Annotated in this window: 57 protein-coding genes, 1 tRNA gene and 1 pseudogene (2 of these 59 running past the window's edge); 22 read left to right on the forward strand and 37 right to left on the reverse strand. The window is 42.6% G+C overall.

The features are described from left to right. The 3 genes from CK503_RS02900 to CK503_RS02910 all read left to right on the forward strand — a co-directional run. Nucleotides 1-68: the end of a LysM peptidoglycan-binding domain-containing protein gene (locus CK503_RS02900; protein WP_176466187.1), read on the forward strand. It extends 1,030 nt beyond the left edge of the window; 68 of the gene's 1,098 nt are visible here — the last part of the coding sequence; its start codon lies beyond the left edge, outside the window; its stop codon occupies nt 66-68. Then, complete coding sequence (locus tag CK503_RS02905; protein WP_255233317.1) at nt 65-793, forward strand: CPBP family intramembrane glutamic endopeptidase; 729 nt, start codon at nt 65-67, stop codon at nt 791-793. The genes CK503_RS02900 and CK503_RS02905 overlap by 4 nt, the downstream gene beginning before the upstream one ends. Before the next feature lie 257 nt (nt 794-1,050). Next, nucleotides 1,051-1,626, forward strand: a complete 576-nt coding sequence (locus tag CK503_RS02910; protein ID WP_095605293.1) for a sigma-70 family RNA polymerase sigma factor — start codon at nt 1,051-1,053, stop codon at nt 1,624-1,626. Between the two features lie 15 nt (nt 1,627-1,641). Here the strand turns inward: CK503_RS02910 and CK503_RS02915 are convergent, their stop codons facing one another. From CK503_RS02915 to CK503_RS02935, 5 genes are all read right to left on the reverse strand, one after another. After that, nucleotides 1,642-2,967: a sensor histidine kinase gene (locus tag CK503_RS02915; protein ID WP_095605294.1), complete on the reverse strand. Its 1,326-nt coding sequence runs from the start codon at nt 2,965-2,967 to the stop codon at nt 1,642-1,644. Between the two features lie 115 nt (nt 2,968-3,082). Continuing rightward, nucleotides 3,083-4,345: an ATP-dependent Clp protease ATP-binding subunit ClpX gene (clpX, locus tag CK503_RS02920; protein WP_095605295.1), complete on the reverse strand. Its 1,263-nt coding sequence runs from the start codon at nt 4,343-4,345 to the stop codon at nt 3,083-3,085. A gap of 26 nt (nt 4,346-4,371) precedes the next feature. After that, nucleotides 4,372-5,001, reverse strand: coding sequence for an ATP-dependent Clp endopeptidase proteolytic subunit ClpP (gene clpP, locus CK503_RS02925; RefSeq protein ID WP_095605543.1), 630 nt, complete (start codon nt 4,999-5,001; stop codon nt 4,372-4,374). Nucleotides 5,002-5,073: 72 nt separating this feature from the next. After that, on the reverse strand, nt 5,074-6,360 hold the full coding sequence (tig, locus tag CK503_RS02930) for a trigger factor (RefSeq protein WP_095605296.1): 1,287 nt from the start codon (nt 6,358-6,360) through the stop codon (nt 5,074-5,076). A 55-nt stretch (nt 6,361-6,415) separates the two neighbouring features. Next, nucleotides 6,416-6,498 (reverse strand) — tRNA-Leu (locus CK503_RS02935). 186 nt (nt 6,499-6,684) lie between these two features. Between CK503_RS02935 and cutA the strand changes: the two genes are divergently transcribed. Further along, a complete protein-coding gene (gene cutA, locus CK503_RS02940; protein ID WP_095605297.1) occupies nt 6,685-7,044 on the forward strand; it encodes a divalent-cation tolerance protein CutA in 360 nt (119 codons plus the stop codon). A gap of 16 nt (nt 7,045-7,060) precedes the next feature. On the opposite strand, the gene CK503_RS02945 is transcribed toward cutA, so the two are convergent. Next, nucleotides 7,061-7,717: a phosphoadenylyl-sulfate reductase gene (locus CK503_RS02945; RefSeq protein ID WP_095605298.1), complete on the reverse strand. Its 657-nt coding sequence runs from the start codon at nt 7,715-7,717 to the stop codon at nt 7,061-7,063. 46 nt (nt 7,718-7,763) lie between these two features. On the opposite strand from CK503_RS02945, the gene CK503_RS02950 reads away from it, so the two are divergent. Next, complete coding sequence (locus tag CK503_RS02950; RefSeq protein WP_095605299.1) at nt 7,764-8,519, forward strand: enoyl-CoA hydratase/isomerase family protein; 756 nt, start codon at nt 7,764-7,766, stop codon at nt 8,517-8,519. 15 nt (nt 8,520-8,534) lie between these two features. Here the strand turns inward: CK503_RS02950 and CK503_RS02955 are convergent, their stop codons facing one another. Together CK503_RS02955 and CK503_RS02960 are read right to left on the reverse strand one after the other, a co-directional pair. After that, on the reverse strand, nt 8,535-9,692 hold the full coding sequence (locus CK503_RS02955; RefSeq protein ID WP_255233318.1) for a S1C family serine protease: 1,158 nt from the start codon (nt 9,690-9,692) through the stop codon (nt 8,535-8,537). Between the two features lie 120 nt (nt 9,693-9,812). Continuing rightward, the gene (locus CK503_RS02960) at nt 9,813-10,796 is read right to left on the reverse strand and encodes a DHH family phosphoesterase (protein ID WP_095605301.1); all 984 of its coding nucleotides are present in this window, start codon (nt 10,794-10,796) and stop codon (nt 9,813-9,815) included. Between the two features lie 147 nt (nt 10,797-10,943). Here CK503_RS02960 and CK503_RS02965 point away from each other — a divergent pair, with 147 nt between their 5' ends. Continuing rightward, on the forward strand, nt 10,944-11,567 hold the full coding sequence (locus CK503_RS02965; RefSeq protein ID WP_095605302.1) for a thiamine diphosphokinase: 624 nt from the start codon (nt 10,944-10,946) through the stop codon (nt 11,565-11,567). Nucleotides 11,568-11,621: 54 nt separating this feature from the next. Beyond that, complete coding sequence (locus CK503_RS02970; RefSeq protein WP_095605303.1) at nt 11,622-13,070, forward strand: sodium:solute symporter family protein; 1,449 nt, start codon at nt 11,622-11,624, stop codon at nt 13,068-13,070. Nucleotides 13,071-13,119: 49 nt separating this feature from the next. Here CK503_RS02970 and CK503_RS02975 read toward each other — a convergent pair whose 3' ends face one another. From CK503_RS02975 to CK503_RS02990, 4 genes are read right to left on the reverse strand one after another with little or no spacing between them, the layout of a single operon-like run. Next, a complete protein-coding gene (locus CK503_RS02975; protein ID WP_255233319.1) occupies nt 13,120-13,446 on the reverse strand; it encodes a hypothetical protein in 327 nt (108 codons plus the stop codon). Further along, nucleotides 13,421-13,849: a tRNA (adenosine(37)-N6)-threonylcarbamoyltransferase complex ATPase subunit type 1 TsaE gene (gene tsaE, locus CK503_RS02980; RefSeq protein ID WP_095605305.1), complete on the reverse strand. Its 429-nt coding sequence runs from the start codon at nt 13,847-13,849 to the stop codon at nt 13,421-13,423. The genes CK503_RS02975 and tsaE overlap by 26 nt, the downstream gene beginning before the upstream one ends. A 57-nt stretch (nt 13,850-13,906) precedes the next feature. Further along, entirely contained in the window at nt 13,907-15,460 is a 1,554-nt protein-coding gene (gene porX / locus CK503_RS02985) for a T9SS response regulator signal transducer PorX (protein ID WP_095605306.1), read from the reverse strand. 15 nt (nt 15,461-15,475) lie between these two features. After that, nucleotides 15,476-16,030: a ComEA family DNA-binding protein gene (locus CK503_RS02990; protein ID WP_095605307.1), complete on the reverse strand. Its 555-nt coding sequence runs from the start codon at nt 16,028-16,030 to the stop codon at nt 15,476-15,478. Nucleotides 16,031-16,143: 113 nt separating this feature from the next. On the opposite strand from CK503_RS02990, the gene CK503_RS02995 reads away from it, so the two are divergent. After that, entirely contained in the window at nt 16,144-16,941 is a 798-nt protein-coding gene (locus tag CK503_RS02995; protein ID WP_095605308.1) for an alpha/beta fold hydrolase, read from the forward strand. 55 nt (nt 16,942-16,996) lie between these two features. Here the strand turns inward: CK503_RS02995 and trhO are convergent, their stop codons facing one another. Further along, complete coding sequence (gene trhO / locus CK503_RS03000; protein WP_095605309.1) at nt 16,997-17,959, reverse strand: oxygen-dependent tRNA uridine(34) hydroxylase TrhO; 963 nt, start codon at nt 17,957-17,959, stop codon at nt 16,997-16,999. Between the two features lie 164 nt (nt 17,960-18,123). Between trhO and CK503_RS03005 the strand changes: the two genes are divergently transcribed. After that, the gene (locus tag CK503_RS03005; protein WP_095605310.1) at nt 18,124-19,962 is read left to right on the forward strand and encodes an MXAN_6640 family putative metalloprotease; all 1,839 of its coding nucleotides are present in this window, start codon (nt 18,124-18,126) and stop codon (nt 19,960-19,962) included. Nucleotides 19,963-20,016: 54 nt separating this feature from the next. On the opposite strand, the gene fahA is transcribed toward CK503_RS03005, so the two are convergent. The 7 genes from fahA to CK503_RS03040 form a co-directional block, all read right to left on the reverse strand. Continuing rightward, complete coding sequence (gene fahA, locus CK503_RS03010; protein ID WP_176466189.1) at nt 20,017-21,312, reverse strand: fumarylacetoacetase; 1,296 nt, start codon at nt 21,310-21,312, stop codon at nt 20,017-20,019. A 79-nt stretch (nt 21,313-21,391) separates the two neighbouring features. After that, nucleotides 21,392-22,372 carry a hypothetical protein gene (locus CK503_RS03015; protein ID WP_095605312.1) on the reverse strand — a complete coding sequence of 327 codons (981 nt, stop codon included), beginning with the start codon at nt 22,370-22,372 and terminating at the stop codon, nt 21,392-21,394. A gap of 51 nt (nt 22,373-22,423) precedes the next feature. Continuing rightward, entirely contained in the window at nt 22,424-23,548 is a 1,125-nt protein-coding gene (gene hemW, locus CK503_RS03020) for a radical SAM family heme chaperone HemW (protein WP_095605313.1), read from the reverse strand. A gap of 46 nt (nt 23,549-23,594) precedes the next feature. Continuing rightward, a complete protein-coding gene (locus tag CK503_RS03025; protein ID WP_095605314.1) occupies nt 23,595-24,143 on the reverse strand; it encodes a gamma carbonic anhydrase family protein in 549 nt (182 codons plus the stop codon). A gap of 19 nt (nt 24,144-24,162) precedes the next feature. Further along, nucleotides 24,163-24,744 carry a DsbA family protein gene (locus CK503_RS03030; RefSeq protein WP_176466190.1) on the reverse strand — a complete coding sequence of 194 codons (582 nt, stop codon included), beginning with the start codon at nt 24,742-24,744 and terminating at the stop codon, nt 24,163-24,165. Between the two features lie 71 nt (nt 24,745-24,815). Then, entirely contained in the window at nt 24,816-26,474 is a 1,659-nt protein-coding gene (locus tag CK503_RS03035) for a M20/M25/M40 family metallo-hydrolase (protein ID WP_095605316.1), read from the reverse strand. 83 nt (nt 26,475-26,557) lie between these two features. Beyond that, nucleotides 26,558-28,234, reverse strand: a complete 1,677-nt coding sequence (locus tag CK503_RS03040; RefSeq protein ID WP_095605317.1) for a DUF2339 domain-containing protein — start codon at nt 28,232-28,234, stop codon at nt 26,558-26,560. A 96-nt stretch (nt 28,235-28,330) separates the two neighbouring features. Between CK503_RS03040 and CK503_RS03045 the strand changes: the two genes are divergently transcribed. Genes CK503_RS03045 through CK503_RS03055 form a run of 3 tightly spaced genes read left to right on the forward strand, consistent with a single transcriptional unit; the run spans nt 28,331 to nt 31,517 of the window. After that, nucleotides 28,331-29,140, forward strand: coding sequence for an SDR family oxidoreductase (locus CK503_RS03045; protein ID WP_095605318.1), 810 nt, complete (start codon nt 28,331-28,333; stop codon nt 29,138-29,140). Nucleotides 29,141-29,157: 17 nt separating this feature from the next. Next, nucleotides 29,158-30,525, forward strand: coding sequence for an aldehyde dehydrogenase (locus tag CK503_RS03050; protein WP_095605319.1), 1,368 nt, complete (start codon nt 29,158-29,160; stop codon nt 30,523-30,525). After that, nucleotides 30,516-31,517 carry a YhdH/YhfP family quinone oxidoreductase gene (locus tag CK503_RS03055; RefSeq protein WP_095605320.1) on the forward strand — a complete coding sequence of 334 codons (1,002 nt, stop codon included), beginning with the start codon at nt 30,516-30,518 and terminating at the stop codon, nt 31,515-31,517. Before CK503_RS03050 ends, CK503_RS03055 begins: the two co-directional genes overlap by 10 nt. Here the strand turns inward: CK503_RS03055 and CK503_RS03060 are convergent. The 3 genes from CK503_RS03060 to CK503_RS03075 form a co-directional block, all read right to left on the reverse strand. Continuing rightward, nucleotides 31,514-31,918: a response regulator gene (locus CK503_RS03060; RefSeq protein WP_095605321.1), complete on the reverse strand. Its 405-nt coding sequence runs from the start codon at nt 31,916-31,918 to the stop codon at nt 31,514-31,516. The two genes, CK503_RS03055 and CK503_RS03060, sit on opposite strands and share 4 nt — an antisense overlap. A gap of 577 nt (nt 31,919-32,495) precedes the next feature. Next, nucleotides 32,496-33,005, reverse strand: coding sequence for a hypothetical protein (locus CK503_RS03065; protein ID WP_095605322.1), 510 nt, complete (start codon nt 33,003-33,005; stop codon nt 32,496-32,498). Between the two features lie 488 nt (nt 33,006-33,493). Further along, nucleotides 33,494-34,108 carry a hypothetical protein gene (locus CK503_RS03075; RefSeq protein ID WP_095605324.1) on the reverse strand — a complete coding sequence of 205 codons (615 nt, stop codon included), beginning with the start codon at nt 34,106-34,108 and terminating at the stop codon, nt 33,494-33,496. Between the two features lie 548 nt (nt 34,109-34,656). On the opposite strand from CK503_RS03075, the gene CK503_RS03080 reads away from it, so the two are divergent. From CK503_RS03080 to CK503_RS16310, 10 genes are all read left to right on the forward strand, one after another. Beyond that, nucleotides 34,657-35,856 carry a site-specific integrase gene (locus CK503_RS03080; RefSeq protein WP_095605325.1) on the forward strand — a complete coding sequence of 400 codons (1,200 nt, stop codon included), beginning with the start codon at nt 34,657-34,659 and terminating at the stop codon, nt 35,854-35,856. Between the two features lie 687 nt (nt 35,857-36,543). Further along, the gene (locus CK503_RS16385; protein WP_350354258.1) at nt 36,544-36,735 is read left to right on the forward strand and encodes an addiction module protein; all 192 of its coding nucleotides are present in this window, start codon (nt 36,544-36,546) and stop codon (nt 36,733-36,735) included. 10 nt (nt 36,736-36,745) lie between these two features. Next, entirely contained in the window at nt 36,746-36,925 is a 180-nt protein-coding gene (locus CK503_RS03095) for a hypothetical protein (RefSeq protein WP_095605328.1), read from the forward strand. Nucleotides 36,926-36,947: 22 nt separating this feature from the next. Beyond that, nucleotides 36,948-37,130: a hypothetical protein gene (locus tag CK503_RS03100; protein ID WP_095605329.1), complete on the forward strand. Its 183-nt coding sequence runs from the start codon at nt 36,948-36,950 to the stop codon at nt 37,128-37,130. Next, nucleotides 37,114-37,302, forward strand: coding sequence for a hypothetical protein (locus CK503_RS03105; protein ID WP_141239870.1), 189 nt, complete (start codon nt 37,114-37,116; stop codon nt 37,300-37,302). The genes CK503_RS03100 and CK503_RS03105 overlap by 17 nt, the downstream gene beginning before the upstream one ends. A gap of 483 nt (nt 37,303-37,785) precedes the next feature. Beyond that, nucleotides 37,786-38,049 carry a type II toxin-antitoxin system Phd/YefM family antitoxin gene (locus CK503_RS03110; protein WP_095605331.1) on the forward strand — a complete coding sequence of 88 codons (264 nt, stop codon included), beginning with the start codon at nt 37,786-37,788 and terminating at the stop codon, nt 38,047-38,049. A 10-nt stretch (nt 38,050-38,059) separates the two neighbouring features. Next, nucleotides 38,060-38,326, forward strand: coding sequence for a type II toxin-antitoxin system RelE family toxin (locus CK503_RS03115; protein WP_095605332.1), 267 nt, complete (start codon nt 38,060-38,062; stop codon nt 38,324-38,326). After that, the gene (locus tag CK503_RS03120) at nt 38,319-38,636 is read left to right on the forward strand and encodes a HigA family addiction module antitoxin (protein WP_217988319.1); all 318 of its coding nucleotides are present in this window, start codon (nt 38,319-38,321) and stop codon (nt 38,634-38,636) included. Before CK503_RS03115 ends, CK503_RS03120 begins: the two co-directional genes overlap by 8 nt. 119 nt (nt 38,637-38,755) lie before the next feature. Then, entirely contained in the window at nt 38,756-39,004 is a 249-nt protein-coding gene (locus CK503_RS03125) for a hypothetical protein (protein WP_141239871.1), read from the forward strand. 73 nt (nt 39,005-39,077) lie between these two features. Continuing rightward, nucleotides 39,078-39,212, forward strand: coding sequence for a hypothetical protein (locus tag CK503_RS16310; RefSeq protein WP_255233320.1), 135 nt, complete (start codon nt 39,078-39,080; stop codon nt 39,210-39,212). A 202-nt stretch (nt 39,213-39,414) separates the two neighbouring features. On the opposite strand, the gene CK503_RS03130 is transcribed toward CK503_RS16310, so the two are convergent. The 14 genes and pseudogenes from CK503_RS03130 to CK503_RS03195 form a co-directional block, all read right to left on the reverse strand. Beyond that, a complete protein-coding gene (locus CK503_RS03130; protein WP_095605334.1) occupies nt 39,415-39,744 on the reverse strand; it encodes a type II toxin-antitoxin system RelE/ParE family toxin in 330 nt (109 codons plus the stop codon). After that, nucleotides 39,744-39,926: a hypothetical protein gene (locus tag CK503_RS03135; RefSeq protein WP_095605335.1), complete on the reverse strand. Its 183-nt coding sequence runs from the start codon at nt 39,924-39,926 to the stop codon at nt 39,744-39,746. Before CK503_RS03135 ends, CK503_RS03130 begins: the two co-directional genes overlap by 1 nt. A gap of 164 nt (nt 39,927-40,090) precedes the next feature. Continuing rightward, a pseudogene (locus CK503_RS16315) lies at nt 40,091-40,189 on the reverse strand (transposase); the annotation flags it as partial. Between the two features lie 888 nt (nt 40,190-41,077). Further along, nucleotides 41,078-44,272 carry a type I restriction endonuclease subunit R gene (locus CK503_RS03145; protein ID WP_095605337.1) on the reverse strand — a complete coding sequence of 1,065 codons (3,195 nt, stop codon included), beginning with the start codon at nt 44,270-44,272 and terminating at the stop codon, nt 41,078-41,080. Nucleotides 44,273-44,296: 24 nt separating this feature from the next. Next, on the reverse strand, nt 44,297-44,758 hold the full coding sequence (locus CK503_RS03150; protein WP_095605338.1) for a DUF4411 family protein: 462 nt from the start codon (nt 44,756-44,758) through the stop codon (nt 44,297-44,299). Next, nucleotides 44,755-45,915, reverse strand: a complete 1,161-nt coding sequence (locus tag CK503_RS03155) for a helix-turn-helix domain-containing protein (RefSeq protein ID WP_095605339.1) — start codon at nt 45,913-45,915, stop codon at nt 44,755-44,757. The genes CK503_RS03150 and CK503_RS03155 overlap by 4 nt, the downstream gene beginning before the upstream one ends. A 102-nt stretch (nt 45,916-46,017) precedes the next feature. Continuing rightward, nucleotides 46,018-46,923: a hypothetical protein gene (locus tag CK503_RS03160; protein WP_095605340.1), complete on the reverse strand. Its 906-nt coding sequence runs from the start codon at nt 46,921-46,923 to the stop codon at nt 46,018-46,020. A gap of 190 nt (nt 46,924-47,113) precedes the next feature. Beyond that, entirely contained in the window at nt 47,114-47,305 is a 192-nt protein-coding gene (locus tag CK503_RS03165) for a histone H1 (RefSeq protein ID WP_095605341.1), read from the reverse strand. Nucleotides 47,306-47,388: 83 nt separating this feature from the next. After that, a complete protein-coding gene (locus CK503_RS03170) occupies nt 47,389-48,606 on the reverse strand; it encodes a restriction endonuclease subunit S (RefSeq protein ID WP_095605342.1) in 1,218 nt (405 codons plus the stop codon). Between the two features lie 3 nt (nt 48,607-48,609). Next, complete coding sequence (locus tag CK503_RS03175) at nt 48,610-50,205, reverse strand: type I restriction-modification system subunit M (RefSeq protein WP_095605343.1); 1,596 nt, start codon at nt 50,203-50,205, stop codon at nt 48,610-48,612. Between the two features lie 203 nt (nt 50,206-50,408). Further along, entirely contained in the window at nt 50,409-53,069 is a 2,661-nt protein-coding gene (locus CK503_RS03180; protein ID WP_095605344.1) for a M14 family metallopeptidase, read from the reverse strand. Nucleotides 53,070-53,112: 43 nt separating this feature from the next. Then, nucleotides 53,113-54,909, reverse strand: a complete 1,797-nt coding sequence (ggt, locus tag CK503_RS03185; RefSeq protein WP_095605345.1) for a gamma-glutamyltransferase — start codon at nt 54,907-54,909, stop codon at nt 53,113-53,115. A gap of 104 nt (nt 54,910-55,013) precedes the next feature. After that, entirely contained in the window at nt 55,014-56,201 is a 1,188-nt protein-coding gene (locus tag CK503_RS03190) for a RagB/SusD family nutrient uptake outer membrane protein (RefSeq protein ID WP_176466191.1), read from the reverse strand. 55 nt (nt 56,202-56,256) lie between these two features. Beyond that, a protein-coding gene (locus tag CK503_RS03195; protein WP_095605347.1) for a SusC/RagA family TonB-linked outer membrane protein crosses the window boundary here: on the reverse strand, nt 56,257-57,671 show its final stretch. The gene runs 1,555 nt beyond the window's last position; the window shows 1,415 of its 2,970 coding nt (coding positions 1,556-2,970); the start codon falls outside the window, past its right edge; it ends in the stop codon at nt 56,257-56,259.

A 57,671-nucleotide genomic window follows, 5' to 3' on the forward strand; every position in this document is an offset into this window, starting at 1 on the left:
CCGCTGCCTGGCAAACGCTTAACTTTAGTGATAATCTGTCTACTGTGACTATTTATCAAAATCAATGAGCAATATTCGACAATCGATAAAACATTATTTTTCGTCCACACATACCCTTCTGTACAGCTATTTAATTAGCCTTCCGCTATTATTGCTTTACGAAGTGCTCATTTTTCTGGCACAGCCTGATTCAGAACAAGTGGTTCGCATCTCTGTGGATGTGTGGATTAAAACGCTATTCTCATATATCGGTAAAGATGTACTCTCTATTACCCTTATTTTAGTGGCACTCGTTGGTATGTTTGTTCTCTATCGCGAACGAAAGAAATTATCGTCGCTAAAGATGAGCTACTTTTTTACTATGCTCATCGAAGCCTCGTTTTATGCTTTTTTTCTGGCCCTTTTAATTAATACGACTGTCAGTGGGTTGTTACAGATAGTTCAAACATCACCCATCGAAAGTTTAACCACGCTGCAGCAATTGGCACTCTCACTGGGGGCAGGATTATATGAAGAACTATTCTTTCGGGTCATCTTAGTATCAGCCCTGCTTTTTATTTTCAAAAAAGTCTTTGCCAAACAATCGGTAGCTTTTGCCTCTGCAATTCTTTTGGCCGCTGTGATTTTTAGTTTAGTTCACTATGTGGGCGCTTTTGGTGATCCCTTTACATTAGGTTCATTTTTATTTCGTTTCTTATTCGGACTGGCACTCAACGCCATTTATTTATGGCGTGGATTTGGTATGGCAGCATGGACACACGCCATTTACGACCTGATGGTTATCGTCTATTAACAAACTTGATTTCGTAAGAAGTTAAAAGTAGAAACCATCTTTGTTTACCCTATGATTAAACAGAACATTTATATTAACTATGGGGTATATCAGTTAAAACAATTAACGTTTTAAAACCATAATTGATATCATAAGATTTGTTATATTTCAATTTAAGGGAAAGTGCTATTGATTTGAGTGTGTTACGCTTAGGTAACACTGACTTGATACATCATTTGAATAATACTGACTTAACCATCAACAGTTAAGCTATCGGGATGGCCGAACTTACAAAAGAGGAGATCCAAAAACAGGAGGATTTCGAGGAAGAAATTGTTCCTCACCTGGATGCTATGTACAATTTTGCCCTTCGCCTTACTTCTGATCCAAGTGATGCCGAGGATCTTGTACAAGATACTATTGTCAAGGCGTTTCGCTTTTTCAGCAGCTACGAAAAAGGCACCAATGCTAAGGCATGGCTATTCCGTATCCTCAAGAACTCCTATATAAACAACTACCGAAAGCAATCTAAACAACCCAACCAGGTTGATTACGATGAGGTGTCGGAGTTTTATGAAACAATCCGGGCCGACCGAACGGACACCTCTGACCTTGAAGATAAAATGTTTCGTGAGCTTGTTGATGATGATATCTCCCAAGCCCTGGAGGAGTTACCAGAAGATTTCCGTACTGTCGTGCTGCTTTGTGATGTAGAAGGCTTTACATACGAAGAAATTGCCAATATGCTGGATGTTCCCATTGGTACCATTCGATCACGGTTACATCGCGGACGAAATCTTTTGAAAGCCCAACTCAAAGAATATGCCGAAAAACGGGGCTATAAAGAGGATTAGTGCTATTATAGAGCACTACGCTCTTGTCACTTCCGATTCATCTTCTACCGCCACCGGGTTTTCAACGGCCTTTAAAATAACACGCATGGTGGTTCCCTCTCCCAACTCCGATTTATGGATAACCAGTTTTCCTTTATGATACTCTTCTATAATTCGTTTTGTCAGGCTTAGCCCCAATCCCCAGCCCCGTTTTTTAGTGCTGTATCCCGGCTTAAAAACCTCACTTTGATATTTCTTTTCGATGCCGACGCCTGAATCAGTAATATCGATAAACACCTCGCTCTCTACCCGCTCCAACTTTACTGACACATATGATTTTGTAGTGTTGGATTTGATAGCATCCATTGCATTTTTGATCAGGTTTTCCAGAGCCCACTGAAAAAGATCCGGATTAACCTTGGCACGCACATTGGAATCAATGTTCCGCAGCACATCCACATTATTACCCAGCTGGGGCAAACGCTGCTCCATATAATCCATGACCTCTTCTAAAATAGGATTCAGCTTTTGAGCATTTAGCTCCGGCTTCGATCCAATTTTATTAAATCGTTCGGCCACGCCTCGAAGCCGACTGATGTCATTTTCGAGCTCGTTACATATTCGCTGTGTAAAGTCATCATCCTTTTCCTCCCGAAGCAGCTCCACCCATCCATACAAACTGGACAAAGGTGTCCCCAACTGATGGGCTGCCTCTTTGGTCATTCCCACCCATAAGTTTGATTGCTCGGACTTAGCAATGGTTCGATAACTTATATATCCGATCCCAAGCAGTACCGCCAGCAAACTCAACTGGATATACGGAAAATATCGAAGGTACCGCACGGTCGGACTTTCCCCATAATACACATATTGGGTCTGGGAATACTCCTCATCACCAAGCGTTATTTCTATGGGATCATGCATGGCCGCAAATCGATCGATCAAATCTTGATCAACCGTCTCGTCAACGTGATTCGTAAACATCACATCCCCTCGTTCATCAACAATAATGCGCGGCACTTGGAATCGATCTTCACTAAGTACAATTTCCTGAGTGACAAATGTTTGAGAGGCCCGGTCGGCCTCAGCCTTTTCGATCATGTTAATCACACTATCGGGTACTGCAGCACTTGCATTGGTCCTAAGGTAATTGGAAGCAGCCAACAGGTTCTGGCTGATCTCTTCCTGAGTAGGATTCCCTGTATACTCTATGGCTTTTGCCCACAGCTCTATCCCCGACCGCTCCTGTGTAAGAATTCTGTTAACCAAATATTGATTATAGGCAAACGAACCAATCCCAAGCAGAATAAGAAATCCCACTAAAACAATATTTATTCTGTTGGATGTAAGTTGTATTCTCATACCAATGCGGATAGAATATATATCCCATTAAAAAAATCTACCGGTATATTTTACAAAATAAAAAAGGCATCACCGAATTGATGATGCCTTCAAAACTAATCTTTTTTCCTATTTTCTAAGCAGAAGCTTTGCGCTTCTCATAAACGGGCGGTGCTTCATCCAGAACCGTTTCACGGGTTATTACACACCGTTCAATATTATCCATTGAGGGCAGGGTATACATAATATCCAGCATGGATTTTTCCATAATGGAACGCAGCCCACGTGCACCTGTACCTCGTTCGAGAGCTTTTTCAACAATAATCTCGAGCGCATCCTCTTCAAATACAAGCTCGACCCCTTCCATCTGGAAAAGCTTTTTATACTGTTTAACGAGTGCATTTTTGGGCTGTACCAGAATTTTGATCATGGCATCTTCATCCAGCTGATGCAAGCCTGAAATTACAGGTAAACGACCAATCAATTCCGGAATCAAACCGTATCGCTGCAGATCCTGTGCTTCGACGTGGGTAAAAATATCGGGATCATCCTTATCGTATGTTACCTGCTCCTCGGAATGGAATCCAAGTGAACTTACCGAGAGGCGCTTGGCTATAATTTCCTCCAATCCACTGAAAGCTCCGCCACAAATAAACAGGATATTCGAGGTATCAACCTGTATAAAACTCTGTTCGGGATGCTTACGTCCACCCTTCGGCGGAATATTAGCTACCGTTCCTTCTAAAATTTTAAGCAGGGCCTGCTGTACTCCTTCACCGGAAACATCACGCGTTATAGAGGGATTATCACTTTTACGAGCCACCTTGTCAACTTCATCAATATAAACAATACCGCGCTTGGCCTGCTCTACATCATAATCAGATGCCTGTAACAAGCTTGATAGGATACTCTCCACATCTTCTCCCACATAACCGGCTTCCGTTAGTACCGTTGCATCGGCAATAGTGAACGGAACATCAATAACATCAGCCATTGTTCGAGCTAACAGGGTTTTTCCACAACCCGTTGGGCCCAGCAACATGATATTACTTTTTTCCACTTCAGTATCATCAAACTCATCACCTAATTCCGAGCTAACACGCTTGTAGTGATTATATACTGCTACCGAAAGAGTTTTCTTGGCTCCCTCCTGACCTATGACATACTCATCAAGTCGGGATTTTATCTCGGCCGGCTTCAACAGCGGTTTATAGTTCTTTTCCCGCTTTTCTGACATCGAGGCCAGATCACTCTTTACAATGCCGGAGGCGTCAGCCACACATCGATCGCAGATATACACGTCGTTAGGGCCGGCGACCATGCTGTTTACTTCATGGCTTGATCGTCCACAAAACGAACAGTGAATTGTTTTTTCGTTGTTATTTTCTTGGTCGCTCATTGTCCTCTAACTGAAAGTCTTAAAATTTACTCTTCTTTTTTACGCTTCATAATGTTATCAACCAAACCGTACTCTTTTGCTTCCTCAGCAGCCATCCATTTATTACGGTCGGTATCTTCCATAACCTGATCTACCGATTTTCCGCTGTGTTCAGCAAGTACTTCGCTAATCAGTTTTTTGATGCGTAAAATCTCTTGTGCCTCAATCTCAATATCACTGGCTTGACCGCGCACACCGCCCAATGGCTGGTGAATCATAACACGGGAATTAGGCAATAGATTTCGTTTACCTGCCGCTCCACCTGCTAACAACAGCGCACCCATCGATGCCGCCATCCCCACACAGGTGGTGGCAACATCACATTTAACGTACTGCATAGTATCATAGATTGCAAAACCTGCAGAAACCACTCCACCAGGGCTATTAATATACAGGTTTATATCCTTCTCGGGATCTTCCGATTCAAGAAATAACATCTGTGCTACAATAGAACTTGCTACTGTATCATTAACAGGGGTGCCCAAGAAGATAATGCGATCTTTAAGCAGGCGCGAATAAATATCAAATGCCCGTTCACCACGTTCCGTCTTCTCGACGACCATCGGTACCAGATTATTATTCTGGATACGGTCTGTATCTCCTGCATCGCTTGGCATTTCGTATAATGGTTGCTTTTCCATAAGTAAATCAGAAATAATAGTTTTATTCAATAACTAATGTTGTAGGCACTACGCCTCAATATCTTCGTCGTGTTTTTCCTGATAGGTTTCTTTATCAATTTCCTTGATGTTAACCTCATCTTTTAACCTGTCAAACACCTTTTCTTCACGAATACTGTTTCTCAAACTCTCAAGCTGCTGCGGATTCTGTGCAAACATATTCCGCATCTGATCGACACTGATGCCATAGCGCGAAGCTTCAGCCTCTAAGTGCTGATCTATATCTTCGGGTTTTATCTCGATATCGTCAAATTTTTCTTGCAGCTTCTCATTAAGGAAAAACCACTTGGCATCGCGAATCGCGCGATCTTCCATATTTTCCTTGTATTCCTCTTCATCAAAATCAGGGGGTAACTGTCCCTGTGACTGCTGCTTTACACGCTCAACATATTGGTTTTGCACCTGTTTCTTAAACACTTCAGGAACGTCAAAGTCATGTTTATCAACAAGCGAATCAATGATATCGTTCTTAAACAGATCATCCGCCGACTGATCGTAATAATCCTGAATCTTACTTTTGATCAGACTCTTAAACTCATCCACGTTTTTAGCTTCTCCGTCTGAGGCTTCCTTGGCAAACTCATCCGTAAGGTCAGCTTTGTGCAGCTTCTCAACCTTTTTAACATTAAGCTTAAAGCTGTGTGTGTGGTCATCATGACCAATTTCAACATCAATCTCATCACCCACTTCATGACCGAGAAGATCATCGCGAAACTGCTCTGATTCTTCTTGTGTCAAATCAATGGTTTCTTCCGTTTTATTCTCTTCGTCGGGCTCTCCGTCATCATCCAACGGAATAGCATCAACAGTTACGCGGTTGTCTTCCGTAATCTCTTCCTCAACAACCTCCCAGTTACCCTGCTGTTTTAGCTGTCGATCGAGCTCTTCGCCCACTTCTTCATCCGTAACGTCATGGACAAGGCGATCCACTCCAACTTCACTGAGATCAGTTAACTCAAATTCCGGACGTGCTCCTATCTTGAACTTTGCCTCGAGCTCATCATTTTCCCAGTTTAGTTCCAGCATCTCGCTTTCCCCAACCGGTTCATATTCAGGCACTACCTCATTCTCAAAAACCTCCTGAACATATTTACTGACCTCTTCTTGTTCGATTTCGTCTCCAAAACGCTTGCGAACAATTTTAATAGGTACTTTGCCAGGACGAAATCCGGGCATGTTAATCTGTCCGCGATATTTTTTATAGGCCTCTTTAAACTTCGGCTCCAAATCTTCGCGATCGGCCGAAATAATTAATTCCTTGTCTACAGAGGTGATGTCATTGACTGTTATTTCCACAGGACTACTCCAAATAGTATTTTATTAGAACGGTAAAAGTGATAAAAGATGTATGTACGAGAGGGGGGACTCGAACCCCCACGCCTTAAAGGCACTAGATCCTAAATCTAGCGCGTCTACCAATTCCGCCACTCTCGCAAGTGCTCAACTAATCTGCAAATATTTACATTTACCAGATTTTGAGAGTCTCGAAAAATATGGCTTTTTTCATCTGATATCAACATTAATAATGCGCAATTTTTTAGTGTTCGGGCTATGAGTCACAGCTTCAATTTTGTAATTTCATACACTACAACTAAACACCAACCCTGACGATTCGCACTCATGTTTTACAACCTTCGCTTGGTTTATATCACCACAAAAGATAAAGCAGAAGCCAAATCTATTGGTAAAAAACTTGTTAAAGAGAACCTGGCGGCTTGCGTCAATATTATTGACGGTATGGAAACTATCTACCGCTGGGAAGAGGAAATTGTGGAAGACACCGAAGCCATCCTAATTGCAAAAACGCCCTATCACAACGTTCAAAATCTTACAGATCGCGTGAAGGATCTCCACAGCTATGAATGCCCCTGTATTATCTCGCTACAGCTAACCGAACAGGAAGGCAACGAAGAATATCAAAAGTGGCTACTTAAAAACTCCCAAAAACAGGAAATTGATTATGAAGTAGAAGATTTGTAATCGGATTTCGAGTCTCTTAACGATGTAATCCACATTCAGTTTTTGAAAAGTCACTCCAGCGGCCTTCGCGGCCTTCCCCCTTGGAGGTACAGTGCGTACAACCTATAGAATCGAATCCCTCCTCTTTCAGCGGGTGCTCCGGTAAACCATGGCTTTCAATATATTCTTCCACCAGTGATGAATTCCAATCGATAAGTGGATAAAATTTTATAAGCTCATTATCATCATCCATAATAGGCAAGCTATTGCGATGACTATCCTGAAAGCCGATAAGTCCTGACATCCAAACTTTATACTTCTCCTTAACACGATCTAATGGCTCAACCTTGTTAATATCGCAACACTTATCGGGATTATCTTCCCAAAGTTCCTCTTTAAACGTATGAGCATGCTCCGCCGGATCGGGACGCAAATCAATGACATTTAAATCCAGCAAGCGTGTTAGCCGCTGCTTGTACGAAATAGTCTCTTCGAAATGATATCCGGTATCAATAAAATAGATAGGACAACCGGGCTTTATTCTACTTAACAAGTGCAACAGCACAGCCGAGGTAGTGCCAAATGATGACGTTACCAGTACATCCTTAAACGTATTAAATACCTGGGCTACGCGCGCATCAACAATTTTTGCCGAAAGCGACCGATTTATCTTTTCTTTATTGACAAGATACATATAGATTTCGTTTTAATACCCAATTCAAACAAGCCTTAATCTAACAGTGAGCATTGTAAAAATCGAACAGAAAAATCATATTTGCCGAGCCACCATCAATCGCCCCAAATCACACAATGCGATCAACTTTGGGGTGATGGATAAACTTGAAAACCTACTCGACGAACTCGAGCATGATGCTACCACTCGCTGTTTTATTTTATCGGGATCAGGCCAAAAAACCTTTATCTCCGGTGGAGACTTACGAGAGTTCCACACCATCAAAACAGCAGAAGAGGCAAAACCGATGGCCAAGCGCATGCTCGCCATTTTAAAACGCATCGAACAACTGCCCTGCTGGACGATCGCCGCTGTCAATGGAGCAGCCTATGGGGGCGGGTGTGAAATGATGCTTGCTTTCGACTTTCGAATAGCGGCTCCGCACGCTACTTTTGGATTTACCCAAGGCAAGTTCTATTTGCCACCCGGCTGGGGCGGACTTACCCGTTTAGTCGAAAAGGTAGGACGCTCTACAGCTCTACTTTGGCTGGCAGAGGCAAAAGTCATAGACTCACAAACAGCTCTCCGCCATAACCTTATTAACCATATAACTGAAAGTAGCGATTGGCAAGATGAAATTTGGGAGCGAGCTCAAAATCTCACGAAAAATGACCGTTCATTTATCAAAAACCTGAAAGAGGGAGCCATGCGTTCTACTCAGGCGCGCTGGAAAGCAATTGAAGCTGAACTCGATTCATTTGCTCAATTCTGGGAAAGTGATCTACATGAAGAGCGTGTGGAAAAGTTTTTAAATCGAAAATAGCATCTAAATAGAACGCTATTCTTTTACTCTTTTACGCAGATACATTTTGGTTTCATAGCGGTCCCCTTTGCGAAATAGCTCTACCCGCATCGAATCTCCCTCCTGATACTCTCGAAATAGAGCCTGTGCATGCATCTTACTTTGTATTCGCTCATTCCCGATTTTTAAAATAATATCGCCCGGCACAATTCCAGCTTCAAAAGCCGGCCCGTCTTTATTTACACTATTAACCAACAAACCACGGGTTGCCGGCAAATTGTATTTCATTACTAATTGACGGGTCATTTCAACAGTATTCAAGCCGGGATCATAAGACAATGTTACCTCCCCGGTACTTGACAGCTGATCGATAATTTTTTGCACCCGCTTACTGGGGATGGCGAAACCGAGTCCCACATTACCACCGCTGGTACCCCCGGTAAAAATAAAGGTATTGACACCGATTACTTTTCCCTCACTGTCAACCAGCGGACCTCCTGAATTCCCCCGGTTAATAGCGGCATCAGTCTGAATCATATCCATATATACCCGTGGTTCATTAGGATTGGGACGAAAATCACGATTTATCGCACTCACAACTCCCACTGTAACCGACGGCTTTGCAGACTCAAATAATCCAAACGGATTGCCTACCGCCAGCGACCATTCCCCAACTAACACGCTATCTGAATCTCCAAATTCTACGGCCGGGAATGTGCGATCTGCATCAATTTTTAACAACGCTAAATCGGCAAGTTCATCCTCACCCAATACCTCAGCCTCATATTGTTCCCCATCCGGCAAAGAAACAACTACGCGTTTAGCCTGTTCATTCGCTACATGTTGATTCGTAACTACCAACCCATCCGAGCTAATAATAAATCCAGATCCCATACTGCTAACTTCCCGCTCAATGGGCACCGGAACAAATCGATTATAATACTCACTGAACTTTAATCGGCGTCCGCCCTGTACCATTTCTGTGACCGTAATACTCACCACAGCCGGACTTACCTTCTTCACCGCTCTGGTTATAGCCGTTTGGCGACTGGTGCTGATTTGCTCATCGGGATCTTTCGTTTGTGCTACCGGCTGTTCGTAATTACTGTTACCTTGGGATTGCTCTGCCGAATTGGAATTAGACATAGAATCTCCCAATACGGTAGAAATGCTTGCTCCTAATGCCTCAGTCACCTTAGAATTGCTACTTGACTGAGAATGACTTTGTTTATCCAAACATCCTGCTATTAAAACAGACAGGACCACCGCTGCACTTAAAACGGATTGCTTAACCATTAAAAAGATCCAAGTTTATTACGACTTATCTACGCTAACAAGCTGTTCGGCACCAATCTCTACCAAGTCTTCGATCGCTTTTTCGAGCGGTCCCGGATGCCATGCACCCGATGCCTTTTTATGGCCTCCGCCTCCTACTTTTCGTGCCCATTTATTAACGTCGACATCATTGCTTTTGGAGCGAAGACTCATCTTTACGCCATCACCCAGCGCCTTAAATAATATTGCAGCTTTAATACCAGCTACACTCAGCGGATAGGCTACAAACCCTTCGCAATCGTCATTGGTAGTATTGGTTTCTTCCAGCATCTCTTTCGTAACGTACATAATAGCTATTTGATTGTCCTCAAATAACTCAATCGTACTCATCGCCTTGCTAAGCAAATGCAGCTGGTTGAGACTTTTCGTCGAAAACACTTTTTCGGCCACCTCGTTGGGACGAAACTCACCCAGTCGCAACAATTCTGAAGCAATGTTCATAGTTTCGGGCGTAACGCTGTCGTATTGCAGCGATCCGGTATCCGTTAAAATGCCAGTATAAAGAGCTTTCGCCACTTTCTCGTCTACCTGTGAGACATCATTTTGCAAAAAGAGATGAAAAATAAGCTCGCACGTTGATGACGCCTCCTCAACCGAGATACTCAAATCAAAACCATCATGTGGATCGGGATGGTGGTCAACCATAAACGACGGCTTCGGATAATCCTGAATATAATCGGAGTAACTGCCAAAACGCTTGGGGGAGTTTCCATCCAACACTAAGAATGCATCACATTTATTCAGTGCTTTCTCATTCGGTTCTTGGATAGGATAGAATTCAGCAAGCCATTGTAAATTTAATGGAACATTATCATCATTAAACCCAATAGCATTTATTCCATTTTTTTCCAGCCAGAGACAGGCCGCCACTTGGGCACCAATGCAGTCACCGTCGGGACGGATATGCGAAAAAACACCCACGGTGTCAAATTTTTGCAGTTTTTGGATGAGTTCTTCAAACATAATGGCTATTTATAGCGCGAAAAATAAGCTTAATAAAATGGTAGATAGCTTTGAAGAAAGCAATATTTTTTTATCAGTAAAATCTTATATCATTTTACTGTATCATAACGTGCAAATAAGCGTTAAAACAACCTAAAGCCGTTTTTTATGAAATCGATTCTAATTCTCTGTAATGGTAGTCCGCCATCAGAGGAATTGTTTAGCAAATATCGAGCGAAAACAGATTATTTTATTGCCGCCGATGGCGGGGCCAATATTGCCCAAAAGCTGGGTGTCACACCCGATGTAATTATCGGTGACTTGGATAGCTATAGCGGCACCGACCAGGCATCCGAAATCATCTTTCGCCCAAGCCAAGAGCTTAATGATTTGGAGAAAGCCCTTCAGTACGCCCAAAAGGAAAGGGGTACCCATATTTATATTTTGGGTGCCACTGGTCACCGGTTGGACCAGACACTCAAAAATTTATCCGTCCTCAAACAATTTTCACCGCATTTTGAACAAATTCGAATAGCCGACGATTTTGGTGAAACAAGACTACTTCCTCCTTCTTTTTCAGATGATTTCACAATAGGAACACAACTCTCGTTATTCCCCCTTTCGGGTAAAGCTACCGGTATTACTACATACGGATTAAAATATCCGATCGATAATGAATTTCTCAAAAATGGTGTACGTGATGGATCATCCAATGAAGTGATTGCGAACCCCGTTCAGATCACTCACAAAGCAGGAGATCTGTTGATGTTTGTAAAACATAATAGCGATTGACCCCCTACCCTTATTCAGATATCTTTCACCCATTTTAAAACCAAATATCGACCGTTGACTGAACTACAATTTACCCTATTCGATTGGAGTCTTATTGTATGCTACTTTGCTCTGCTTATTTACCTTACATGGCAGCGCAACTGGGAAGAAACCGATGAGGAGTCGTTTCTACTGTCGGGCCGAAAGATGAGTCTCGCCGCCTTTGTAGCCACGCTCGTTTCAACCTGGTATGGCGGTATTCTGGGCATTGGAGAATACAGCTACCAAAATGGGATCTCTACCTGGCTTATTTTGGGATTCCCGTTTTATGTTTTTTCAGCACTTTTTGCCTGGCTGCTGGCCGGGAAGATCCGCATGAACAAAGCTCTTTCACTGCCCGAGGCCGTTGGTAATTTTTATGGAGATACGGCCGGTCGCTTCTCTGCCATCCCTATTTTTATTCTTGTGAGTCCGGCTCCCTACATTCTAATGCTTGGGTTAATTTTCCAGTATCTCACCGGCGGCGCCGGCCACTTTCTATGGTACGCCAGTGCCGTAGCACTATTTTCTGTCGCCTACGTAATATTTGGAGGATTTAACGCTGTCGTCCGTACCGATATGCTTCAAATCGCCCTGATGTTCGGGGGATTTACGTTTTTGATCATTTTTGCAGTAATGGAGTTCGGAGGTTTGGGAGAGCTATGGTCTTTTATACCCCCTGACTTCACAGATATCACCGGCGGCGAAGATATCCAATATATTCTCGTTTGGTTTTTTATTGCGCTATGGACGTTTGTGGATCCCAGCTTTCATCAACGCGCCGCGGCGGCAGAATCGCCTGAAACCGCTAAGAAAGGAATTTTTATCTCCATCTTGTTATGGTCACTTTTTGATTTCTTGACAATTTTCAGCGGTATGTACGGCTTTGCCATCCTCGGAGATTCATTAGCCGAACCCATCATGGTTTATCCTTACCTGGCCAACGAAATTTTACCCATCGGCCTAAAGGGGTTGTTCTTTGTAGCACTGCTGGCTACCATCATGTCAACACTCGACAGCTACCTGTTTCTTTCCGGACAAACACTTGGTCGCGATCTGCTGGTAAAGATCTTTCCCAATATAAAAAATAACACCCTTACTCGGATTAGCACGCTGATCGCCGCACTGCTGGGGATCTTGTTAATCATCATCTATCCCAGTGTTATCGACTTGTGGTATGTTATTGGTTCTGTGATGATTCCCGGCCTTCTGATTCCCGTGATGGGCGTTTACCTACGATTTTTTACCCTCAAAAAAGAATGGGTGCTCCCAACTATGATTGGCAGTATCGGTGTATCATTACTTTGGCTTATTCTGGGTACTATCACCAGCGAAGGGATGTACGATTACACCTATCTTGGCATCGAGCCATTTTATCCGGGGGTAATTACAAGTATCATACTGTGGATATTGGGAAAGAAAAAAGATGGTAACCTTCTTGAAGAAACGGACTTTGCCAAAGATGAAATGCTTGACAATCACTAATTAGACCTGATTCCGTGGTAGAGCAACAAAATCAGATTTATGTCAGTCGTTACGTACTCTTCAAGATATGTCCCAAGTTCAGCTTATGAATGGGAATCAGGTACTTCATAGCCATAGCATCCTTTTCGATGTTAAGCTCACCGGTTCGACGGAAATCAACAATACAATAATCATCAAACGAGCGTACCACTTCACCAATACCGTAGTACTCGGGGCACGGTCCGTAATAAACCAGATCTCCAAGCTGGATATTATTATCCGCTCGTCGGTTATACGGATATATAACCGGCAGTCGATCTAATCGATATGGAAGTCTTTTCTTGGTTGCCATGGTCGCATAATATACGGGATTACGGCTCCCTTTTTCTAATGACAAATTTTCGGGTATTCTTGTCAGGTGCTTCAATGGAAATCCAGATAGCCTCCGGTGGAATTAGCGGCTCAATTCGTTCCGGCCATTCGATTACCGTAACTCCATCGCCATAAAAATATTCTTCAGCTCCAATTTCGAGTGCTTCACGAGGAGATTCCATGCGATAACAATCAAAATGATAGAGCAACTTATCCCCGTCATACTCATTGATAAGCGTAAAAGTCGGCGAACTGACATCGTCACTTTCAATACCCAGCCCCTCCGCCATCCCCTTCACAAAGTGTGTTTTCCCGGCACCAAGATCCCCCTGCAGGCAAACGACCTCTCCTGCCTCCAAAGAAGCCACGAATTCTTTTCCCCTTGCAATAGTTTCGTCAGGAGACGTCGTTGTAAATTCCTTTTCCATAAAATACTTGTTAATCAAAAAGAGTAAGAAGATACAAGCTCTTGGATGAGAAATCTATTACAACATTGACTTGGGACGCAATGTAGAAATAGGCAATATCATCTCTTCCATACTGGTTCCACCGTGCAAAAAGGTATCTCTGTAGCGATTCTGATAGCGATGATAGTTGGTGGGATATACAAAGTAGTAGTCCTCTTTGCCAATAATATAATTGTTGGAATGCCCCGGCGTTGGCAATTTATATTCGGCGGGATCTTCAATAATCAGCGCTGCATCATCGTTAGCGGATAAATTCCGGCCATATTTATATCGGAGACTTGTAGATGTTTCCCGATCCCCATACACCTTCGTATCCCGAAGGGCACGCACCGCACCGTGATCGCTCGTCACCACGATGACTACTTCTTCATCGGCCAGCAATTTAAATATTTCATACAGTGTAGAGTGCTGAAACCAAGTTTGGGTCAACGATCGAAAAGCAGGAACATCCGGGGCTATTTCTTTAAGCACATCAGAATCAGATCGGGAATGCACCAGCGTATCAACAAAATTATACACAAAAGTACTCAACGGAACCTGCAGATAGTTATGGATATTATCGGCGATACTCCTTCCCTCATCCGTTCGTAAAACTTTCTCATACTTCACTTTTTTGTCAATCCCCTTTCGGCCCAACTGCTTTTTAAGCAGTTCTTCCTCGAACTGATTTAAAGAACTTTCATCTTCACCCTGACTCCACAAACGAGGGTAAATATCTTCAATTTCAAGCGGAAACAACCCGGAAAAAATAGCATTCCGGGAATAAGGGGTTGCCGTTGGCAGGATAGAGTAATAGAAATCAGTATCAATCGCATAATCTTCATTCAACAGTCTTTGGAACATCAGCCATTGATCATACCGCATGCAATCGATTACCAGAAAAAGCGTAGTCTGCCCATTTTTAACATGAGGCAAAACATATTCGCGCACAATATCTGTGGAAAGAGCCGGACGTTGCGGCGTGGATTGACTGAGCCACGACTTGTAATTCTGTGCAACAAATCGCCCGAACATTTTATTCGCTTCCTGATACTGATCGGCAAGAACCTGACGCAATGATTCATCACCCGATTCCAAATCGATATCCCACTGGGTAAGCTGCTTGTAAATCTCTATCCACTCCTCCCATCCGGTTTCTTCGTGAATTTGCCCGGATATTTCATTGAAATTTCGCAGATACGACTGGGCAAACTTTTCACTACGAATCCGATGGCGCTCCAGGATACGCTTAACTGTCAGCACGATCTGGTTCGGATTCACCGGCTTAATCAAATAGTCCGAAATTTTGCCGCCGATGGCATCCTCCATAATCGACTCCTCCTCACTCTTCGTAATCATTACCACCGGCAAACCCGCCTGTATGGTTTTGATTCGATTTAGCGTGGCAAGCCCATCCATGCCCGGCATCTGCTCATCCAGAAAAACAATATCAAAAGGCTGTTCCTGGATCAGCGTAATAGCGTCTTCGCCGTTGGTTACGGGCGTAACCTCAAAATCTTTATTCTCTAAAAAAATGATGTGCGGCTTCAGCTGATCGATCTCATCATCCGCCCATAAAATACGTGTAGCCATCAGGATTCTGTTGCATTATTCTGAATCCTTAAGTTTGATAAATGGCATCAATTTGTCCAATCGTTTTTGGGCAATCCCCTTAATATTTTTAAGCTCCTCAAACGACTTAAAATTTCCGCTTTCATTTCGGTATTTGATGATTCGTTTTGCATAAGCCGGACCAATACCCGGCAATGCTTTCAGCGCTTCAATGTTGGCCGTATTAACGTTTATCCGCTCTATGCCTGTATTCTGACCGGTTCCCCCGACCTCTTTTTCGCTATCATCGACTTCTTTATTTGAAGTAGAATCCTCCGTTACCGTATCGATATGAGCCTTGGCAATTTGTTTTTCTGAAGATGGAAAATACTGCTCCATCAGTTTTTCTTCCTCGGCTTTGAGCATAGCTGTGCGTTCGGCAAACTGTTGCTCAAGTTCGAGATAATTTCCATCTTCAAATGGAACCGACGGTGACAACGCTAGATTTAATCCACCCAGTAAAATAAGTAGCACCAGTAATCCCGTTATTGCTTTTCGTTCACCGGGTGCAATTTTCAATTTTTCCAGCCAGAAAAATAATGTTCTCTTCATGGTTTTCTCCCTTGATTATTAACAAGCTATAAGTAAGACCCTTTGACCAACCAATCCTTACAAAAATCGTTCTTGTTTGAAGTCTAAAATAATTCGATGTTTGGCTTCTATATATGGAATCAACTAAGATATATCACTACGACGATCTTTCTGTCTCCTACAATCGAGTAGGTGTTCAGGATAAACAACCGTTGATTATCTTGCACGGCTGGGGCAGTAGCAAACAGGTGATGATGCCACTGGCCAAGCAGCTTTCGGATCTCCGTGATTGTTACGTCTTTGATCTGCCCGGATTCGGCCATTCATCGATACCTGATCGGCCGTGGAGTGTAGATAATTATGCGGATCTTATTCAGCAGTTTATTAATGATAAAGAGTTTGATTCTGTTGATCTGCTTGTCCACTCTTTTGGCGGACGCATTGCCCTTAAACTATGTTCACGTCCCGACGCCAAACAACATATTAATAAAGTTCTCATCACCGGCGGAGCGGGTATGAAACCTAAAAGGGGCTGGAAGTATTATTTGAAAAAATATACTGCTAAACTTCTTAAGGCTCCTTTTCTGATATTACCATCCTTTTCACGTGAAAAAGCACTCGGCTGGCTACGAAGAACATCCCTCTGGAAAGCACTCGGCTCCAGCGACTACAGCAAACTCGATGGGGTAATGAGAGAAACCTTTGTCAAAACCGTAACTGAATACCTGGAACCGTGCCTGTCCAAAATTCCACATGAGGTTTTGTTACTATGGGGAGAAAACGACGAAGCTGCACCGCTCTATCAGGCTAAACGAATGGACGAGGGTATAGAAAATGCAGAGCTGGTGGTTATCGATCACGCAGGACACTACGCCTTCCTGGATCGCCCCTCTCACTTTTCGTCTATCGCCAAAGCATTTTTTGAGGGGTGAGATATAGACTCGTAAAGTTTTCAAAACTTTGCGAGCCTTTTAAATATCAAATAACCTATTTCTCTTCTTCTAACTGACGCTCCTTAAAATCCTCATCAAAATAGTTGTACCATTTACGAAACGGGCGAAAAGCATTTTCGGGATCAAAAGGACGCTTGTATTCGCTCTGGCGACATTCCTCGCTACAACACCCCTCCATCATCTTTGCACCTTCCTCGGAGCATACAAACAGCTTATTACACTCCATGTTTGCACAATTGATATAAGTATCGGCAGGTTTGCCCGTTATTTCGCAGCGTGCAATAGGCTCCAGGTTGTCCTCATTCACCGGTACCACCAATCGGTCGTCAAATACAAAGCATTTGCCCTTGTAATGCTCACCTCCCTCTTCTTTGGCGTACCGTAGGATCCCTCCGTGGAGCTGATTTACATCATCCCAACCTTTCTCTTTCATCAGTACCGAAAACTTCTCGCAACGGATACCACCGGTGCAGTACATCAGCACTTTTTTGTCTTTACTGATTTCCTCTTCAACTTGTTCAAGCCACGCGGGGAATTCATAAAAACTTTCCACTTGTGGCGTCAGCGCTCCCTCGAAATGACCAATTTTAGACTCATAATCATTGCGCACGTCAATAAGCACATAATCATCCTCATTTTCGAGCACTTCTTTCCATTCATGCGGTTCCAGGTAGTTACCACCCTCATCAGGATCAACATCTTCCTTGTGGATAGACACCAGCTCATCCCGGGTCTTACACTTTAGCTTCGGGAAAGGTACATACTCACTCGTATCGGTCTTAAAATCAATGCCGTCGAAACCGGGAATACTCGTCAGATGTTCTTTGTAGGTTGATACCTGTTCAGGCGTACCTCCGCCGGTCCCGTTTATGCCTTCCTCGTTGATATAAATGCGTCCCTTAATCCCAATATCCTTGCAAAACTGTTTGTGCTCTTCGCAGAACGTTTCGGGATCTTCGATGGGAGTAAATTTGTAATAGAGTATTACTTCGTACATAATATGAATTTCATTTATTTACCACTAAGACACTATGTTCATTTGTTGAAATGGTCGTCTCACCCTGAAACAAATTCAGGGTGAGACAAGATCTTAACCAAACGTATTCCAACCACTAAGTCATCCTTGTAACGTAAATACTCAGTGTTCTTAGTGTCTTAGTAATGAACCAATTTGCAGATGCCAAAAATAAGGGTAATTTTGCAAGAAATGAACCTCATTTGCTTACAAATATTAATTCATTGATGAAAGTTACACTTCGGCTATTTTCTCTTAGTATCATTGTCTTCTTTGTAGCAATCGGAACCGCACAATCACAGGATCGACTACAAGAAAAACCTGTTGATCTATTTCAAAAAATAGATCGTGCCTACCAGCAGGAAGATATAACACTGGACCAAAAAGTCCTTTACAAATTCTTCCCTTCCGAGTCCAAGGATAAGCTGCCTGGTACAGATGATGTAAATTACAATAGTCCCCTCAAATGCGGTACCCCGGCTTATTCCGACTTTCATCGGCATAAAGCTGAACTTTCCCCATCCACTGTAAACCGCGTTGAATCTACCTTAAGTACTTCCAACATGCAGGCGTCCGAAAGCTACCAATCGCTGGATGGGCATTTTACCATTCACTACGAAACATCTGGCTCCCATGCCGTACCACCCGAAGATTCCGATAGCGACGGAATCCCCGACTACGTGGAAGAAGTAGCTGCTGCAGCGGATTCATCCTATCGTCACGAAGTTGATAACCTAAGTTATACCGATCCCATCCCCCAGGGACAGACCTATGATATACAAATTCTAAATCTTGAAAATATTTATGGCCGGACGGTAAGCACTGGAGGCGGTACTACCTATATCGATATTGAAAACGACTTTTCTGAAGGATTTCCGCCCAATGATGATCAAGATAACCAAATTGGTGCTGTCAAAGTAACGGTTGCCCACGAGTTTAAGCATGCCATACAGTACGAAGCAAATGAGTGGCAGGGCGAAACAGAGAGTTGGCTTGAAATGGATGCAACCCTAATGGAAGAAGTTGTTTACGATAACGTCAATGATTATTACAATTATATTGCCTCCGATAATTCCATTTTCAATGATCCTTCCGGAGGATTTTATCCGGGTTCGTATGCCAATATTACATGGGCACTCTTTTTTGAGGAAAAATTCGGCTCTCAGTTTTGGGTCGATGTATGGGAAACCATCAAAAACAATCCATTCATTTCGATGGTAGATGCCCTTACCAATCAGCTGGGCGGACCTGATTCCTTCAATCGAAATTATATTGAATCACAACTTTGGCACTATGCCTCGGGCAATAATTCAGCACAGGGCTTCGGCTTTGAAGAAAGGCAGCATTATCCCACTCCTCCAACCTCAACCACAGGAAATATCTTCACCGAAGAATTCCCCATCCCGCGTGAATCATCTTCTCTTTCACTCCCGGGTGCATTTGCAGCAAATTATTTTGATGTACCTCTTAAAAGCGATCTTGCTGGAAATATTAGTTTGGAAACAACATCCAACGTACAGAATAGCGGTGTAGGCTTAATCGCTTATTTTGATGACGGAACGGCGGCTCCACTTTTTTATCCCCTTGCCGATCGACAAGCTTCTGTTGAAACCACGTCCGTAAACTGGCAAAATATCAACGAGCTCGGACTTGTGCTGACAAACTCATCAACCTCATCGGCTGACGGAAATACAATCTATTTAGCTCTGGGTAGTGATAACTTTGACAATACACTAAGTCACAACTATCCAAATCCATTTAATCAAACCACTAAAATCCGGTTTACACTCGAAGAAGAAACAGACGTACAACTTAAAGTTTTTGACACATCCGGGCGCCTTGTAAAAACGCTGATTAATGAAGAGCTGACGCCAGGATTATATGAACCTACATTTGATGGTAGTGATCTCGCTTCAGGTGTTTATATTTACCAGCTTATCACCAACCAGAAGCAAACTGTCAAAAAGATGACGCTTATTAAGTAATAAAAAGCAGAAGTGAAACGTGAGACGTTTTTTTTATCCACTCACGTCTAACACCTATTCTTCCAACTCTTTAGCCGGCAATATTTTACCCTTCACTTCCCCAAATCCGATTCTATACTCGTCAGTATCGGCATAGCCGGTCATCGTCACCTCATCCCCATCTTCTAAGAACGTTCTGGATTCACCATTTGGCAATTCAATGGGATCAGTTCCCTTCCAACTCAATTCGAGCATACTGCCGTAGGATGATTTCTCTTCTCCGCTGATGGTTCCCGAAGCATACAGGTCGCCGGGACGCACATTACAGCCCGTAACAGTATGATGCGCCAGCTGCTGTGCGATGTTCCAGTACAAGTTCTTGGCGTTAGAAGCACAAATTTTATGCGGTTGATCCATGTTCTCGCTCTGTAAAAACACATCCAAATTAATATCAAATGTCCAATTACCCTCAGATTTCAAATAAGGGAGCGGCTCGGGATCTTGCTCCGGTCCTTCCATACGAAAAGGCTCAAGGGCATCCAGCGTCACAATCCACGGTGAAACCGAAGTCGCCCAGTTCTTTGCCAAAAACGGCCCCAACGGCTGGTATTCCCACTTCTGGATGTCACGGGCACTCCAATCGTTCACCAGCATCAATCCAAAGATATGATCCTCGGCATCTTTTACCGAAATAGGGCTGCCCAGCTCATTTCCGGGTCCGGTGAGGAACCCCATCTCCAGCTCAAAATCACACAGCTTGCATTCGCTAAAAATAGGCGTATCATCACTTTCAGGCGGTAGAATCTGTCCCTGCGGACGATGCAGCTCCGTTCCACTTATGACCACCGAACTCGCTCGTCCGTGATATCCTACCGGCAAGTGTTTCCAATTGGGCTTCAACGCATTTTCGGGATCGCGGAACATGCTGCCCACATTCGTAGCGTGCTGCTCGGAGGAATAAAAATCGGTGTAATCTCCAATATCTACCGGCAGTAGCATCTCGACCTCATTCATAGGCGTAAGAACACGTTCCCGAAGGGGTTGATTATCACGGAGCGCTGGCTCATCGGCGCTCAACAACGTACTGATATAGGAACGTGCTTCAGCCCAGGCCGACCGGCCAAGTTCCATAAAAGTGTTTAGAGTCCGTTCACGAAACACCGGCTTGCCATCCAGCTCCGGACCGTCAAAAACTCCCGTGGCATCGAGCTCGGTCAGATTCACCACATAATTACCGATAGCCGTGCAAATAAATACTTCTCCATCATCCTTTGAGCGCGCTACCCCGTAGGGCAAGTTTTGAATTGGAAAGTGTGAATCGGAATCTACCTCGACAAATGATTCTAAGTTCGGATCGTTTGTTGGATGCATGTCGTGAATTTTAAGTTATAAATTCTGAATGATGAATTGTCTTTTCTCAGACTCTAAGAAAACATCTGGATATAAAAATCTATAAAAGTTCAAGTTTTCGCAGATCTTCGCGCGGTTCATTGAAGCTACAACTGCCAAACGAAATTAATGCTACTTCGCGCAGTTCTTCAATATCTTCTGTTGATACTTCGTAATCTTTCCACCGGAAACCGGAATCAGTAAAAGAAAAATGCTCTGTATCCTCTTCTTTTAAGACCTCGGCCATCTGATCAGTCGAAAAATCATGTGCATATCCGAGCATAGCGCCACCAAATACATTAATAAATCCGTGCATTTTCGTTTTTATCGAATGATCATAGTGACGAATGGGATGATGCAATCCTGCCGTACATTTTAGCGCTAGATTCTGCTCGCACACTTTTTGTAAGGTAAAAGCAACCTGCTCTATCGATGGGAACATATCGGCCTCTACTCCGCCGCATCGCAACTTAAAACCGGCTTTTATTCCGTCCTCCGATACTGAGCTCTCGTTATACCGATTCATAGATTCGAGAATCAATCCAATCTCTTTTTCCCAGTTTTTATCAAAGATCCCTTCAAAAAAAATATCGTTCGGGAATTCTGCTACATCCTTAAAATTAAGGATCGTCTCCTCATAAATATCAGCAAGGAGGTCATCATCATTGGCAAAGACAGCTTCCCGCGGGAGCTTAATCTCCAATACATCCGTTTTAACTCGGTCTCCGTGATCAGCATAAAACTGCTCCAATGCAGCCACAATGTCTTTAATATGCTCTTTATAATCCGATACCGTCTCTGTTCTCTTGCCCAAAATCGAAAAACTAAAGGGATCTGCTTCTGCAAAAAGCGTTTTGCCATACGGCTTTAGCTCGCCCAGTCGTCCGGCCGGAATAATATATCGTGAAAGCATCCACGCATCCTTACTTTTACGATACTTATTATACTTTTGGAGAGACGTATCAAGAGAAAGGTCAGCCGGCGGAAACAAACCGGCATAATCAACAATCTCCCGCATAAATGCTTTAAAACTTGCTTTCATCTGCCTGTTATTCAGTTGTAATCATTTGTTCGGTTTGTATAGATAAGTAATCTAATGCAACGTTACTAAATCCAAAATTATCGCATCGGCAATTTTTATGCCTTCGTCCGTCAGGATTATGCGCTCATCAACGTTAACTTTACCCTCCTGCTCACGGTTTTCAAGATAATTCAGCTGGCGATCACTTAGCTCGTAATCATATTGCTCAGAAAGTTCTGCTACTCTTACCCCTTTTTTCGTGCGAAGCCCCATCATTAGTCGTTCTTCCGCCAACTGTTTTAAAGAAAGGACTTCTTTTTCGGGATGATCTTCGTCACGCAGATATTTCCGCAAATCCTTCTCATTTTCCCATCGTTCAGCTTTATCATCCCACCAAAAAGAATGTGCACCAGGACCTAATCCCAAATAGTTTTCGTGCTCCCAGTAATTACTGTTGTGGATAGCCTCTTTCCCGGGAATACTGTAATTACTAACCTCATAGCGTTCTATCCCCTGACTACTAAACAGTTGGTTAATAATATCAAAATGTTTAGCCACCTTATCATCTTCGGGTGGTGCAATACGTCCAAGTTCAACTTGCTTGCCCAGACGCGTTTTTGGTTCAATGGTTAAGGAGTAGGCCGAAATGTGCGGGGGATTAAACTCGAGAAGCTTTTTAACATCGCGCTCAAGCTGCTCTACAGACTGACCGGGATTTCCGTAAATAAGATCAACGGTAAACGAATTGAAGTCGGATGCGCTAAGCAGTTCCAAACACTGCAACGCTTCTTCACTGGAATGTGCACGATGCATAAACTCCAGCAAGTCGGGTTCAAAACTTTGCACCCCCATGCTAGCCCGGCTAATGCCGAGCGATTTTAAATCCGCCAAAAATGGTGCCGACACGTCATCGGGATTCATCTCCAACGTAATCTCTTGCTCACCTATATCAAACACATCATACAGTGCCTTCATGATCTGCTCTAACTGCGCCGGTTCCAGCAATGACGGCGTCCCCCCACCAAAATAGATGGTTTCCACCCTTTCCCGCGCAAATCTTGAATCCCGATAACTTTTTATATCCTCAACCAACCGTTCAACAAAATGCTCCCGCTCTGATGTACGCGTCACAAAATAGAAATCACAGTACGAACATGCTTGCTTGCAAAAAGGTATGTGGATATAAATTCCGGACAAGATAATTAGGAATTAAGAATTAGGTATAAATAGAACCATTCCTAATTTAATTTTTGGCATCATAAAACGGATTCGCGTCATAAGTATCTTTCTGCATATAAGCACGAGCATATTTCACATAATTATCGGAGTGCTCTTGGATAGATTTAATCTCATCGTCTGTCAATTCGCGCTTTTTCTCTGCCGGAGTTCCCATATACATATAGCCCGATTCCAGCCGTTTCCCGGGCGGAACCAGGCTCCCGGCTGCAATAATTACGTCGGATTCAATAATTGCCTTATCAAGCACAGTCGCATGGATTCCAATAAGTGCCCGATCGTGAATAGTGCATCCGTGAATCATCGCATTATGACCAATCGTAACATCGTCACCAATTTCGGTAGGACCGGTCTGGTTCATGACATGGATGCAAACGTTGTCCTGAATATTGGATCGATCACCGATTTGTATCCAGTTCACGTCTCCGCGGATCGTCACATTAAACCAAATGCTGCTTTCTTCCCCAATCGAAACATCACCAATGATATCTGCGCTGGGTGCTACAAATACCGAATCGGGATAATCCGGCTTTTTGTCAATAAATTCGTAAATCATAGTATCAGTCCCTTACCTTTTATTCTCCCACATACTGTTGCAGCAACTGATCGAACTGCTGAAAATTACGGGGTAGCGGATCAACCTTATCACCCTCGATAAAGAAGGTAGGTGTCGCATTAACTCCTGCGTTTCGCCCTTCCTGTCGCTGTTCCATCACGATTTTTTGGGTCTCAGAAGCATTAAGATCATTTTTGAACTGATCGATATCGAGATCCAGCTCCCGGGCATAGTTTACAAAAAGAGAAGTGGGACTTCCCGAGCCGGACCACCGTTTCTGGTTTTCAAAAAGCAGGCTATGCATCTCATAAAACTTACCTTGGTTTTTTGCTGCTTGTGCCGCCCGCGCCGCGAGTGCCGCATACTGATGGGAATTCAACGGGAAGTATTTCATCTCAAACTCAATCTGATCGCCATATTTGTCTTTCAACTTTTCAACTATTGGGTGGAAATACGCACAGGCCGGGCATTGATAATCACTGTACTCTACAATAGTTATCGGCTGATCACTCGAGTTTTCTTGTGCAGTTGTCTGATTCCATGTTCCCATCCCAAAAATTAATCCGGCGATTAGAACAAAGGTTATAGCTAATTTCTTCATCTGATTAGGGATATACATTAAAGTTGACTTAAAATTTAATCTTCTTGTAATACTAACGATACATTCTGACTTTAATTGGATGAGGCGTCCTCAATCATATCCAACCGCGTTTGCTTAAATTCATTGCCCTTTCGCCAGGTCTGCATTTCATCAGTATTAGCAATACGATAAGCCGCATCAAAAAACAGACGCACATCGGCTTTCATTCCCGAGAGATCCCAATGGGTGTTAATTTCGTCGTTTACATTATGATAATTGGCATCCTGGAGACTATCTACCATGACGGAGTAGCCTTCCGGCTTATCAATAAACTCGGTTCCCCGGTTGGGAAAAATGGCCGGTATTCCTTTTTTGGCAAGCGAAAAATGATCCGAACGGTAAAAATAACCGCGGTCGGGATGGGGATCGGGCTTCACTTCTCTTCCCCGCTCTTCGGCTACCTTTTCAATCATATCACTAACGCTATTACGACCGTAGCCGATAAGCACTATATCTTTTGTCTTGCCGTAGACATTCATCCCGTCCAGGTTGATATTTGCCGTAACTTTCCCCGGATGCACCGTTGGATTCTCTGCCCAGTACTGTGATCCAAGCAGCCCTACTTCTTCAGCTCCGACAAATAAAAACAACATACTTCGCTTTAGCTGGGGCTGAATTTCCTTATAAGCTCGTGCCATATTTAAAACGGCACTTACGCCGGCCGCATTGTCAAGGGCTCCATTATTAATTGAGTCGCCCTCTACCGGACTTGTTACCCCAAGATGATCATGATGAGCAGTAAACACCACATATTCATCTTTCAATCGTTCGTTGGTACCTTCAATTACACCAAGCACGTTCCTTGCATCCTTCTGGCTATATTCTGCCTTCAAATCCAAACTCAGTGATAAACCCTCTAAAGGTACCGGTTCAAAATCCCGGTCTTCGGCTTCCTCAAGCTGATCTTCAAGGTTCAGCCCTGCACTTTCAAATAAATTGGTGCCGGCCTCTTTTGTCAGCCACCCATTGAACTTGGTCGGAGAACCTTCCATAGTTTCATTATCACGCAGATAAAACCGCTCGCGACTCCAGCTATTGGCAACTACATCCCAGCCGTATCCCGCTGACGGGGTGGTATGCACAATCAATACTCCGGCAGCTCCCAGCTCTCGTGCCTTCTCATATTTATAATCATATCGACCATAATACAAACGGGTATCTCCCCCAAACAAATCGGGATCGTCACTGGGGTCATTGTTCTTTACAACCAGTATTTTACCCTCTACATCCATATCTTTGAAGTCATCCCAATTTTCTTCCGGTGCCTGAATTCCATATCCCACATAAACCAGTTCAGCATCATTGATAGACACCTCCTCTTCCAAATTAGATGGCCATGCTACAAAATCTGAATAGTAATCGAACTGATGTACGGCATTTCCATTTTTACGGATCTGCACCTGTGTATCCTGCCCCGTCTTTTGACCGACCAGTGGCACATCCTGAATAAATCCTCCATCTTCCGCTCCGCCTTGCAAACCGTACTCTTTTAGCTGACTAACTAAGTAGTCAACCGTTTTAAGTTCACCGACAGTTCCTGTTGCCCTGCCTTGAAACTCATCTGATGACAGCTTCGTTATCGGCTTCATCAAACTTTTCTCTGTGATGGTATCAGCCACCTGATCAATAGGGGAATTCACACATCCCACAAAAGCGCCTAATAGTAACGCGATTATTAATAATTTCTTCATTTTTTTACCTGTTTAATTTAAATATGACTTCAAATCTTATGGGCTTGAAAGTAATACTTTTTTTCATGATTGCTAAGCTGTAATCAGCTGCTTTTCTCTAAAACCTTTGATTGGATCAGATATCCTACAAGAAGTAAAACAGATCCAAATCCCATAAACAAAAGAATGCGCCAGATGGCCTGTAGCTGAGCCAAGTCAATCAAAAACAATTTAATGACTACTACCAACATCGTGAGAAGACCGGCCATCCGTACTTGTTTCCCAAAACGCCAAAGTCCCAAAACAATCAGCAAAATAGCATAGAGTCCCCAAACAAGGCTGACCCACGCCTGACCGTTTTCGAATGGAATTAATTTCTGATATAGCCAGTAAAGCAACAGCAGGTGCGACAATACGTGATAGATATTTCGAATATTCTTTTTTCGAAGGTATTGTGGAATCCATAACCCGCCTGCTAAAATAAGCGTTAACTCTAAAAGCATGGAAAGATTCAACAAATAGGAAGCCGCCTCGCTATACTCTAACCGGTTTATAAGCCACCATACTGTAATCCCGAACAACAGGTGTGACCCAACGCTTATCTTTTTATCGCCCGTTTGATATGCCAAGTAGCGGAGAGCTATTAGTTCAACCACAAGCACTGCAAAAAGGACATTCCCTTCCAGAATCATAAATAGGCCTGCCGTGGCCAATACAAACCCCAAGAAAGCATGGGTGAAAGCCAATCCCGGCAGCTTATAATGCTTTAGAACGAGATAAAGCCCGCCACCACCCAGTACGGCCATAACCATCGAGGCCAGACCGGATTGATCCGTAGTCCACTCAAAGATCCCTATACTGAACAATAACCCAATAACCGGAACGCACAGCGTCCAAATGTGAGTTGAGCTTCCAACAATATTATCAGAATCACTGTCTATCTGTAAGCTGCGCCGATCTTGCACATTTTTAAAAACCGGAATCAACCAACTTACCCCGGCCCAGACCATTACTCCGCCGAACATGATCCATTGTTCAAAAAAGGTCACCTCCTCAATACCAAGATTCGTTATCACTGCAGCGGCAAGCACCAGCATTCCGCCGACTGCGATACTCCATAGCAGAGATTGCCATTCCTTTTTGATATAGAGTACTGATGAAGGTCCGATAACCATTGCAAAATAAAGCATGAGATCAACTACCTCTCCATCCCCCGAAAAAAGCATAAACGGTGTTCCCAACGCTCCAAGCATACCCACGACTGCAAGTACCGCTTCATCCTGCTGCAGGGACAACAGAAACGACAGCAGTGTTACCGAGATCATAAACACCCATACGATAGTGGCGGGCATAAACGAAAATAGCTGAAATGTTGCAAAACCTGTGATATAGAAAGCGGCGATTCCTGCTCCCATCACCATTTGCCGAAACGGATTTAACCTCTTATCCATCCTTAGACCAAATCCCAAAAGAAGCATTCCGGCAATCAATCCCACAGCACTGCGAACTTCGGGAACAAGCCACCCCTGGTCAATCGAATACTTGAAAAGAAATACCATACCAATGAGTAATAAGGCAATACCAACCTTATTTAACCACTCTTCTCCCGACTGTAAAACATTCCAACGCCTCTCCTCTTTACTTTGAACCGGTGATTTCTCTTGCTGTTTTGATGATATTTTATCTCCCTCTACTTGTTTTATCTCATTCTCCAACTCCTCTACGCGGCTCTCTAATCGCTCAATCCGGTCTTGTAACTTATCGTAGGTTTCGTCAGCCATACGTTGTTAATCCAATAAATTAATTTACAGAGAAAAATATTTTTTATCCTTCTTATACATTTATAACTATACTTCTTTCAAGCACACAATTTGTCTATGAGCACTTTTAAAAACAAGCACATTTTAATAACAGGCGGCGCAGGCGGCATTGGGTTTCTCATGGGGAGAGAAGCTTTAAAACACGATGCCAAGAAATTGATTATCTGGGATATTAATGAGGATAATATCTCCGAGAGTCTGGCATCACTTTCTGATTATTCGGAACGGATATTCACCTATAAGGTTGATATTTCTGATCCTGATCAAATTTATCAGTCAGCCGAACAAGTATTGGCTGAACATCATCATGTTGACATCCTGATTAATAATGCCGGTACGGTAGTGGGCGGGGACTTTAGTGATCATTCAAATGGTGATATTGATAAGCTTATCCGAATTAATCTACTTGGTACCATGCATACTACCCGCACTTTTTTAGAATCAATGATCAATAGGGGGCAAGGACACATTGTTAATATTGCTTCGGCAGCCGGGCGCATGGCCAATCCCGGAATGTCGGTCTATGCCGGCAGCAAATGGGGTGTTATCGGGTGGTCAGAATCACTGCGCTTAGAACTCGAATCCAATGCTAACATCAATGTTACTACGGTAGAACCCAGCTATATCAATACCGGACTTTTCGAGGGCGTGAGTCCACCGGTACTTACGCCATTATTAGATGCAGAAGAAATATCAAAAAAGATTATTTACGCAATTCAAAAGGATAAAATACACCTTCGGGAGCCCTTTATGGTTAAGATTCTTCCCTTTTTAAAAGGTATTCTTCCCACCAGAATATTTGACTTTGTTGCCGGGCGCCTGTTTCAAGTTTATCACTCCATGGATACATTTAAAGGAAGAACATAAATATATCATTGGCCAGAATGAAACAAGTAGTTAAAAAGCAGCAACAATTTTTTTATTCAGGTAAAACGCTGGATATTTCTTTCCGCAAGAAACAGTTGCAAAAACTAAGAAACATCTTAACAGAAAATGAGGATGAAATTTATACTGCATTGGCCGAAGACTTCCAAAAACCACTGTTTGAATCCTTTGCAACTGAACTTCTCGTCCTTTATCAGGAAATCGATCATCTACTTGCCAATATCGATCATTGGGCCAAAACCAAAAAGGTAAAAAGTTCTTTTCTCAACTTCCCCTCAAAGAGTTATATCAAGCCCCAACCCTACGGTGTTGTTCTTGTTATTGCTCCCTGGAACTATCCCGTTCAGCTGGCACTTAATCCTGCTGTAGGTGCAATCGCGTCCGGAAACACCGTTATCCTCAAACCATCCGAGAATGCACCGCATACCTCCGAACTACTTGCCAAACTAATCAACAACAACTTTGATTCCGGCTTTTTTCATGCGGTAGAGGGTGATGCAAAAACAACTCAATCGCTCCTTTCCGAGCCGTTGGATTATATCTTCTTTACCGGGAGTACCCACGTGGGCAAAATCATTATGAAATTAGCTGCTGATCAGCTGACACCTCTCACGCTTGAGCTTGGAGGAAAGTCCCCTGCTATCGTTGATACATCTGCTGACTTATCACTGGCGGCCAAACGAATTGCCTGGGGTAAATTTATCAATGCCGGACAAACCTGTGTAAGTCCAGATTATGTGTATGTTCATGCCTCTATGCATATGCAACTCTGCCGCCTGATTCAAAAAGAAATTCGGGGCTTTTATGGGGATGATCCCAGCCAAAGTGATGACTTTGCGCGCATCATAAACGACAAACATTTCAGTCGACTTACTAATCTCATCAATCCCAATAAAGTATTTTACGGCGGGAATACCGATGCTGAATCCCGGTACATCGAACCTACCATTATGACCCAAGTTAGCTGGGATGACCCTGTCATGCAGGAAGAAATTTTTGGACCTATTCTTCCCATATTGCCTTTTGATTATTTGGATGAAATCATTTCAACACTGCAAAACAAATCAAAACCACTGGCCCTTTACCTTTTCTCGACTGATAAAAACAATCAGAAAAAGGTTATGCGGAACCTTCAATTTGGCGGTGGATGCATCAATGACACAGTTGCACATCTGGGGAATACTGAACTTCCTTTTGGGGGAATTGGCAATAGCGGTTTTGGCGGGTATCATGGCAAAACAAGTTTTGATACCTTTACGCATTCTAAAAGCATCATGAAGAAAAGCAACTGGCTGGATATTCCACTTCGATATCCGCCCTACAAAGGAAACCTAAAGTGGCTAAAAAAGCTAACTAAATTTCTATGAGTACTTTCAAAGCATTGGTCGTTGAAGAACAATCGGATGGGTCTTTTGAACGCTCGGTCAAGCAATGGCCTATTGAAAAATTACCTGACAACAAAGTATTGATTGAAGTCCATTATTCATCCCTAAACTACAAGGATGCCCTATCTTCAACCGGCAATAAGGGAGTCACAAAAAACTATCCGCATGTCCCGGGAATTGATGCTGCGGGTACTGTCGCCAAAAGCAGTAATCCTCAGTTTTCATCCGGTGACAAAGTCATTGTGACCAGTTACGATCTGGGACAGAATACATATGGAGGATTTGGCCAATATATTCGGGTACCTGCCAACTGGATTGTCCCGCTACCACAAGATTTATCCCTTCGGGAAAGCATGATTATCGGAACAGCCGGTTTTACAGCTGCTATTGGCATACACCATCTACAGCACAATAATGTTAACCCAGAAAGCGGTGATGTTTTAGTAACCGGTGCCACCGGAGGCGTAGGGGTGATGGCTGTTGCCATCCTGTCTAAGCTGGGATATAGCGTAACAGCAGCCACCGGAAAAATGGATCAAAAAAACTTTCTGCTTGATGTAGGTGCCTCAAAAGTTATCCATCGGAATGAAGTACAGGATGAAACCTCTCGTCCCCTGTTGAGCAGCAAATGGGCCGGAGCTATCGATACTGTGGGCGGCATCATGTTAGACACCACATTACGCCAAACAAAACATAATGGCACTGTTGCCTGCTGCGGTAATGTATTAGGGCATGAACTCCATACCAATGTTTATCCTTTTATCTTAAGAGGTGTTCATTTGGCAGGGATGGACAGCGGAAATTGCGAAATGGAATTGAGAAAGGAATTATGGCAGAAATTAGCTAATGAGTGGAAACCAGAAAGCATAGAGCAATTAAGCAGAGAATGCTCTTTGGAAGAGTTGGGTAGTGAAATCGATCGGATTTTAAACGGGCAACAAGTGGGCAGAATACTTCTTAACCTCACTGATTAAGCAGACTTCAATACCTGATCATCATTTTCATTCATCGCTGAATTGAGTGGCCCCTTCAAGTCGCCGCCAGTAACGGGTTTAGTAAGAAAATCAGTAAAGCCGGTTTTCTTAGCTCGTTCCAACGAATAACGATCCCCGCTTCCGGATAAATAAATGACCGACACATCGGACTTTTTACGAATAATCTCCATCGTTTCAATACCATCCATATCTCCCTTCAAAGAAATATCCATCACAATAATATCGGGATTAAGCTCTTCTTCCTTTTCGATCGCATCAACCCCTTTTGTGACTTTTCCGACAACTTCATAACCCAATCGCTTAATAAGCCGCTCCTCTACCATCGAAAGCAACATATCATCTTCAACAATAAGTACTCTACCCTTTTGAACTTCTTCCATAATAACCCGATTTCAATTTATATCTTAAAATACCCTAACCAACATTAAATTTCTTTAATAAAGTTAATTAAAAAAATCTTACACTCCAAGTAATAAAATTTATGACTCGCTTCTGGTGTAATTTAAAGCTTGTTGCCAAATTTTCATCGTTTATTTTAGCGGCAAAATAGCAAGTAGAAATAAAAAGTGCTTACAGCCATTAGAAACTGCAACGCTTTTTGAATAGGACCGACCGCTAATACGCATGTTGGACGTACTTACCTCGGTGAAGAGTTTGGGAAAGCGTTAAACTGGAAAAAAATATACTCAAAATTTGAACAGGCTTAGGTCAAAGAAGCCATCTGGGAAGCTTGCAACTTGAAAATGAGGAAATAGAAATGATTTACCAGAAAGAACTTGATTAACAGCTAAAAGAATGGGAATTCGAAGCCCCATAATACTTGGGGAACTACCAACTTTTCTAACATAGGGACTTTCAGCGTTGGCTCTACAACCAACTCCGTGTGAATGACTATAAAAAGTTATTTAAAAAGAAGGGACGGTAAAACCGACCCTTCTATCATTTTTATTATTACCTTTATAACCTAACACTTATGCCCACACCAGTATTAAATAAGTTTATAATGGTAGTATTGCTGTTTTCAGCAATAAATGTATTAATACCAGCCTCACCAAAAATGCTAAATCTATCATCAATATTGTATGAGGAGCCAACTAAAACTCCTGGACCAATCAATAAGTCATTGAATTGAAGGTTTAAATTGAGTCCCCAGTATGGGTTGAAGGTATTGGAATTGCTGAAATTATGGATATAGCTAAAGTCCAATAAATATTGGTCACCTATACTTGAAGAGGTGTTTATGGTAAAGAATCCTAATCCCCGGATTTTACTTTTATCGGAAAAGTGATAGGTAATACCAACAGAAGGTGATATCCCTCCCATTTTAACAGTAGCGGATAGGTTCGAATTAGGGTTGTCATTTGAACTTGTTTGAGAAAAACAACTAATAGTAACGAAGAATAAAAATACGGATAAAACAGCTCCATACTTGTAAGGAGCTGTTTTATGGTTGTTAATATTTAACATTCTGTAATAAAATTAATTTAAGTTTATTATTTGGTGGGGAGTGGTTGCCTTGAAATTATTAAATCCATATATCCTGTAACCATTCTTTATGCCGTTGATACCGCTATCTGTATTTTGGTTTAAAAAGACATCTCTATCAAAGAATATCTTTCCAACATTGTCCCTCTTCTCTGATACTTCATATTCAGAATTAATATTTACAGTAGTTCCATCAGTCACTTCAATTTCGGAACTAATATCGATCGTTGTTGTCCCACCACCATCATGATCATATACATGAAAAAGGCAAGATTTTCTGATATGAGTGTCAACGATGATCAGCCAAATAATTTAACTCCTTCCATCGATCATTTGATACATGATGCATATTTTTAGTACCCATATTTATTCCCTCGTATGATTATAATTTTAATGCATCTCTAAATGAAAGAGTATAAGAACGGGTGGTTGTTACAAATTAAATTACTTAGTAAACAAGCCTTAAAGACTTAGAAAATAATGCTGATTCCAACTCCTACATCAAACCCAGAAGCGGAGTAAAAGAAGGACTCATCCCGTTCCGTTACGCGGTTCCTTCCAAGAGGATCACCTATAGGCTCAACCGATGTTACCACTGTCTTTTCTCCATTGATGATGTGATAGCTGGCTTGCAGAAAAAGAGAACTAAAACGGGAAAACATCCACTCCCATTCTATGTAGGGTTTAAATTCGGTTCCCCAGCTTGCAAAACTTACATCCCCAACATGAGGACCAAACTCCTCTTTGTTAGCTTCATAATCCTTTAGGTCAATTTTGTTTAAACCCAAGCCTAATTTAAGATCATGACTGGACAACTCAGCAAGCAGATAGGCCAGGTTAAACCCAAGTGAAAGATGCGCCACATCGCCATTTCCTGTAGAAGCCTGGAAACCAAAATCCAGAGGAAGAGCATCGTAATCTGAGAACATCCAGCGTATACCGAAAGCCTGGACATTACTGTCAGAAGCTTCCTGAACCTTAAATTGTGGCATGTACATAGTCTGCAATCCCACTTTTGAATCAACCGTTTGCGCCTGACTTGTCGCGCAGGCAAAACATAAGCTTATAGCAAATAATAAACGCATATTTAGGATTAATTGAGGAAGAATCTGTGTAATCACCTCTTATCAACCCACTAAAAGTATAGTTACTCATGGGTAAAAGAATTAATTCCTGATGAGGTTAAAAAGGCTCTCCAATTGATTATAGCTATTAGTTTTATCGCTCAAGTATTGTCAAGAGTATTTAATAATTCATTTGTTACATTTTTTTTAAAAGCAACGGTAAGAAAGCATGAGTACTTCAAAAGTACTCACAGTATGTCTTCCCCATAACGCCGGACAGACCAAGATAAGGCACCACCAGACGTCCAAGAAGTCGAACCTCACACTACCTGTATAATGGTTTTACCATAAAATACTAAAGCCCTGCAACTCAAGGAGTTGCAGGGCTTTGCGTGGGACCGGCCGGAATTTATGATATCTAATTCAGTGAATCCCATCATTCAATAGACACTAAATTCGGCCTTTAGGGGCTGCAAACCTTGTTTAGTGACTGAGATTATCATATCTACTTGGTGAATTGTTTTAGCAAAATGTTTTAGCATCACAGCAAATAAATCATCAAATAGTATATGACTACATTCAAGTTTATCCTTTGGAAATATCGAAAAAAGAATAATGGCGAAGTACCTATTTATCTAAGAATTACTAAAAACAGAAATCCCCGTTATGTCAGCACCGGTATTAGCATTTTACCAAGGCATTGGAATGAATCAAAAGAACGAGTAAGAGCCACGCATTCCAAATGGGAAGTTTATAATAACAAGTTGGATGAATTCATCACTGATGCACGAGTCAAAGCCAATGAACTTAAATACGAAGGTGAAGAGTCCTCTAAATCAATCAAGAAAAAAATTAAGGGTATCGATAGCCCTAAGTTTATTGATTATACGAGAGAACTACTCCCCACTTTTGGCTATTGGAAAAAGAGGAAATACAAGGTACTCATTAATAAACTCGAGGCGTTCCATGGGCCAGACCTAAGATTCAATGATATTGACACCCGTTTTTTAAGAAAGTTTGAGCTGTGGCTTGAGGAAGTAAAAGAAAATGCTCAAAACACCCGCTCTAAAGAATTGGGGAAAATAAGAGCTGTATTAAATACTGCAATACAAGATAAAATCATCAAGCACGATGATAACCCCTTTCTTTTAGGATATAAACTAAAATGGGAAAAACCTGATGTTACAAAAATGGACTGGGACGAGGTGAAAGCATTTAAAAATGTTGATCTCGAACCCTGGTCATTAAAATGGATCTACCAACAAGCCTTCTTATTTGCCATGTATAATGATGGAATGCGCTTCCAGGATGTTTGCAACTGTAGATGGGAATATATTCATGAGGGTACACTTAAATACCGAATGCTTAAAAACAGTAAAGTCAAAGTATTAGAACTCCCCAAACCATCTTTAAAAATACTGGAAAAGCTAAAAGAGAAGCCAAACGGAAAATTTGTCTTTCCCATACTTGAAGCTAATGTAAAGTATGACAAAATCACTATTCGGGAAGCAATTGACAGCGCAAATAAAGTTGCAAATGAACAACTTAAGAATATCGCTTCGGAAGCAGAACTAAGACCACACCTTCAAAAACACCTCACCACTCACGTAGCCGTACACACCTTTACTCATTTAGCTGATGAACAGGGATGGAGTCTAACAGAAATACAAGAAGCTAGAAAGCATTCTAATATCCAAACTACCAGAGATTACATTGGAAGAATTAATGGAGATAGACTGACAAAGAAAAGAAGTGAATTATTCGGTTAAAGTATTAAGCTATTTTCTGTACGAAACATATCAACCTATTTATTAATATTTGCAATATGTGTTGATTACAGTCAACCAAATATTGCGCTCAATATTCCCGTAAGTAGTAAAAAAGCAATTAAGCCAAAGAATAAGAGACAACCAGTATTCAACGTTTTAAGAAAACACCCTTCATTACTACCACCCACAAAGTTTTTTATGGGATCTTTGCTCTTAGGTGGATCATTTACATAATTTTGTTTCATCGGCCTACCACAATGTGGGCAGGATTCAGCAAGTTCAGAAATTTCCTTTTGGCAATCAGGACATGTTGTTAGACCCATTATAAACAGATTCTTAGCTGTGAATTATTTAACTGCGAGACTAAGCACAATTATTGAAAAAGGCAAAAGCACATTTTTCGTAATCTGAGCGTCTTAGAAGCCAAATATGAAAGCCGGTTTTTAGTATATTTAAATAAATACCAATAGAAAACTAAAATACAGAACATAACTATAGTTAACGTTAGAAGGCCCTTGCCGTTGCTGAAAAAGAGGGCATTTAGAAGGATCCGTACAACCAAGTGACGAAAGAAATAAAAACCTTAAAAATTGTGGAAATAAATAATAATAGATCACTGAGAACATAACCAAACAGGAATACATCGAAGATATATTAAATCTGCCATATGAGTGGCAGATTGATATTATTAGCAGCATACTAGCCCGGACCCTTGAACCAGACCCGGAGATTGAACAGGAATGGGTTGATGAAATAAAGCGCAGAGAAAAAGAGATAAAAGCTGGAACAACAAAAATGATTTCCCAGGAAGAATTTGAGCAACATTTGAAGGAGTTGCGAGAATTATACCAAAAAGGTAAAAAAGAAAATCGTTCATAAATGATTTATTATGAGTAAGCAGGAAAATAAAGATGTTGATGCTTTGGCATTAAAACGAAAATTGTCTAAGAAATTTTCTAAGAAGTATTTTGATGTGGATGGCTCCTTTGACTATGAAAAGTTTAAAAAAGCCGAAGATGAGATAAAACAGAACCTACAAGAATCGAGCAATAGCGACAGCACGGAATAGAAAACCGTCAAAAAGGTTTATCATGGATAGGAAACCAAATAAAGATTTTGATGCCCTAAAATTGAAACGGAAATTATCAAAACAGTTCTCCGAGACCTACACCAACGAAAAAGGATTGATTGACCGAGAGAAGTTGAAAAAGGAAATGGAAGAATTTAAAAAACGTAAAGAAGGGTGGAAGGCCAAAAATGATGAAAATAACTAAAGCACATATTGTTAGTGCAGTCGATCAGCTTTCCGCCGATGCAACGACCAGAGATGCCTTGGACGCTCTTATGGTGCTTTGGAAAGTAGACAATAGCCTAAAACAAAATAAAAAAGTGAGCCAGCAAGAAGTTGAACAACACTTCTTAAGCCGTAGGAAAAAGCGAGAATGAGGTGGTCAGAACCATTGATTTGTACCCCGAAAAGCCAATGTTAGAGAGAGAGAGAGAGGGATTCGAACCCTCGAGACCTGGAAGGGCCTGCCGGTTTTCTGATATAGGTTGTACGACCGTTTAAGCGTTTACTTAATGTAGAGTTTATGCGTTGATAACTTCTTACAGTTATTAATAAATAAACTTTGCGACCGATACTGCGTGGATACCCTGACTACGCTAAAATGGTAGTCATACGAGGATAATTAATTGTCTGTCAGCGGGTTAGGTAAAAGATATACCGTCTATGCGGTGATAATTTCTATCCATTTGGGTACTTCTGCTGTGGATAAATATGTTATTTATGTACAATAATTACACTTTGTACATTTTGTACTAAAGTACTATATTAAGTATGCACTACTTCAAGGAAGGGTGCGATCCGACAAGGTCGGATGACCTTTTACCGGATTTCACCCTAAAACCGGATAAACAAGCATCGTTATGGCTACTGAACAAATTAACACGAACCAAGCCCGAAAGGAGTTTGCCGACAACATCAATCGCGTAGCATATGGGCACGAAAGAGTTACTATTACTCGGCACGGCAAACCAGTTGCTGCGTTAATATCGGTTGATGATTTAGAGTTTCTTGAGAAACTGGAACATCAGCTGGATAAGAAAGCAATTCAAGAAGCTTGGCAGGAACAAGGTGATAAGCCTTTGAAATCCCTTGATGAGGTAAAGTCCCAATTAGGGATACAATGATGAATTATAAATGTCTAATTCTTTTAACCTTTTATTCACGAATAAAGCATACAAAGAAGTCAAAAAATTAGACCAGGATGTCCAACGCCAAATTATTGATGCTGCCGAGGACTTACTGCGGGATCCTAGACCCCAAAATAGCCGGCAATTACGTGGAGAGCTTAGCAATTACCGTCGGCTCCGAACCGGTGACTACCGGGTAATCTATCAAATCAAGGATAAGGAACTTGAAATTGTGGTTGTTCGAGCGGGGCATCGTAAAGATATTTATGATTAATACTACTATGAGTTCTCATCAATTTATACCACCAACCCATCTTGGGGAAATTCTTAAAGAAGAGTTTTTGGATCCAATAGGAATCTCCCAACGAGCATTTGCCCGAAAAATTGATGTCCCGGCCAACCGGATTAATCAAATCGTTAATGGCAAACGAGGAATAACCGGTGATACGGCTATCCGTTTTGGGTTGGCCCTTAGGACAAGCCCGGAGATGTGGCTTCGGCTACAATCTCGATACAAGCTGGAAAAAGCCCAGGACGAAAGCGATCCGGATCTAGATAAAAAAATAACACCAGTTACGACCTAAAGAACTATATGAATAATTGGTACAGGTTTGATTGTCATTTTCTTTGCTTGGTTGCTTCTGAAAACCTGTTAGATATACGATTGTTCTTTTTTACGTTATATTTATAGAAATGTTAATTGTTGGAGAAAGTTGTTATGGGTGCTGCAACAACAAATGAAAAAGAGTTGATCGACTGGATTAACCAGCTTGAAGACCAAGCTATGTTACAAAATTTGAAGATGCTTAAGGAAGAGACGGAAGGTAAAGACTGGTGGGATGAAATTTCCGATGCTGAAAAAGCGGGGATTGATAGAGGACTGGATGATTCTAAATCCGGTCGAACTACGCCCCACCAAGAGGTACGTAAAAGCTATGAAGAATGGCTGTAAACAGCTATCCGGTTGTATGGTCAGATAAGGCCCAAAAGACATCGAGTACATTCAGCAGGATTTAACAGCTACTTTGCAAGAAGCCGAACAGATTTGCCAGGGACTGATCGAGCAAGCTAAGGCCTACAACGACCAAGAAGGCCAACAAATCTATGATATTGACCAGCTTAAAAATGACTCGAAAAAATACGAGCGATCTATCCCTTAAATTTCACGGCCAGGCGCCATAACCACCTCGGCAATAAAAGCACCCAAAACAGCCGACTTGCTACCATCTTCAAATTTGAAGCACTATAATCGAAATTTTAAAGCGGGTTTTCGGGCATCGAGAAATTTTCCCGGGAATAGCCCCGATCACGGCCAGTACGCCGGTGCAGGGAGAACCCGGCTCCAAGTAAGTAGCGTAACAATTAATTCAGAAACCGTTGCCAAATGTGGGATAGGAAGGGTTGGATATTTTGTCTTCCATGAATCACGTTCAGGATATAAATGATCTCCGGGGTTTCCTCGGGAAGAAAGTAGATAATGCGATATTTGTTATGAAATATTTCCCGAAAGTTTTCCTGATCAAGTTCCGGAAGTTTGCGGCCTGATTTAGGATGCTCTTTTAAACGTGCCGGGACATTAATAATATCCCCAATAACCTCGCTTATCGTGTCTTGATGGACTTTTTCGCCTTCCAGGTAATCTCTTATTGATCGAATATTTTCCTGTGCATTAATCGTCCATTTAATCACCATTATTTCAAAAATTCTTGCTTCATTTCTTCATGCGAAAGCGTCCGGCCTTGGTCAACATCCTTTAGTGATTTACTGACCTGGTGAAGCACATAAAGTTCATACAGCGCATCTTCGATGGTTGCGTCCTCGGGTAACTCATCTATGGCTTTTTGAATCCGTTTTTTGTCGATTGTGAGTTCCATAATGGCATTTTTTCAGGTTCGGTATGCTGTAATATAGGTGCTTAACGATTGGAAATAAAATTAATTTATGGGAATTCCACCTCTTGGCGGTCTTACTATCCCTCCCAAATCTATTCACCGTATATCCGTTGGTCCAACTTAAAAAACTTCGGCCACCGGCCACCTATCCCATGCTCCCGGCAAATGGCTCCCACTTTTAGCCCTTGTTCTTGTTTGTTGAGGATCGAGATGATTTGGGATTCGCTAAAACGTGATTTTTTCATGATAGAAAGTAGTGAATTTTCTCTACTTTCAAACGGTCAACTTTCAGGGAAGCTTACACATTCGGTAGGATATATAATGGATTTTCCGTGCTGGATGAACCGGATAGACTTCTCGTCCCTAAGATATTGGCATTTTGCCGGGCTCCAATGGGCAAGCTTACAGGGATCTGAAGTTCGAATATATTTCGGCAATTTAGAACGACGTATTATGGAGGGCAACGCCTTTTCTAAAGCCTGTTTAACAGTCTGTTCAATTAAACTTTCAGCTTTTTCTTCTTTTAAAATAACTAAATTCTCCTTTTGCATAATTATCTACAAGCCTATTTAAATTTTTAGTATTCATCGTTTCACTACCTTTAATTAATTTTGAGTTTTATGAAATTAGCCTTTCGACTTAATTCATTACATAGCACTTTTCAGTGTAGTTCACTTCAAGCTATTCAGGAGATTTCAGTAAAGCAAATTATACAATACGTCTATTTTTCACCTCATATCCTTAATAATATTACTAATATTAATAACCTTAGTAATATACATAATACAGTATTACCGGTTATACTGTATTACCCGTTATACGGTATAACTCGATACGAACTTATCAGCACAGTTTTTACTAAGACTCCAATATTATTTTCAATATAAAACTGATCGAAGAATTCTACATTTTTTCAAAATAATTTCTTTGCAAAAAGACTTTTTTGGCAAAGAATTGGCCGTAAAATTAAGAATTAGAAAAAGCGACCATTCAAAATTTTTCTAAAGTAACAGCTTTTTTGTGCGCGACCTGAGAAATCTTCCCCTTCGCTCTATTTTTATTGCATTCCATTTCATCATTTCTTTCAGAAAGAAATAGAGTAAGACAGAAGCAAAAAATAACCGACCAATCAGTCAATACGACTGATACACGTGATCAAACACCTCATTACAGGTCTGGGCAAAGAGCTGACGGTCGTACTGGTCAGGTAGCACGTTGTCCAGCTCTGTTTCGATAGTCACCTTCACATCAGCAATACGCTGCTGCTGTTTGGTCCAATCCATGACCAGCTTTTCTTGTTTCAGCTTCTCGATAAGCTCTGATATGCCTTCTTTGATCTCTTTTCGTTCACTCTCTTTCAAATCAATTTTTTCGCGCTGCGTTATTAGATCATACAGGGCCAACTCTTCTTCGCTCATGTTTTCTTTGGCACTGCGCTCACGCTCTTCGTTCAGATCCTGCTGCAGCTTCAAGAACTCTTCGAACTGCACGTCCAAATTGATGCTGTAGTTATTGTATTTCTCGATCATCTCCTCGAAGCGCTCCTTGAAGTCCATGCGCGTGCGGTTCTGCTCGACCATTTTCTGAATCTGGTTCTCAATCTTGGTCTTCATCTTCTGCAGGGCTACACGCTTATGCTTCTTTTTGGCAAAGCGCTCTTTGAGCTTCTCAAAATCAATCTTCCCAATATCCACCAGATCATTATCTCCGTCAATCTGGTAAGGCTCGCTAACAATATCCTCGTCCAGCTTATCCTCAATTTGTTTGCGGATATCCGAAATATCATCATTCTCTTCCGGACCCAGTATCTTGATGCGATCTTTAATGGCCTTTAGTGCTGATCGAACCGGCAGAAACTCCTCGGCCTCAGGGTCAGGCAGGATAGCTTTATATAGTTTATTCACCACATTGGCATGGGTAACAAACTCTTTCTTTTTCTCCTCATTGATGAGTACTTCTTCCACGGCATCATCCACTGCATCTCCCAATTCTTCGTAATCAACGATGGCCTGGGCAAATTCATCCTGGTACTTCGTAATATCCGCTCCTTCAGCCTCAATAATCTTGTCTAAATCCACGTCCTGCTGCTCACAAAACGCACGGGCTTCGGCTATGGCTTCCCGTAGCTGATTCACCAGCTCTTCCTTATCCTTCACCGGATTCTTGGCCTCAGGATCTTCGGGCTCGTGCCCGGTCGCATAGGTCGCCAGGGCTTTTTGCAAGTTGCGAAAGACACCCACGTAATCCACAATCAAACCATTATTCTTATCGCCGTGCACCCGGTTGGCCCGAGCGATGGTCTGCATCAGGGTATGATTCTTCATCGGCTTGTCGAGGTAGAGGGTCGACAGGCTCGGTGCATCAAAGCCGGTAATCCACATGGCGCAGACAAAGACCAGCCGCAAGTCATCCTCGGGATCTTTAAATTGTTCTTCTAAATTCTCTTTCTCCTTCCGCTTGCGGTGGGGGCGAATATCCAACCCTTCCTCTTCAAACTCTTGGATCTCATTCTGGGACTTGGAGATCACCACGGCCATGTCGGTTTCTTTCATGTAGTTGAGCCGCTCCAGCAGCCTGTCCCGTTCCATGTCTGTATTGGCAGACTCCAGCTCTTTTTTTAGGCGCTGCTGTTCCTTTTCCCACTCCTCCTGCACCAGATCATACATGCGTACGGTCGTAAAGCGATCAATACAGATCATCATACCCTTGCCCATGTAGCCCCGATCCAGGAAGTGCTGTACCATATCTGCGGCGATAGCCTCAAGGCGATCTTTTCTTGTGATGAGGTGATACTCCTGACGAAATTCGCGCTCCAGCTTCTCTTCCTGCGCTTCGTTGAGCATCGCCTCGTCGAGCAGTTCTTCCAGCTCTTCGTTAATATTTTCATTGGTGAGCTGCAGTTCTGGGATACGATTCTCATAATAGAGCGGAACCGTGGCCCCATCCTCAATGGATTGCTGAAAATCATAGACGCTGACGTAATCGCCAAAGACTTCCCGGGTCTTCTCATCCTGACCCTTTATGAGCGGCGTGCCGGTAAAGCCCAAGAAAGCCGCATTGGGCAGCGCCTTACGCATGTTCATGGCCAGCTTATCGTACTGGGTGCGGTGGGCCTCGTCGGTGATCACGATAATATCGTCGTCGGTGCTGAGCACCGGGAACTCCTCACCATCACGGTCATGGAACTTGTGAATAAGGGTAAAAACGTAGCGATGATTCTCGCTGAGCAGCTGCTTGAGCTCTTCCTTGCTATCGGCCCGGATGTCCTCTTCGGGCTCGGTGACCGCACCTACGGAAGCAAAGTTGGAATAGATCTGATCATCGAGATCCGTGCGATCCGTTATTATGACAAATTTCCAGTCCCCGGCCAGCTCGCGCATAATCTTGCGCGTCAAAAAGACCATCGAAAAGCTCTTGCCACTGCCCTGCGTATGCCAGAATACCCCCAGTTTCCCTTCGTTTTCCCCGATATGCTTAACAGCTTCAATAGCATTATTCACGCCTAAATACTGGTGGTTGCGCGCAAACAGTTTCTTGGGGTTGGACTTCGCACTTTCAAAGAGGATAAAGTGCTCCATCAGATCTGACAGCCGCTCTTTTTGGCAGATCCCGTAAATGGCCGTTTGCAGGCTGACCAGTCCCGGCTCGTCTTCATCGCTGATCTTTTTCCACTCCCCGTAGAATTCCCATGGTGAGGTGATGGTACCTACTTTGGTATCGGCCCCGTTGGAGAGGATAATCACCTGGTTGTACCAGAACAGCTGGGGAATCGTATCTTTGTAATCGCTAATATTATACTGGTAGGCGTCTTTGACGCTTCGACTGCCTCTTTTGAGCTCAAATAGAATGACCGGCAAGCCATTGACGAAAGCCACTAAATCGGGACGCTTATTGCCATAATCGCCGTGCACCCAGAGCTGGTAAACCAGCAGGTGATCGTTGTTTTCGGGCTCCTGCCAGTCGATAACCTTCAAGGTTTTACGGATGAGTGAGCCGTCTTCATCACGGTACTCCAGGTCTACCCCGTCGCGCATAAGCTCATAGATTTGTTTGTTGGCACGGACCTCGTGCATGGACGAGCGATCCCGCGACAGCTTTCTAACTGCTTCCTCAATTTGATCCTTGGGCACCTCGGGATTGAACTCCTCCAGCTTGGCCCGAAGTCGCGATTGTAATACGACCTGATCACGAGTCTGTCGCCCTAATGTACCATCGTCATTTTCGGTAGCTAATATCTCTTCATAGGCATTAATCGTTTCCCATCCCAGCTCCTCAAAGAGATCTATAGCCGGTTTTTCTACTGCGTGATCTTCGGTGTATTTGCTCATGATGATACTTTTCCCTTAAGCCAATTATCCAACGTCTAATTCTTCATTTCTAATAATATCTACAAACTTTGCCCAAGCTATTCCTTCTTCCCGACAGACATCCGGTACTTTTGGTCCATTTAAATCATTCGTCATTGATTCATTAGTCACCACAACACATTCCTCAACCATTGCCAAAGCAACTACATACGGATCACCTTCATTTTTACCTGTAGTTAACCCGAAGTTTTTATAGTGATTTACCAAATAGGCAACTGCTTCTTGTAATTCGTCGCTGTTTTCAGCTACAAAGTCATCTTTTCGTTCTTTAACCCAATCAAATAATTCGTCACCACCTTTTTCCAACTCCTCATAAATTACAGGCGCTATTCCAACCACCTCAGCTATAGCTAATTGATGCAGGCTTTCCCATACCTTGGGGAAAAATTCTATAGGATAATCTATCCAGGCCTGTATAATAGCGTCTGAATCCAGCGAATACCTCAAACGTAGCTACCCTCCTCCGGCCACCCGAACGTTTTTGCAGCCAACTCATTGAGATTCGGAACTTTCCAGCCCGTAATATTCGCTAACTCACCGAGAGTAATCTGCTCTTGAAAATAACTCTCAAATGCAGTGCGCATAAACAGCCGCCCCTTTTGAACGATACGGGTATAATATGGATCACCGCCATCACTTCGACGCGATTGTCCATAGAAGGAAACTTCCGACAGCAACCCTTCATAAACCTGCTTACTGATCAATTTCTCCGTTTTTAACCGAATGAGAACTACGTATGTGGACACGCCGTATGTACGGCTAAGGCCTTTAATTTCCTTGACCGGCTCAGTCTCAGCATCAAAGGCTTGTCTCAAATCATTAGATGGAACTAAGATTTCTGCGGCCAAACGGTTACAAAACTGCTCGATATTACGCTGTCCATTGGGGAAATACTCGGTTAACTCATCATTGATCATTACCGAATCCCGCAATAGTACATGAATTAGTTCATGGATAAGCGTAAAAATCCGGGCATTTGATGAATCTTTAGAGTTAATACCAATGATAGGGAGTACTGACTCTGCCAAAGCAAAACCACGAGATTCTGATACCTCTACATACGGATACTGTACAACATATATATCCTTATTTTCCAACACTTCTTTCCAACGCGTGAGCGCAGTAGATGAACCGGACCAACGCTTTTGATCATCCAGGGGAACGTCTAACCAACTTCTAATTTCCTTTGCTAAAGATAATATATCACTGTCATCGGGGTTTATAGATGGAATTTTTTCCAGCTTTTTTCCCTGATTTTTATAAAGCTCGAGAATAATCTCCCGGTTTCGCTTAGCTTCCCGAATAGCCTTTATAAGCTTGGGACTTGCCTCCAACAGAAGCTGATTATTGATGGTGCGAAATTCAGATAATGGCTGTTCCTCGTCAGGCAGATCCTCTAAATAGAAAAAGGCAGGTGTCCGGTCTAAATATTTTGCCAGCTTTATCAGCTGATTAGTGGTGGGTTTTTTTTCTCCCTGTTCCCATTGTGCCCACTGCTCTTCTTTTACCCGCATTTTTTCGGCAATTCTGCCTATAGGATACCCAGCACGTTCACGAGCGAACGAAATCGTTTCGGGATTGATATTTACGCGAGCTGTAGGCATAACAGTGTTAAAATAACAAAATATTTTGCTCTAAATTGTGAAGTATAAATTAAAGCCTATTACTTGCCTTATTCTCCTGAAAGTATTTGCTCAAAATGAAAGTTAAGATTCTTGAGTATAAACCCACTCACTAAATCTGGACGTATCTTCAACTGTTGCAAAGGAATCTGAGGTTTTTTCTTTTTGGATAGAAATAAAGGCCATTAATACTTCAAGGGTAAATCGTCGAGAAAATTTATTATAACCCATATAACATACGATTGAAGCTACCACGACAAATGATAATAGAAATATGTAGTCTAATACTACTCCTGAAAAAATCATGCTCCAAAAGATCACTACAAATAAAAAAGACAAAGCTCTTAAGAACCCGTATAGGGCGTTATAGTTTTGGAATTTGTTCTGTTGATACTTTACTCTTTCTAAACAATAATGATATATAACTTTGAAAAAGTTTTGGTCATTGACATCACCAGTTTCATCTGGATTCCTGATATCCGAGACCTGTTCAAAGTTGTTATCCAAATAACTAATGATCGTATTTTTAGTAAAATCATCTAGTTCACGCGCATACAAAAACCTCCCATAAAACAACCATCCCAACAAAGAATCAAAGACAGCAATTGGAGCTAAAAAAACTCCCATTGCCACACGAAATATCGACCTGATAACTTTCTCAAACTCACTCTTTGATTCCTTTTTAATGGATCCCCAATATCCTTTTGTATCGATACCAAGCAAGTATTTTGAAGGGTAACCCAATGACCAAACCGAATACTTCTCAACTGTTACGGAACTCAGAAAACTAATAATATGACCCATTATATAGCTTGATATAATCAAAGGAATATAAACTGCCGTTCTATCTAAACTATAATAGTCGAAAAAACCTGACCAAGTAGTTTTTTCTGGCGCTATCATAAATAGAAAAATATAAATACCAGTTGCGCCTGGTATCAAGTATCCCAAAAAGTCATACAATGAAAATGGGTTTTGTAATCTCTCCATATTTAAAGCGATACTCTGGTATTAACTTCCTTCAAAGAGGTTTTTGGGTGGGAAGGGTATTTAAAATTCATTAACCGTACCTATTCTCACTCTTTGTCCTCCCGAAGTTCCAACCATACTTTTAAGACTAACGAGAAAGGGGATACGGAATAACCCGCATCCCTTTTCACACTCTTACTTCATCTTATCCCTACATTTCTTTGGCTTCGTCTACAGAAGCTTTCTTGTAGGGGGTCAACAACTTCTTCAAGTTATTGGCCGCTTTCCTGGCTCTGCGACCAGCAGCTTTATTATCCTTTTGATCGAAGTCTGCGTGGTTTTCTTCTAACTTTTCCCACTCTTCTTTCATCTGATTGAAGAGACTAACTGTGCTTTCATCCATAGTTATGTGTTGTTTATTTGTTTTTAGTGAGTATACGTTAATCGTGGTTCTGTTTGAACTAACAATACACTTATAAAACGGACTCAGAAATTTCCCTTTTCCATGTCAGAGTAGTCAACATTCTCCTGATTCCCAAGTTGATACAAATCGTCCACATCAATCTTCCCCGAAATAAGCTTCGGCAACAGTAAATCTCTTGTTTCTTTAAGCTTTTTATTCTTCCTGCTCAGCTTATCTATTTGCAGATAATTACTCCATGTAATCTCATCAAACCTTTCTGCCAATTGCTCGTCAGGTACTAAAATCGGAGCGTTCTTAAAATCACTAACATTAACTGCTGGATATGCAGATCCTCTGGTGTGATTGACTAAATATTGAACAAAATACTCCGTTGTGGAATAATTGTATATAAATGAAGCTGGCAGTTTCTTAGGTCGAATCACACCAAAGCCAGTCGAAGCTATTTGGTTAGTTGGTGGATTTAATACTAAAGCATACGATTTCAAATTTGGGCGTACACTTGACCAAATTATATCTCCATGATCTACTTTTCTTTTAGCTCGGCTTGGCGCATCCTTAAAATCATGAATTTCAGTCTCATCAATACTTCCTTCATTGACTCCCGAAATGTTTATGTATTCAATTTCTCCTTTATAATCCGTAGAAATATTTTCCGGGTTAATTTTTACCACGTCACTTAATTCTTTCACCTCCCACCCCTCAGGAATATCACCCAGCTCGGTACCCGAATCCACCAGCTCATCATCCTCGTGACCGGGATAGCGGAAGTGCATAAACCACTCGCGGTAGATCCGTCGCCCCATCTCCTCCAGGATCTCAATGCGGTGGGTGTTGTTTTCGATTAAGTTGTCAAATTCTTTAATGACACCTGATACATTCTTTTGATGTGTAAGATCAGGTAGAAAAACCTTATAAGGCTCTAAGGAACTGATGGTAATCTGCGATTGTGCCGACCCTGTATTCAGCTTATCCTTTAGGTTTTCCAGATTTAGATAGTGTTTTAAATAATTTTTATCGACAAGCTGCTCATCAACATCTAAAACAATCGAAAGGTTGGTAATCCAACTCTTTGGTGGAGAAATTTTAACATCACCGGTACCTCCAACTCCCCTTGCAACCACTACTAACTTTTCTTCTTTGTAAAGATACTCCTTTGCACTTCCAGTTATTCCATACCCACTAAATACAGGGTATCCTTGCTCAGTTTTTAAATCATCAGGAACCATCTTCCCATATTTCAAACTGGCAAGTTCTCCTATTCTATATTCTCTACTCGACATGAATTATCTATTTAAAATATTTGAAATATTATCAGAAATGGATTTCTCTAAGTCTTTAGATTCCACATTCAATAATTCCAGCTCCTCATACAATTCCTGCAATCGTACCTGAAAATCCACATCATCCTCTTCCCGCTCGGCCACGCCTACGTATCGTCCCGGGTTCAGGCTCCAGCCCTGCTCTTCAATTTCCTCTACCGTAGCCACTTTACAGAGTCCGGGAATATCCTGGTACTCTCCATCATCAAATAAGTCCTCCATTTCATCCGGCTGGGTGACGGCCGAACCGTTAGCCTCGTAGTCGGTATCCGGTTCAGCAGCGACCTCAAAGTGCACTTCCTCTTCGTTGCGGTAGCGTCTCACGATGCTTGAAATAAACTCAATCTGGTCGGGCGTAAAGTCCCGGTGGGCGCGGTCGATCTGCCGGTAGATATTGCGGGCGTCAATAAACAGCACTTCGTTTTCTCGATCGGTGCCTTGCTTACTCTTGTCAAAGAACCAGAGCGTACAGGGCAAGGTCACCGTATAAAAGAAGTTGGAGCCGATGGAGATAATCACATCCACCACTCCCTCTTCGATCATCTGCTTGCGGATCTCCTGCTCGCTGTGGCGGGCATCGGCGGCGGAGTTAGCCATTACGAATCCGGCTCTTCCTCGGTTGTTAAGAGCGCTGTAAAACTCCTGCATCCACAGGTAGTTGGCATTATCGGTGCTGGGGATGCCAAACGGGTAGCGCGGGTCGCCCTCGATGGCTTCCTTGTCCACCCCGCTCACGTTAAAGGGTGGATTAGCCATCACGTAGTCAAAGCGTCCCACGCAGTCGTGCAGATTCTCGTAGTAGGTATTGCCGGTCTTAATGTCGCCTTCCAGTCCGTGAACCGCCAAGTTCATCTTGCAAAGGCGGACGGTGTTTTCCTTATTCTCCTGTCCATAGATAGAGAGATTCTGCTGGGCTTGGTCTCGGTGACGCTGGCGAAATTTCTCCGACTGCACAAACATACCGCCCGAACCACAGGCCGGGTCTAGAATTTTGCCGCCGTAAGGTTCCAGCACTTCTACAATCAGCTTTACAATGGAGGTGGGCGTAAAGAACTCTCCGCCCTTTTGACCCTCGTTCATGGCAAACTGCCCGAGGAAATACTCGTAAATTTGTCCGAAGACATCCCCCTCTACGTCGGTGCCCACATTAGAAAAGTTCTTGAGCAGGTCTTTAAGCATGGAATCGTCAAACCGCTTGTACTCCTTCGGCAGCACGCCGGCCAGTTCCCTATTCTCCTGCTCAATGGCTTCCATCGCCTCGTTTACTTTCTGTCCGATATCTTCGCTTTCGGGAAGCTGCAGCAGGTAATCGTATCGCGCCTCTTCGGGCAGGTACATCACGCCTTCGGCCTTGTAGTGCTCGGGGCCAATAGTCACGCGACTGCTGCTCTCTTTTTCTTTCTTTTCGTGGAGTGGCTTAAAGCGATGCCAGGCGTAGCGAAGGAAGATGAGTCCCAGTACAGGCGTAGAGTATTCAAAGGAACTGAGCGTGGAGTTGGCCCGAAGGTTATTGGCAACTTCCCACAGGCGATTTTCAAGCTTATTGAGATTGGTGGACATGTAATTCCTATTCGTCTCTTGGTTGGATTTAGAATGGATAATTAAAGAGGTGTTATATACGGAAAAGAGGGGGGATAAAGCAAACAAGATCACTCATTTTAAACAACGATGAGTAAATAACAAGAGTGTGGTAGATTATATACCCAAATAAAAAAGGGACCAGCCAAAATGCCTGATCCCTCCAAGTATATACCAATCATTGGCTATTCGCTTTCCTGTGTCCATTCGGACACTTCAGAAAGATCTTCGGATGTTGAATTTAGGATAGGATTAAACAAAAACTTAAAGGTTGCTCGTGGCTGAGCACGCAGCTGGGGACGAAATCCAACCAACACAACTTCTCCCTTCCCAAGGGCAACACGTACAGCAGCAGGCTTGCCGGCAAGGTGCTCTTCCTCTCCTAAAGCCCAGCCGCTAAGCAAAATGTCTTCATCACCATACCATGAAAAGACTTCAACCGACGGTCCTTTGGCTTTTTTATCTTCAACCTCGGCCGGATCCACAACGGAAAACGCCTTACTCTGGCGTAAGAAAAATCCGGCATGATTTTCCTCTACCCCCAACGCCTGAGGGTTACTGTTATCTGTTTTAAGTTTTATCAATGACCCGGGGATAAAAAATTCTTCCTCACTTATCCCTGCAAGGGCATCCTCTACGGGCAACCCAAACTGGTTCATCAAGAAATCGGTAGCTCCTTCCCATCCTATGATGGTACCACCCGATTCTACATACTTTTTCAGGTGATACGCTCCTTCAACGCCAAGACCACCCACATACTTCTCGGGCATCGTGCCTTGTTCATGTCCGTTTAACAATCGAGAGGCCGACATCGAAGGCAGAATAATTATGTCATATCCCTGCAAATCATCATTCTGGATATCACGATTTTTCAACCGATCATACTCAAATCCGTAATTGTCAAAGATCCATCGCGTCCAGCCCTCATCCATCGAGCCGGTCCAGGACTGATAGATTCCAATTTTTGGCTTCTCGGTTGCCATACTTTGGACATCAGGCTTTTCATCTACTCCAAATATATCAATGCCGTATTCACGGGACGCATTGCGCAATAATTGTTTAGCATTATTACTGTTTGCCACATAAAAGGCTCCGGGCTTAAAAGTCTGACCATCCACAGATACCTCCTCCTTCAGCCGTTCTACCTCATGGCCGTCTTTCAACAAATTATTGACAGCTACGATACCCATATTAGAATTGGATGGAATAATATAACCTGAACTGTTGCTATTATGCACTGTTCCGTTGAAAGGGGCAAGCTTCTCTACTGCTTTTGTATCTATATCAACATGATCTTCAATTTTTGTGACATCTACTCCCATTTGGATAGGCAGGGTCCATCCGGCCATATCATAGGGAGGCTCAGGTGGTCCATCCGGATATAATCTTCGATCAGGATAAAACTGAGGCTCCATAAGATCCTTCAGATACGGACGAAAGGCCTGGGAGCTATACACAACGTAGCTGTTTTCGGGATAGGTTTCTCCGTTATACTCAAAATCGCTGGTTGCCTGGTGGATTTCGATCCCACCTTTTTTCAGGGCTTTTAGCAAGTTTACAGATTCGGCCCGGTCCCATTGGTCCGGAGATATTACATAAGCGTAAGGGCTTTTCTCTTTGCCTTTTTCGATAGCATCCTGTCCCATCTGGTATATATTATACAACCATTCCTGTTTTCTCTTTACGGCAATATCCATCACACCCATCGAAGCAGTGAGGTGATAATCCACCATCTGTTTCATCGTAGCCGTTCCTCCTTCCCATGGATCGGGATAGAAAATGCTGGATTCATCCATCGGTATCTCATCACCACCGCGCACTAACTTTTCAGGAATATCGTCCTCGGTCCATTCTTTCGGTATCGGAGACCGGTGCGTTGATTCTGTAAGAATCCCAACCATGTTATGGAAATAGGGAACCGTTCGCATACCCCCGTTCCACCACATGTTAAAGGTAATTCCCTGTATTACACCCGATTTCCCTTCTCCCACAAAACGATTCGCCATGTGCTCACCAACGAGGTTTGTACCCCGAACGGCCATGGCCGGTATATTGGGATTTATAGGATTGGCGAATGGTGGGATAAACATTCGGGGCGGCATTTCACCCATCTGGTGGTGATTCACTACAATCTGTGGAAACCATTCCTCATAAAGCATCTTAGACACGGCCTGGCTTTCTTTTTGCAACATCATATACCAGTCACGATTATTATCATGGCCCACATATTCATGGTATACCTCCGGCGGACCTGTAAGCGCAAACTCAGTGTCCTTTTGCTGGCGATACCAATCCACCACAATTTCATGCCCATCCGGATTCATCACCGGCATATTTAATAGAATGACCTCATTCCGCATTTTCCGTATCTCCGGGGATTCCCCGGTAGCCATCTTATAGGCAAACACCGGATTATGCTGACTGGTTGCTAACTCTGTAGAATGCAGTCCACTGTCAATCCATACCACAGCTTTTCCTTCCCTGGAAAGTCGCTTGGCCTCCTTATCGGAAACACCTTTCGCCTTGGCCAGTTTTTGACTGATACTTTTATATTTATCCAAATTGGCCAGGTTTTCTTCACTTGAAATGATCAGCATCAATAAGGCATTACCCCGATGCGTCTCACCGATCTCTTTTAGGATAACCCGGTCGCTGGCATCGGCAAGTAACCGGTAATATTTTTCTAACTGGTCGTTATCTATGAGCTCATAGTTAGCTCCGGGCTCAAAACCGAAAACATCAGCGGGTTTGGGAATTTCCTGCGCCTTAAGACTGACAGACAAAAAGCCCAAGAGCAACAGTGCCAACCCCCATTTCAAGCCATTCTTTTTCATACTGTTTGACATAGTAATTTCTTTAAATGATTAATTGTAAATAGATACCTAATGATTAATACCCGCGCACTTCACCGTCATGTCTGGGATCAGCAACGCCAATAACTTTGCCATTTTTTTGCATCACTAAATACATACGGGCGTATCCTTCTGAAAGGGCTTGAATATCGTATCCCATATCGCGCACATTTTTCAGCACATAGGGATCAAAACCTTTTTCTATTTCAACGTCAGGCTCTTCATAATCGGGGAAGATCCGAGGCATTAATACGGCATCATAAGGATCTAAGCCATATTCAAGCACATACAATGTGTTTTGCAAAATAGCAGTTGGTATTCTTCCTCCGCCCGGAGCCCCAATGACTAAACGAACTTCGTTATTCTCATCGAGTATAATAGTTGGTGAAATCGTAGAAGCTCGAATTCTGTATGGATGACTTGACTCCCAATCCTCTTCCTCTTCAAGATACGAAAAGTCAAATCCGGAATTATTCAAAATAAACCCATTTACCCACGCTCCGGAACCAAATACATGACTCAATGTTGTAGATAACGAAACAGCATTCCCTTCAGAATCTATAACAGAAATATGAGTCGTCTCTCCTCCTGTTTTTTCTGATGAAGAAAGCGTTTTTCCATTAGTTACAGATGCCATTGTCATTCCCTCTGAAACAGAACCCATATCATTATGCGAAACACTTTGAGATGGCTTGCCAAAACCTACATTTTCTGCCGCTGTCCCCATTCCTACTGAATCACGTCGTGCCGAGATATATTCATCCGAGATTAACTCATTAACCGGTATATCTTCCCAGTTCGGATCAGAAACATATTCTCTTCTATCGGCATTGGTCAATCGCATTGTAGAAGTTAGAATGTCAAAGGCCTCGGCAGACTCAGTAGGCAATCCAATTTCTCTCAGGTTAAAAGGCTCCAAAAGACTCAACGCCTGAATTATATACATTCCGGTCTGTGGAAGCGGAGCAGAAAGTATTGATTTTCCTTTGTAACTACCCTTCAGGGGTGTCTTATCCCACTGGGGCTCATAATTAGCAAAATCCTCTACAGCCGCTGGATTTCCGGCATCATTAAGTACTTCAACGATATCCTGGGCATTTTCCCCCTCATAAAAAGCAGAAGCGCCACTTTCTGAAATGGCTTTTAGCGTTCTTGCCAATTCCGGTTGTTTTAGCGTTTCTCCTACATCCAGTGGCTCTCCATCCGGATAGAAGGTTTTTTGGGCTCCTTCATATCGAGTTAATTTTTCTTCTTCATCTCTTATAAACTGTGCCAGCGTCATATAAACAGGAAATCCCTCGGTGGCATATTGAATGGCGGGTTGCATAACCTGTTCACGACTCATGGTGCCATGTCGCTCTAAAGCCTGGAGCAACCCATCAACCGTTCCGGGAATCCCGGTTGATAACAAATTAAAATCATCCTCCCCGTACTGGTCGTAGTTTACTTCTTTGTAAGAATCAGCTCTTTTGGCGGTATAAAAATCTACATAGTCTGCTTCTTCATTTTCCTGATTCCATACCAGCATACTACCACCTCCACCGATACCAGACATATTGGGCTCAACTACGTTTAGCGCAAAAGCAGTTGCAACAGCGGCATCTACTGCATTTCCTCCCTGTTCTAACATTTTTAATCCGGCTTCGCTCGCCAAGGGATGAGCAGAACTTACCATGGCCTCTGTACCAACAAGTCGTTTACCTCTATCGGACTCATTGTCAGCTACCCTGGCACCATCCTGCTGCGTACATCCTACAAATAATAGCAACATCAACGCCGTTATAAGGTTGGCAGCACCGTACTTCTCCAATGCAAAAAATCGTCGTTTGCTCATAATTAAAATCTTTTAGTAACTGTTCTGTGCTTATAAAAAACCCAAAAGCAGTCCCTCAATTGAAATTAGGATAACTACTTTTGGGAAACGATTAGCAGATTTGCTTATAAATTGGGATTCATGTCAAGTTCGCCCTGACCGATAGGCACACATTTATCCTGACCTTCAAGATAGTTATTGTTGGCCGGTCCAGAATCTTCATACCAACGTCTCAAGTCCCAGAAACGACGGCCTTCCAACCACATATCTTTCCCTCTTTCGGTCTGAAGATGATCCCAGGCCTCTTCAAGATTATTCGCATTTAAATCACCAAGACCATGATAGTCTCTACCCTCATTGATTAGATCCATGGCAGCATCAAAATCTCGGTTTTCTCTTAACTCCATCTCTGCACGAATCAAAAGCATCTCGGTTCCCTTAGAAAGCGCTATATTAGTGCCATCGGATGCATATTTAAGCTGTGTAATCCAAGGGGTAGTACCATTTGCAGCGGTTGCAGTATCTCCTTCAGAAGTGTATTGTACTTCCTGTGGAAGCCGCGGGTCGTTAACACCTTCCCACTGAGTTCCCCAGACAGTATATTCCCCTCTTTCGGTAGTGCGGGAAGGCCAATCATTATTTTCTCGGCTGCTATTTATAGAATAGACAGCTTCAAATCTATACTCAATCGGAACATTAGCGGCATCATTGGCAGCTCCTGTCCAGTTACCCTGTGCGGCTCTTACCGAAGCACGACCGGCCAATGCTGCATTATATAGGTTTTGATCTCCAATATTGTCAGCAACTTCAAGGGCATTGGTAAAATGGTCTTCTGCTCTTGAGAAATGAACCGTATTGGGTTGTCTTTCCCCTCCGTCAATCACAGCATAACAAGCATTTTCTCCTAAAATCCGATTAGAATAACCAGCATAAAGATATGCCTTCGCTACATTTGGATTGTTGTTGAAACTATTGCCAAGAATTTCCTCAATCCGTTCCAATCCATCTTCCGCTACCCATCGTGCCCGCTGGGCATCCTCCCACCAGGGATTAACATCTTCACTGTTTATAGCACCACTACTAAAAACAGTTGGAGCAGAAAAAGTACCACTATGTGTTTGTTCATCTGCCCAAATACTCCCCCAGTATGTTGTAGTACGATATGCAAAAGACAAGTCAGCAGACATGCCTATCACTAATCCGGGTACGGCTTCTTCAGAGTTCAATGAACTCTCCTCAATTGGTCCCGGATTTTGAACATCACAGCCACTGACCATGACTACAAATGCAATTAACAATATTAGTTTCTTCATATCAGTATAGTTTTGAGTATTTAATTTCGTTGAAAAGCTATTCATAGGATCCTCCTTAGAATGAGAAGTTAAATGTAGCCAGGAAGGATCGGTACGTTGGCATTGCATAATAATCCCTTCGTGCCAAGCTTGTTCTATAGTCATCTATCTCAGGATCTGTCCCCGAATAATCTGTAATCGTCAACAAGTTACGAGCGGCTAACTTGAGGGACGCAGACTGAACTCCCCCAACTAACCAGTTTTGAGGAAGGTTATACGTTAACGAGACATGGCGTAGCTTAAAGTAATCAGTCGACTCGATCCAGTGATCATACCGTGGATCTACATCACCCGAATTAAGAGCACACTTAGCTCGTTGACTTGCGGTAAGACTTGAAGGATCTTGTTGTTGCAGATCATAGCAAGGTGGCCAAACCCCTCGACGGCCGTTCTGATATGCCGTTGCATTCAACATATATCCACCGTACTTAAACTGACCAAGAGCATCCAAGACAAGATTATCCTTCAACTGAATAGTTGTTCCCAAGGAAAGGGATTTATCAGGATAAGAAGGACCAAAATAGTGATCCTCTTCATATTCGGGATCGGCGACTTCATCAGGGTTGGTTATTTTGGCTCCAAAAACGCCGGGAACAGGATATCCTTCTTTGATATATGTCCGAGCAAAATAGGCTACCGTAATCTCATCGGTATTTCCTAAATCAACAGCTTCACTGTTTTCTTTGGAGAACCCAAATCTCATATCCCATTGTACATCTTGTAACTGCAAAACAGTCAAGTCAAGGTCTACTTCAATTCCGCTATTTTTAACTTTTCCGACATTCTGCACCTGCGAAGAAAGAAACCCTTCTGATGGAACTGATGGAACAGGAATCAAAGCATCTGAAGTAGTCTGATTATAATAGGTGAAGTCAGTGGTTACACGCCCATCCAAAAAGCTGGCTGTGAAACCGGTTTCAAATTCAGTACTTCTTTCAGGACCCAGATCTGGATTACCAATCTGGTTTGGTGTAAATCCGGGCTGTCCATCTTCACCGGCAACAGGCCTCCAGGTTCGTACCGCATCAAAAGCACCTGGAGCTTGACCCGCTTGGCCAACAGCTGCTCGCAATCGCATAGTATTCCACCAAGATGTTGGCCAGAAACCATAATCAGACAATACATACGAAGCACTTACTTTGGGATAAACCTGAAGTCCAAAATTATCACCGAAAGCGGAGTGCCCATCAACACGAACACCTGTTTCAACAAAGAGTTTGTCATATAAGTCAAAAGAGGCCTGCCCAAAGAAACCACCTGTTGTTACCGTAATTCGAGAGTCTCCAGAAATACTGGTTCGAGCTCCGGAAGTCAGTGTTGGTTCCTGAGGACCAGAAAAATCTTCAGAAAAAAGATCAGTTGTTTGGGTTTGTTCTTTAAAGAGTTGTCCACCCCAATTTAGTGTTAAACCAATATCTTGATTAATCGGCT

This window comes from Fodinibius salipaludis, assembly GCF_002287075.1.
Taxonomy (GTDB): domain Bacteria; phylum Bacteroidota; class Rhodothermia; order Balneolales; family Balneolaceae; genus Fodinibius; species Fodinibius salipaludis.

Coding starts and splice junctions, on each gene's coding strand:
- CK503_RS02905 (WP_255233317.1), top strand. CDS start 65: ATGAGCAATATTCGACAATCGATAAAACATTATTTTTCGTCCACACAT.
- CK503_RS02910 (WP_095605293.1), top strand. CDS start 1,051: ATGGCCGAACTTACAAAAGAGGAGATCCAAAAACAGGAGGATTTCGAG.
- CK503_RS02915 (WP_095605294.1), bottom strand. CDS start 2,967: ATGAGAATACAACTTACATCCAACAGAATAAATATTGTTTTAGTGGGA.
- clpX (WP_095605295.1), bottom strand. CDS start 4,345: ATGAGCGACCAAGAAAATAACAACGAAAAAACAATTCACTGTTCGTTT.
- clpP (WP_095605543.1), bottom strand. CDS start 5,001: ATGCCAAGCGATGCAGGAGATACAGACCGTATCCAGAATAATAATCTG.
- cutA (WP_095605297.1), top strand. CDS start 6,685: ATGTTTTACAACCTTCGCTTGGTTTATATCACCACAAAAGATAAAGCA.
- CK503_RS02945 (WP_095605298.1), bottom strand. CDS start 7,717: ATGTATCTTGTCAATAAAGAAAAGATAAATCGGTCGCTTTCGGCAAAA.
- CK503_RS02960 (WP_095605301.1), bottom strand. CDS start 10,796: ATGTTTGAAGAACTCATCCAAAAACTGCAAAAATTTGACACCGTGGGT.
- CK503_RS02965 (WP_095605302.1), top strand. CDS start 10,944: ATGAAATCGATTCTAATTCTCTGTAATGGTAGTCCGCCATCAGAGGAA.
- tsaE (WP_095605305.1), bottom strand. CDS start 13,849: ATGGAAAAGGAATTTACAACGACGTCTCCTGACGAAACTATTGCAAGG.
- porX (WP_095605306.1), bottom strand. CDS start 15,460: ATGGCTACACGTATTTTATGGGCGGATGATGAGATCGATCAGCTGAAG.
- CK503_RS02990 (WP_095605307.1), bottom strand. CDS start 16,030: ATGAAGAGAACATTATTTTTCTGGCTGGAAAAATTGAAAATTGCACCC.
- CK503_RS02995 (WP_095605308.1), top strand. CDS start 16,144: ATGGAATCAACTAAGATATATCACTACGACGATCTTTCTGTCTCCTAC.
- trhO (WP_095605309.1), bottom strand. CDS start 17,959: ATGTACGAAGTAATACTCTATTACAAATTTACTCCCATCGAAGATCCC.
- CK503_RS03005 (WP_095605310.1), top strand. CDS start 18,124: ATGAACCAATTTGCAGATGCCAAAAATAAGGGTAATTTTGCAAGAAAT.
- fahA (WP_176466189.1), bottom strand. CDS start 21,312: ATGCATCCAACAAACGATCCGAACTTAGAATCATTTGTCGAGGTAGAT.
- CK503_RS03015 (WP_095605312.1), bottom strand. CDS start 22,372: ATGAAAGCAAGTTTTAAAGCATTTATGCGGGAGATTGTTGATTATGCC.
- CK503_RS03025 (WP_095605314.1), bottom strand. CDS start 24,143: ATGATTTACGAATTTATTGACAAAAAGCCGGATTATCCCGATTCGGTA.
- CK503_RS03030 (WP_176466190.1), bottom strand. CDS start 24,744: ATGAAGAAATTAGCTATAACCTTTGTTCTAATCGCCGGATTAATTTTT.
- CK503_RS03035 (WP_095605316.1), bottom strand. CDS start 26,474: ATGAAGAAATTATTAATAATCGCGTTACTATTAGGCGCTTTTGTGGGA.
- CK503_RS03040 (WP_095605317.1), bottom strand. CDS start 28,234: ATGGCTGACGAAACCTACGATAAGTTACAAGACCGGATTGAGCGATTA.
- CK503_RS03045 (WP_095605318.1), top strand. CDS start 28,331: ATGAGCACTTTTAAAAACAAGCACATTTTAATAACAGGCGGCGCAGGC.
- CK503_RS03050 (WP_095605319.1), top strand. CDS start 29,158: ATGAAACAAGTAGTTAAAAAGCAGCAACAATTTTTTTATTCAGGTAAA.
- CK503_RS03060 (WP_095605321.1), bottom strand. CDS start 31,918: ATGGAAGAAGTTCAAAAGGGTAGAGTACTTATTGTTGAAGATGATATG.
- CK503_RS03065 (WP_095605322.1), bottom strand. CDS start 33,005: ATGTTAAATATTAACAACCATAAAACAGCTCCTTACAAGTATGGAGCT.
- CK503_RS03075 (WP_095605324.1), bottom strand. CDS start 34,108: ATGCGTTTATTATTTGCTATAAGCTTATGTTTTGCCTGCGCGACAAGT.
- CK503_RS03080 (WP_095605325.1), top strand. CDS start 34,657: ATGACTACATTCAAGTTTATCCTTTGGAAATATCGAAAAAAGAATAAT.
- CK503_RS03095 (WP_095605328.1), top strand. CDS start 36,746: ATGAGTAAGCAGGAAAATAAAGATGTTGATGCTTTGGCATTAAAACGA.
- CK503_RS03100 (WP_095605329.1), top strand. CDS start 36,948: ATGGATAGGAAACCAAATAAAGATTTTGATGCCCTAAAATTGAAACGG.
- CK503_RS03105 (WP_141239870.1), top strand. CDS start 37,114: ATGATGAAAATAACTAAAGCACATATTGTTAGTGCAGTCGATCAGCTT.
- CK503_RS03110 (WP_095605331.1), top strand. CDS start 37,786: ATGGCTACTGAACAAATTAACACGAACCAAGCCCGAAAGGAGTTTGCC.
- CK503_RS03115 (WP_095605332.1), top strand. CDS start 38,060: ATGTCTAATTCTTTTAACCTTTTATTCACGAATAAAGCATACAAAGAA.
- CK503_RS03120 (WP_217988319.1), top strand. CDS start 38,319: ATGATTAATACTACTATGAGTTCTCATCAATTTATACCACCAACCCAT.
- CK503_RS03130 (WP_095605334.1), bottom strand. CDS start 39,744: ATGGTGATTAAATGGACGATTAATGCACAGGAAAATATTCGATCAATA.
- CK503_RS03135 (WP_095605335.1), bottom strand. CDS start 39,926: ATGGAACTCACAATCGACAAAAAACGGATTCAAAAAGCCATAGATGAG.
- CK503_RS03145 (WP_095605337.1), bottom strand. CDS start 44,272: ATGAGCAAATACACCGAAGATCACGCAGTAGAAAAACCGGCTATAGAT.
- CK503_RS03155 (WP_095605339.1), bottom strand. CDS start 45,915: ATGCCTACAGCTCGCGTAAATATCAATCCCGAAACGATTTCGTTCGCT.
- CK503_RS03160 (WP_095605340.1), bottom strand. CDS start 46,923: ATGGAGAGATTACAAAACCCATTTTCATTGTATGACTTTTTGGGATAC.
- CK503_RS03165 (WP_095605341.1), bottom strand. CDS start 47,305: ATGGATGAAAGCACAGTTAGTCTCTTCAATCAGATGAAAGAAGAGTGG.
- CK503_RS03170 (WP_095605342.1), bottom strand. CDS start 48,606: ATGTCGAGTAGAGAATATAGAATAGGAGAACTTGCCAGTTTGAAATAT.
- CK503_RS03175 (WP_095605343.1), bottom strand. CDS start 50,205: ATGTCCACCAATCTCAATAAGCTTGAAAATCGCCTGTGGGAAGTTGCC.
- CK503_RS03180 (WP_095605344.1), bottom strand. CDS start 53,069: ATGTCAAACAGTATGAAAAAGAATGGCTTGAAATGGGGGTTGGCACTG.
- ggt (WP_095605345.1), bottom strand. CDS start 54,909: ATGAGCAAACGACGATTTTTTGCATTGGAGAAGTACGGTGCTGCCAAC.
- CK503_RS03190 (WP_176466191.1), bottom strand. CDS start 56,201: ATGAAGAAACTAATATTGTTAATTGCATTTGTAGTCATGGTCAGTGGC.